Annotated in this window: 51 protein-coding genes, 2 rRNA genes and 2 pseudogenes; 23 read left to right on the top strand and 32 right to left on the bottom strand. The window is 50.3% G+C overall.

Annotation, left to right across the window (positions count from 1 at the left end; all coding sequences use genetic code 11):
* Window positions 1-255: 255 nt before the first annotated feature.
* Window positions 256-876, bottom strand: a complete 621-nt coding sequence (sodA, locus tag K0778_RS08435; RefSeq protein WP_000122641.1) for a superoxide dismutase [Mn] — start codon at window positions 874-876, stop codon at window positions 256-258.
* Window positions 877-1160: 284 nt separating this feature from the next.
* Here sodA and rhaT point away from each other — a divergent pair, with 284 nt between their 5' ends.
* On the top strand, window positions 1161-2195 hold the full coding sequence (gene rhaT / locus K0778_RS08430) for an L-rhamnose/proton symporter RhaT (RefSeq protein WP_000063517.1): 1035 nt from the start codon (window positions 1161-1163) through the stop codon (window positions 2193-2195).
* Here rhaT and rhaR read toward each other — a convergent pair.
* Both rhaR and rhaS read right to left on the bottom strand, forming a co-directional pair.
* Window positions 2192-3040 (bottom strand): HTH-type transcriptional activator RhaR, encoded by an 849-nt coding sequence (gene rhaR, locus K0778_RS08425; protein WP_001336056.1) that lies wholly within the window; start codon window positions 3038-3040, stop codon window positions 2192-2194. The two genes, rhaT and rhaR, sit on opposite strands and share 4 nt — an antisense overlap.
* A gap of 73 nt (window positions 3041-3113) precedes the next feature.
* Window positions 3114-3950: an HTH-type transcriptional activator RhaS gene (rhaS, locus tag K0778_RS08420; RefSeq protein WP_000217137.1), complete on the bottom strand. Its 837-nt coding sequence runs from the start codon at window positions 3948-3950 to the stop codon at window positions 3114-3116.
* 287 nt (window positions 3951-4237) lie between these two features.
* On the opposite strand from rhaS, the gene rhaB reads away from it, so the two are divergent.
* From rhaB to K0778_RS08380, 8 genes are all read left to right on the top strand, one after another.
* The gene (rhaB, locus tag K0778_RS08415; RefSeq protein ID WP_000144073.1) at window positions 4238-5707 is read left to right on the top strand and encodes a rhamnulokinase; all 1470 of its coding nucleotides are present in this window, start codon (window positions 4238-4240) and stop codon (window positions 5705-5707) included.
* Complete coding sequence (gene rhaA, locus K0778_RS08410; protein WP_001311268.1) at window positions 5704-6963, top strand: L-rhamnose isomerase; 1260 nt, start codon at window positions 5704-5706, stop codon at window positions 6961-6963. The genes rhaB and rhaA overlap by 4 nt, the downstream gene beginning before the upstream one ends.
* Window positions 6964-7045: 82 nt before the next feature.
* On the top strand, window positions 7046-7870 hold the full coding sequence (rhaD, locus tag K0778_RS08405) for a rhamnulose-1-phosphate aldolase (RefSeq protein ID WP_001618991.1): 825 nt from the start codon (window positions 7046-7048) through the stop codon (window positions 7868-7870).
* Between the two features lie 9 nt (window positions 7871-7879).
* Window positions 7880-8194, top strand: a complete 315-nt coding sequence (gene rhaM, locus K0778_RS08400) for an L-rhamnose mutarotase (protein WP_000619493.1) — start codon at window positions 7880-7882, stop codon at window positions 8192-8194.
* Window positions 8195-8494: 300 nt separating this feature from the next.
* A complete protein-coding gene (locus tag K0778_RS08395) occupies window positions 8495-8941 on the top strand; it encodes a PTS fructose transporter subunit IIA (protein ID WP_000729595.1) in 447 nt (148 codons plus the stop codon).
* 10 nt (window positions 8942-8951) lie between these two features.
* The gene (locus tag K0778_RS08390) at window positions 8952-10403 is read left to right on the top strand and encodes a PTS fructose-like transporter subunit IIBC (protein ID WP_000446022.1); all 1452 of its coding nucleotides are present in this window, start codon (window positions 8952-8954) and stop codon (window positions 10401-10403) included.
* A complete protein-coding gene (locus tag K0778_RS08385; protein ID WP_001019484.1) occupies window positions 10393-11463 on the top strand; it encodes an aminopeptidase in 1071 nt (356 codons plus the stop codon). Before K0778_RS08390 ends, K0778_RS08385 begins: the two co-directional genes overlap by 11 nt.
* Window positions 11463-13211, top strand: coding sequence for a putative frv operon regulatory protein (locus K0778_RS08380; RefSeq protein ID WP_000931298.1), 1749 nt, complete (start codon window positions 11463-11465; stop codon window positions 13209-13211). The genes K0778_RS08385 and K0778_RS08380 overlap by 1 nt, the downstream gene beginning before the upstream one ends.
* A 49-nt stretch (window positions 13212-13260) precedes the next feature.
* Here K0778_RS08380 and K0778_RS08375 read toward each other — a convergent pair whose 3' ends face one another.
* Window positions 13261-14316 carry a YiiG family protein gene (locus K0778_RS08375; protein WP_001295677.1) on the bottom strand — a complete coding sequence of 352 codons (1056 nt, stop codon included), beginning with the start codon at window positions 14314-14316 and terminating at the stop codon, window positions 13261-13263.
* 152 nt (window positions 14317-14468) lie between these two features.
* A complete protein-coding gene (gene fdhD, locus K0778_RS08370; RefSeq protein WP_000753617.1) occupies window positions 14469-15302 on the bottom strand; it encodes a formate dehydrogenase accessory sulfurtransferase FdhD in 834 nt (277 codons plus the stop codon).
* Between the two features lie 193 nt (window positions 15303-15495).
* Here fdhD and fdnG point away from each other — a divergent pair, with 193 nt between their 5' ends.
* Genes fdnG through fdhE form a run of 4 tightly spaced genes read left to right on the top strand, consistent with a single transcriptional unit; the run spans window position 15496 to window position 21019 of the window.
* Window positions 15496-18546, top strand: a complete 3051-nt coding sequence (gene fdnG, locus K0778_RS08365; RefSeq protein ID WP_010723259.1) for a formate dehydrogenase-N subunit alpha — start codon at window positions 15496-15498, stop codon at window positions 18544-18546.
* A gap of 12 nt (window positions 18547-18558) precedes the next feature.
* Window positions 18559-19461 carry a formate dehydrogenase O subunit beta gene (gene fdoH, locus K0778_RS08360; protein WP_000331377.1) on the top strand — a complete coding sequence of 301 codons (903 nt, stop codon included), beginning with the start codon at window positions 18559-18561 and terminating at the stop codon, window positions 19459-19461.
* Window positions 19458-20093, top strand: coding sequence for a formate dehydrogenase cytochrome b556 subunit (gene fdoI, locus K0778_RS08355; protein WP_000829013.1), 636 nt, complete (start codon window positions 19458-19460; stop codon window positions 20091-20093). The genes fdoH and fdoI overlap by 4 nt, the downstream gene beginning before the upstream one ends.
* On the top strand, window positions 20090-21019 hold the full coding sequence (gene fdhE, locus K0778_RS08350; protein ID WP_063084770.1) for a formate dehydrogenase accessory protein FdhE: 930 nt from the start codon (window positions 20090-20092) through the stop codon (window positions 21017-21019). Before fdoI ends, fdhE begins: the two co-directional genes overlap by 4 nt.
* A gap of 329 nt (window positions 21020-21348) precedes the next feature.
* Here fdhE and yiiF read toward each other — a convergent pair whose 3' ends face one another.
* The 13 genes and pseudogenes from yiiF to yihU form a co-directional block, all read right to left on the bottom strand.
* On the bottom strand, window positions 21349-21591 hold the full coding sequence (gene yiiF, locus K0778_RS08345; protein ID WP_001086388.1) for a protein YiiF: 243 nt from the start codon (window positions 21589-21591) through the stop codon (window positions 21349-21351).
* Window positions 21592-21797: 206 nt separating this feature from the next.
* On the bottom strand, window positions 21798-22016 hold the full coding sequence (locus K0778_RS08340; protein WP_001295676.1) for a CopG family transcriptional regulator: 219 nt from the start codon (window positions 22014-22016) through the stop codon (window positions 21798-21800).
* Window positions 22017-22392: 376 nt separating this feature from the next.
* Window positions 22393-22509 (bottom strand): annotated as a pseudogene (locus tag K0778_RS28585) (hypothetical protein); the annotation flags it as partial.
* 359 nt (window positions 22510-22868) lie between these two features.
* Entirely contained in the window at window positions 22869-23810 is a 942-nt protein-coding gene (fabY, locus tag K0778_RS08335) for a fatty acid biosynthesis protein FabY (protein WP_001297068.1), read from the bottom strand.
* Window positions 23811-23854: 44 nt separating this feature from the next.
* Entirely contained in the window at window positions 23855-24292 is a 438-nt protein-coding gene (gene dtd / locus K0778_RS08330) for a D-aminoacyl-tRNA deacylase (RefSeq protein WP_000560983.1), read from the bottom strand.
* Complete coding sequence (locus K0778_RS08325; protein WP_063084771.1) at window positions 24289-25161, bottom strand: virulence factor BrkB family protein; 873 nt, start codon at window positions 25159-25161, stop codon at window positions 24289-24291. Before K0778_RS08325 ends, dtd begins: the two co-directional genes overlap by 4 nt.
* A complete protein-coding gene (gene yihX / locus K0778_RS08320) occupies window positions 25155-25754 on the bottom strand; it encodes a glucose-1-phosphatase (RefSeq protein ID WP_001295269.1) in 600 nt (199 codons plus the stop codon). Before yihX ends, K0778_RS08325 begins: the two co-directional genes overlap by 7 nt.
* 140 nt (window positions 25755-25894) lie before the next feature.
* A complete protein-coding gene (locus K0778_RS08315) occupies window positions 25895-26782 on the bottom strand; it encodes an aldose 1-epimerase (protein ID WP_001618988.1) in 888 nt (295 codons plus the stop codon).
* Complete coding sequence (locus K0778_RS08310) at window positions 26772-28121, bottom strand: MFS transporter (protein WP_153449067.1); 1350 nt, start codon at window positions 28119-28121, stop codon at window positions 26772-26774. The genes K0778_RS08315 and K0778_RS08310 overlap by 11 nt, the downstream gene beginning before the upstream one ends.
* A gap of 98 nt (window positions 28122-28219) precedes the next feature.
* A complete protein-coding gene (locus tag K0778_RS08305; protein ID WP_000078438.1) occupies window positions 28220-29653 on the bottom strand; it encodes an MFS transporter in 1434 nt (477 codons plus the stop codon).
* Window positions 29654-29722: 69 nt separating this feature from the next.
* A complete protein-coding gene (locus K0778_RS08300; protein WP_000357967.1) occupies window positions 29723-30733 on the bottom strand; it encodes a zinc-binding dehydrogenase in 1011 nt (336 codons plus the stop codon).
* Window positions 30734-30765: 32 nt separating this feature from the next.
* Entirely contained in the window at window positions 30766-31653 is an 888-nt protein-coding gene (locus tag K0778_RS08295; RefSeq protein ID WP_000094544.1) for an aldolase, read from the bottom strand.
* A gap of 24 nt (window positions 31654-31677) precedes the next feature.
* Window positions 31678-32556, bottom strand: coding sequence for a sulfolactaldehyde 3-reductase (gene yihU / locus K0778_RS08290; RefSeq protein ID WP_001299483.1), 879 nt, complete (start codon window positions 32554-32556; stop codon window positions 31678-31680).
* Window positions 32557-32728: 172 nt separating this feature from the next.
* Here yihU and K0778_RS08285 point away from each other — a divergent pair, with 172 nt between their 5' ends.
* Window positions 32729-33625: a sugar kinase gene (locus tag K0778_RS08285; RefSeq protein ID WP_072651196.1), complete on the top strand. Its 897-nt coding sequence runs from the start codon at window positions 32729-32731 to the stop codon at window positions 33623-33625.
* Window positions 33626-33664: 39 nt separating this feature from the next.
* Window positions 33665-34453, top strand: coding sequence for a DeoR/GlpR family DNA-binding transcription regulator (locus K0778_RS08280; RefSeq protein WP_001618987.1), 789 nt, complete (start codon window positions 33665-33667; stop codon window positions 34451-34453).
* Between the two features lie 110 nt (window positions 34454-34563).
* Here the strand turns inward: K0778_RS08280 and K0778_RS08275 are convergent, their stop codons facing one another.
* The 4 genes from K0778_RS08275 to typA form a co-directional block, all read right to left on the bottom strand.
* Window positions 34564-35829, bottom strand: coding sequence for an MFS transporter (locus K0778_RS08275; RefSeq protein WP_000956312.1), 1266 nt, complete (start codon window positions 35827-35829; stop codon window positions 34564-34566).
* A 101-nt stretch (window positions 35830-35930) separates the two neighbouring features.
* Window positions 35931-36911 (bottom strand): sugar phosphate isomerase/epimerase, encoded by a 981-nt coding sequence (locus tag K0778_RS08270; protein ID WP_000256400.1) that lies wholly within the window; start codon window positions 36909-36911, stop codon window positions 35931-35933.
* 7 nt (window positions 36912-36918) lie between these two features.
* Entirely contained in the window at window positions 36919-37629 is a 711-nt protein-coding gene (locus K0778_RS08265) for a GntR family transcriptional regulator (protein ID WP_000147429.1), read from the bottom strand.
* 216 nt (window positions 37630-37845) lie between these two features.
* Window positions 37846-39669, bottom strand: a complete 1824-nt coding sequence (gene typA, locus K0778_RS08260) for a ribosome-dependent GTPase TypA (RefSeq protein ID WP_000570668.1) — start codon at window positions 39667-39669, stop codon at window positions 37846-37848.
* A gap of 372 nt (window positions 39670-40041) precedes the next feature.
* Here typA and glnA point away from each other — a divergent pair, with 372 nt between their 5' ends.
* From glnA to K0778_RS08240, 4 genes are all read left to right on the top strand, one after another.
* On the top strand, window positions 40042-41451 hold the full coding sequence (glnA, locus tag K0778_RS08255) for a glutamate--ammonia ligase (RefSeq protein ID WP_001271717.1): 1410 nt from the start codon (window positions 40042-40044) through the stop codon (window positions 41449-41451).
* Between the two features lie 285 nt (window positions 41452-41736).
* Complete coding sequence (gene glnL / locus K0778_RS08250) at window positions 41737-42786, top strand: nitrogen regulation protein NR(II) (RefSeq protein ID WP_000190577.1); 1050 nt, start codon at window positions 41737-41739, stop codon at window positions 42784-42786.
* Between the two features lie 11 nt (window positions 42787-42797).
* Window positions 42798-44207, top strand: a complete 1410-nt coding sequence (gene glnG / locus K0778_RS08245; RefSeq protein ID WP_063084773.1) for a nitrogen regulation protein NR(I) — start codon at window positions 42798-42800, stop codon at window positions 44205-44207.
* A gap of 111 nt (window positions 44208-44318) precedes the next feature.
* Window positions 44319-44429, top strand: coding sequence for a YshB family small membrane protein (locus K0778_RS08240; RefSeq protein ID WP_000893994.1), 111 nt, complete (start codon window positions 44319-44321; stop codon window positions 44427-44429).
* Window positions 44430-44657: 228 nt separating this feature from the next.
* Here the strand turns inward: K0778_RS08240 and hemN are convergent, their stop codons facing one another.
* The 3 genes and pseudogenes from hemN to K0778_RS27655 all read right to left on the bottom strand — a co-directional run bounded on the left by hemN (window position 44658) and on the right by K0778_RS27655 (window position 47014).
* A complete protein-coding gene (hemN, locus tag K0778_RS08235) occupies window positions 44658-46031 on the bottom strand; it encodes an oxygen-independent coproporphyrinogen III oxidase (protein ID WP_000116090.1) in 1374 nt (457 codons plus the stop codon).
* 188 nt (window positions 46032-46219) lie between these two features.
* Window positions 46220-46729, bottom strand: coding sequence for a Der GTPase-activating protein YihI (gene yihI / locus K0778_RS08230; RefSeq protein WP_001295266.1), 510 nt, complete (start codon window positions 46727-46729; stop codon window positions 46220-46222).
* A gap of 118 nt (window positions 46730-46847) precedes the next feature.
* Window positions 46848-47014, bottom strand: a pseudogene (locus K0778_RS27655) (hypothetical protein).
* Window positions 47015-47310: 296 nt separating this feature from the next.
* Here K0778_RS27655 and yihA point away from each other — a divergent pair.
* Complete coding sequence (gene yihA / locus K0778_RS08225; RefSeq protein ID WP_000183349.1) at window positions 47311-47943, top strand: ribosome biogenesis GTP-binding protein YihA/YsxC; 633 nt, start codon at window positions 47311-47313, stop codon at window positions 47941-47943.
* A gap of 381 nt (window positions 47944-48324) precedes the next feature.
* On the opposite strand, the gene polA is transcribed toward yihA, so the two are convergent.
* Window positions 48325-51111 carry a DNA polymerase I gene (gene polA, locus K0778_RS08220; protein WP_001618985.1) on the bottom strand — a complete coding sequence of 929 codons (2787 nt, stop codon included), beginning with the start codon at window positions 51109-51111 and terminating at the stop codon, window positions 48325-48327.
* Between the two features lie 363 nt (window positions 51112-51474).
* Here polA and K0778_RS08215 point away from each other — a divergent pair, with 363 nt between their 5' ends.
* Window positions 51475-52407, top strand: a complete 933-nt coding sequence (locus tag K0778_RS08215) for an acyltransferase (RefSeq protein WP_001618982.1) — start codon at window positions 51475-51477, stop codon at window positions 52405-52407.
* Window positions 52408-52447: 40 nt separating this feature from the next.
* On the opposite strand, the gene K0778_RS08210 is transcribed toward K0778_RS08215, so the two are convergent.
* The 4 genes from K0778_RS08210 to K0778_RS08195 all read right to left on the bottom strand — a co-directional run bounded on the left by K0778_RS08210 (window position 52448) and on the right by K0778_RS08195 (window position 56008).
* Window positions 52448-53878: a YdgA family protein gene (locus tag K0778_RS08210; protein ID WP_001618981.1), complete on the bottom strand. Its 1431-nt coding sequence runs from the start codon at window positions 53876-53878 to the stop codon at window positions 52448-52450.
* Window positions 53879-54032: 154 nt separating this feature from the next.
* Window positions 54033-54659, bottom strand: coding sequence for a thiol:disulfide interchange protein DsbA (gene dsbA / locus K0778_RS08205; protein ID WP_000725337.1), 627 nt, complete (start codon window positions 54657-54659; stop codon window positions 54033-54035).
* Between the two features lie 16 nt (window positions 54660-54675).
* A complete protein-coding gene (gene srkA, locus K0778_RS08200; protein WP_001065497.1) occupies window positions 54676-55662 on the bottom strand; it encodes a stress response kinase SrkA in 987 nt (328 codons plus the stop codon).
* A gap of 76 nt (window positions 55663-55738) precedes the next feature.
* Window positions 55739-56008 carry a YihD family protein gene (locus tag K0778_RS08195; RefSeq protein WP_001295263.1) on the bottom strand — a complete coding sequence of 90 codons (270 nt, stop codon included), beginning with the start codon at window positions 56006-56008 and terminating at the stop codon, window positions 55739-55741.
* A 69-nt stretch (window positions 56009-56077) separates the two neighbouring features.
* Between K0778_RS08195 and mobA the strand changes: the two genes are divergently transcribed.
* A complete protein-coding gene (gene mobA / locus K0778_RS08190) occupies window positions 56078-56662 on the top strand; it encodes a molybdenum cofactor guanylyltransferase MobA (protein ID WP_001052181.1) in 585 nt (194 codons plus the stop codon).
* Window positions 56644-57171, top strand: a complete 528-nt coding sequence (mobB, locus tag K0778_RS08185; RefSeq protein WP_000907622.1) for a molybdopterin-guanine dinucleotide biosynthesis protein MobB — start codon at window positions 56644-56646, stop codon at window positions 57169-57171. The genes mobA and mobB overlap by 19 nt, the downstream gene beginning before the upstream one ends.
* A gap of 103 nt (window positions 57172-57274) precedes the next feature.
* Here mobB and rrf read toward each other — a convergent pair.
* Window positions 57275-57390, bottom strand: a 5S ribosomal RNA gene (gene rrf / locus K0778_RS08180).
* Between the two features lie 188 nt (window positions 57391-57578).
* Window positions 57579-57671 (bottom strand): 23S ribosomal RNA (locus K0778_RS08175); the annotation flags it as partial.

Raw genomic sequence — 57671 nt, 5'->3', positions numbered from 1 at the left:
ATCACCTGTCGGCATATTTTTAAGGGCTGATGCGTAATTCCTCAATGGAGCATCAGTGTTGATGGAAACGAAGATAGACATTCATTTAATCAATAAAAGTGATCAAAACCACATTAATTGAAACGCTGTTTTATTTTTATCGGATCATTGTTTTTATTTTGAAATTGATCACAAAAAAACCACCGCCGTTGGCGATGGTTCATTTTTTAAGCTGATATGCGGCCTATACGCCTCATTGCAGCAGGCGGCAAATGATTATTTTTTCGCCGCAAAACGTGCCGCTGCTTCGTCCCAGTTCACCACGTTCCAGAACTCTTTAATGTAGTCCGGACGGCGGTTCTGGAATTTCAGGTAGTAAGCATGTTCCCACACATCCAGGCCCATAATCGGGAAGCCGGAAGCGCCAGAAATAGCTTCACCCATCAGCGGAGAATCCTGGTTAGCAGTAGAAACCACCGCCAGTTTATCGCCTTTCAGCACCAGCCATGCCCAGCCGGAACCAAAGCGGGAAGCTGCCGCTTTTTCAAATTCTGCTTTGAAGTTATCAACGGAGCCGAAGTCACGTTCGATAGCCGCTTTCAGGTCACCCTGCAGGGTGGTGCCTTTTTTCAGACCTTTCCAGAACAGGCTGTGGTTAGCGTGACCGCCAGCGTTGTTGCGCAGTACGGTTTTCTTGTCTGCTGGCAGCTGGTCCAGTTTGGTGATCAGCTCTTCAACCGGCAGGTTGGCAAATTCTGGCAGGCTTTCCAGCGCCGCGTTGGCGTTGTTTACGTAGGTCTGATGGTGTTTGGTGTGGTGGATTTCCATGGTCTGCTTATCGAAGTGCGGTTCCAGGGCATCGTAAGCATACGGCAGGGATGGCAGGGTATAGCTCATATTCATCTCCAGTATTGTCGGGCGGCCGATTGTTAATGCCGCGTAAGCAGTTGGTTCATTATAGTTAATTAAATGATATTGAAAATGATTATCAATGCCGTACTTTTCGTAAGGGTATGGTTTTGCAGGAAAATGCCCGAGATGTGAAGCAAATCACCCACTTAATGCCGTGATTGCCAGTAAATCGACAACGGCGGCAACAGGCGAAAGGTTAATCGACAGCACGATTTTTACACTCATCTCGTCGGAGATGTGACGCGACGAAAAATGATGAGGATAAGAAGATGAGTAACGCGATTACGATGGGGATATTTTGGCATTTGATCGGCGCGGCCAGTGCAGCCTGTTTTTACGCTCCGTTCAAAAAAGTAAAAAAATGGTCATGGGAAACCATGTGGTCAGTCGGTGGGATTGTTTCGTGGATTATTCTGCCGTGGGCCATCAGCGCCCTGTTACTACCGAATTTCTGGGCGTATTACAGCTCGTTTAGTCTCTCTACGCTACTGCCTGTTTTTCTGTTCGGCGCTATGTGGGGGATCGGTAATATCAACTACGGCCTGACCATGCGTTATCTCGGCATGTCGATGGGAATTGGCATCGCCATTGGCATTACGTTGATTGTCGGTACGCTGATGACGCCAATTATCAACGGCAATTTCGATGTGTTGATTAGCACCGAAGGCGGACGCATGACGTTGCTCGGCGTTCTGGTGGCGCTGATTGGCGTAGGGATTGTAACTCGCGCCGGGCAGTTGAAAGAGCGCAAGATGGGCATTAAAGCCGAAGAGTTCAATCTGAAAAAAGGGCTGGTGCTGGCGGTGATGTGCGGCATTTTCTCTGCCGGGATGTCCTTTGCGATGAACGCCGCAAAACCGATGCATGAAGCCGCTGCCGCACTTGGCGTCGATCCACTGTATGTCGCTCTGCCAAGCTATGTTGTCATCATGGGCGGCGGCGCGATCATTAACCTCGGTTTCTGTTTTATTCGTCTGGCAAAAGTGAAAGATTTGTCGCTAAAAGCCGACTTCTCGCTGGCAAAATCGCTGATCATTCACAATGTGTTACTCTCGACACTGGGCGGGTTGATGTGGTATCTGCAATTCTTTTTCTATGCCTGGGGCCACGCCCGCATTCCGGCGCAGTATGACTACATCAGTTGGATGCTGCATATGAGTTTCTATGTATTGTGCGGCGGTATCGTCGGGCTGGTGCTGAAAGAGTGGAACAATGCAGGACGCCGTCCGGTAACGGTGTTGAGCCTCGGTTGTGTGGTGATTATTGTCGCCGCTAACATCGTCGGCATCGGCATGGCGAATTAATCTTTCTGCGAATTGAGATGACGCCACTGGCTGGGCGTCATCCCGGTTTCCCGGGTAAACACCACCGAAAAATAGTTACTATCTTCAAAGCCACATTCGGTCGAAATATCACTGATTAACAGGCGGCTATGCTGGAGAAGATATTGCGCATGACACACTCTGACCTGTCGCAGATATTGATTGATGGTCATTCCAGTCTGCTGGCGAAATTGCTGACGCAAAACGCGCTCACTGCACGATGCCTCATCACAAAATTTATCCAGCGCAAAGGGACTTTTCAGGCTAGCCGCCAGCCGGGTAATCAGCTTATCCAGCAACGTTTCGCTGGATGTTGGCGGCAACGAATCACTGGTGTAACGATGGCGATTCAGCAACATCACCAACTGCCCGAACAGCAACTCAGCCATTTCGTTAGCAAACGGCACATGCTGACTACTTTCATGCTCAAGCTGACCGATAACCTGCCGCGCCTGCGCCATCCCCATGCTACCTAAGCGCCAGTGTGGTTGCCCTGCGCTGGCGTTAAATCCCGGAATCGCCCCCTGCCAGTCAAGATTCAGCTTCAGACGCTCCGGGCAATAAATAATATTCTGCAAAACCAGATCGTTAACGGAAGCGTAGGAGTGTTTATCGTCAGCATGAATGTAAAAGAGATCGCCACGGGTAATGCGATAAGGGCGATCGTTGAGTACATGCAGGCCATTACCGCGCCAGACAATCACCAGCTCACAAAAATCATGTGTATGTTCAGCAAAGACATCTTGCGGATAACGGTCAGCCACAGCGACTGCCTGCTGGTCGCTGGCAAAAAAATCATCTTTGAGAAGTTTTAACTGATGCGCCACCGTGGCTACCTCGGCCAGAGAACGAAGTTGATTATTCGCAATATGGCGTACAAATACGTTGAGAAGATTCGCGTTATTGCAGAAAGCCATCCCGTCCCTGGCGAATATCACGCGGTGACCAGTTAAACTCTCGGCGAAAAAGCGTCGAAAAGTGGTTACTGTCGCTGAATCCACAGCGATAGGCGATGTCAGTAACGCTGGCCTCGCTGTGGCGTAGCAGATGTCGGGCTTTCATCAGTCGCAGGCGGTTCAGGTATCGCTGAGGCGTCAGTCCCGTTTGCTGCTTAAGCTGCCGATGTAGCGTACGCAGTGAAAGAGAAAATTGATCCGCCACGGCATCCCAATTCACCTCATCGGCAAAATGGTCCTCCAGCCAGGCCAGAAGCAAGTTGAGACGTGATGCGCTGTTTTCCAGGTTCTCCTGCAAACTGCTTTTACGCAGCAAGAGCAGTAATTGCATAAACAAGATCTCGCGACTGGCGGTCGAGGGTAAATCATTTTCCCCTTCCTGCTGTTCCATCTGTGCAACCAGCTGTCGCACCTGCTGCAATACGCTGTGGTTAACGCGCCAGTGAGACGGATACTGCCCATCCAGCTCTTGTGGCAGCAACTGATTCAGCCCGGCGAGAAACTGAAATCGATCCGGCGAGCGATACAGCACATTGGTCAGACACAGATTATCGGTATGTTCATACAGATGCCGATCATGATCGCGTACGAAACAGACCGTGCCACCGGTGATGGTATAGGGCTGCCCATTAAACACATGAATACCCGTGCCATGTTCGACAATCACAATTTCATGAAAATCATGATGATGTTCAGGAAAATCCGCCTGCGGGAGCCGGGGTTCTATCGCCACGGACGCGTTACCAGACGGAAAAAAATCCACACTATGTAATACGGTCATACTGGCCTCCTGATGTCGTCAACACGGCGAAATAGTAATCACGAGGTCAGGTTCTTACCTTAAATTTTCGACGGAAAACCACGTAAAAAACGTCGATTTTTCAAGATACAGCGTGAATTTTCAGGAAATGCGGTGAGCATCACATCACCACAATTCAGCAAATTGTGAACATCATCACGTTCATCTTTCCCTGGTTGCCAATGGCCCATTTTCCTGTCAGTAACGAGAAGGTCGCGAATTCAGGCGCTTTTTAGACTGGTCGTAATGAAATTCAGCAGGATCACATTATGACCTTTCGCAATTGTGTCGCCGTCGATCTCGGCGCATCCAGTGGGCGCGTGATGCTGGCGCGTTACGAGCGTGAATGCCGCAGCCTGACGCTGCGCGAAATCCATCGTTTTAACAATGGGCTGCATAGTCAGAACGGCTATGTCACCTGGGATGTGGATAGCCTTGAAAGTGCCATTCGCCTTGGATTAAACAAGGTGTGCGAGGAAGGGATTCGTATCGATAGCATTGGGATTGATACCTGGGGCGTGGACTTTGTGCTGCTCGACCAACAGGGTCAGCGTGTGGGCCTGCCCGTTGCTTATCGCGATAGCCGCACCAATGGCCTAATGGCGCAGGCACAACAACAACTCGGCAAACGCGATATTTATCAACGTAGCGGCATCCAGTTTCTGCCCTTCAATACGCTTTATCAGTTGCGTGCGCTGACGGAGCAACAACCTGAACTTATTCCACACATTGCTCACGCTCTGCTGATGCCGGATTACTTCAGTTATCGCCTGACCGGCAAGATGAACTGGGAATATACCAACGCCACGACCACGCAACTGGTCAATATCAATAGCGACGACTGGGACGAGTCGCTACTGGCGTGGAGCGGGGCCAACAAAGCCTGGTTTGGTCGCCCGACGCATCCGGGTAATGTCATAGGTCACTGGATTTGCCCGCAGGGTAATGAGATTCCAGTGGTCGCCGTTGCCAGCCATGATACCGCCAGCGCGGTTATCGCCTCGCCGTTAAACGGCTCACGTGCTGCTTATCTCTCTTCTGGCACCTGGTCATTGATGGGCTTCGAAAGCCAGACGCCATTTACCAATGACACGGCACTGGCAGCCAACATCACCAATGAAGGCGGGGCGGAAGGTCGCTATCGGGTGCTGAAAAATATTATGGGCTTATGGCTGCTTCAGCGAGTGCTTCAGGAGCAGCAAATCAACGATCTTCCGGCGCTTATCTCCGCGACACAGGCACTTCCGGCTTGCCGCTTCATTATCAATCCCAATGACGATCGCTTTATTAATCCTGAGACGATGTGCAGCGAAATTCAGGCTGCGTGTCGGGAAACGGCGCAACCGATCCCGGAAAGTGATGCTGAACTGGCGCGCTGCATTTTCGACAGTCTGGCGCTGCTGTATGCCGATGTGTTGCATGAGCTGGCGCAGCTGCGCGGTGAAGATTTCTCGCAACTGCATATTGTCGGCGGAGGCTGCCAGAACACGCTGCTCAACCAGCTATGCGCCGATGCCTGCGGTATTCGGGTGATCGCCGGGCCTGTTGAAGCCTCGACGCTCGGCAATATCGGCATCCAGTTAATGACGCTGGATGAACTCAACAATGTGGATGATTTCCGTCAGGTCGTCAGCACCACCGCGAATCTGACCACCTTTACCCCTAATCCTGACAGTGAAATTGCCCACTATGTGGCGCAGATTCACTCTACACGACAGACAAAGGAGCTTTGCGCATGACCACTCAACTGGAACAGGCCTGGGAGCTAGCGAAACAGCGTTTCGCGGCGGTGGGGATTGATGTCGAGGAGGCGCTGCGCCAACTTGATCGTTTACCCGTTTCAATGCACTGCTGGCAGGGCGATGATGTTTCCGGTTTTGAAAACCCGGAAGGTTCGCTGACCGGGGGGATTCAGGCCACAGGCAATTATCCGGGCAAAGCGCGTAATGCCAGTGAGCTACGTGCCGATCTGGAACAGGCTATGCGGCTGATTCCGGGGCCGAAACGACTTAATTTACATGCCATCTATCTGGAATCAGATACGCCAGTCTCGCGCGACCAGATCAAACCAGAGCACTTCAAAAACTGGGTTGAATGGGCGAAAGCCAATCAGCTCGGTCTGGATTTTAACCCCTCCTGCTTTTCGCATCCGCTAAGCGCCGATGGCTTTACGCTTTCCCATGCCGACGACAGCATTCGCCAGTTCTGGATTGATCACTGCAAAGCCAGCCGTCGCGTTTCGGCCTATTTTGGCGAGCAACTCGGCACACCATCGGTGATGAACATCTGGATCCCGGATGGTATGAAAGATATCACCGTTGACCGTCTCGCCCCGCGTCAGCGTCTGCTGGCAGCACTGGATGAGGTGATCAGCGAGAAGCTAAACCCTGCGCACCATATCGACGCCGTTGAGAGCAAATTGTTTGGCATTGGCGCAGAGAGCTACACGGTTGGCTCCAATGAGTTTTACATGGGGTATGCCACCAGCCGCCAGACTGCGCTGTGCCTGGACGCCGGGCACTTCCACCCGACTGAAGTGATTTCCGACAAGATTTCCGCCGCCATGCTGTATGTGCCGCAGTTGCTGCTGCACGTCAGCCGTCCGGTTCGCTGGGACAGCGATCACGTAGTGCTGCTGGATGATGAAACCCAGGCAATTGCCAGTGAGATTGTGCGTCACGATCTGTTTGACCGGGTGCATATCGGCCTTGACTTCTTCGATGCCTCTATCAACCGCATTGCCGCGTGGGTCATTGGTACACGCAATATGAAAAAAGCCCTGCTGCGTGCGTTGCTGGAACCTACCGCTGAGCTGCGCAAGCTGGAAGCGGCGGGCGATTACACTGCGCGTCTGGCACTGCTGGAAGAGCAGAAATCGTTGCCGTGGCAGGCGGTCTGGGAAATGTATTGCCAACGTCACGATACGCCAGCAGGTAGCGAATGGCTGGAGAGCGTGCGGGCTTATGAGAAAGAAATTTTGAGTCGCCGCGGGTAAACACTGCCGGATGCGGCGCGAGCGCCTTATCCGGCCTACGGGTCGTGCATCCGACAACACCGAATTTACAGGAACACAGAACATGCAAAACATTACTCAGTCCTGGTTTGTCCAGGGAATGATCAAAACCACCACCGACGCCTGGCTGAAAGGCTGGGACGAACGCAACGGCGGCAACCTGACGCTGCGCCTGGATGACGCCGATATCGCGCCTTATAAAGACAACTTCCATGCACAACCGCGCTATATCCCGCTCAGCCAGCCCATGCCTTTACTGGCAAATACACCGTTTATTGTCACCGGCTCCGGCAAATTCTTCCGTAACGTCCAGCTTGATCCTGCAGCTAACTTAGGCGTCGTAAAAGTCGACAGCGACGGCGCGGGCTACCATATTCTCTGGGGGTTAACCAACGAAGCCGTCCCCACTTCCGAACTTCCGGCTCACTTCCTTTCCCACTGCGAGCGCATTAAAGCCACCAACGGTAAAGATCGGGTGATCATGCACTGCCACGCCACCAACCTGATCGCCCTCACCTATGTACTTGAAAACGACACCGCGGTCTTCACTCGCCAACTGTGGGAAGGCAGCACCGAGTGTCTGGTGGTATTCCCGGATGGCGTTGGCATTTTGCCGTGGATGGTGCCCGGCACGGACGAAATCGGCCAGGCGACCGCACAAGAGATGCAAAAACATTCGCTGGTGTTGTGGCCCTTCCACGGCGTCTTCGGCAGCGGACCGACGCTGGATGAAACCTTCGGTTTAATCGACACCGCAGAAAAATCAGCACAAGTATTAGTGAAGGTTTATTCGATGGGCGGCATGAAACAGACCATCAGCCGTGAAGAGTTGATAGCGCTCGGCAAGCGTTTCGGCGTTACGCCACTCGCCAGTGCGCTGGCGCTGTAAGGAGCAAACATGATCCGCAAAGCCTTTGTCATGCAGGTAAACCCCGACGCCCACGAAGAGTATCAGCGTCGGCATAATCCCATCTGGCCAGAACTGGAAGCAGTGCTGAAATCTCACGGTGCGCATAACTACGCCATCTATCTCGACAAAGCGCGTAATCTGCTGTTTGCCATGGTAGAGATTGAATCTGAAGAACGCTGGAATGCGGTTGCCAGCACTGATGTTTGCCAACGTTGGTGGAAATATATGACCGATGTTATGCCCGCTAACCCGGATAACAGCCCGGTGAGTAGCGAGCTGCAAGAAGTGTTTTACCTACCGTAATTGCCCAATGTGCCAGAGATGCCTCCGGCACAATATTTTAAATTTCGATTTGAAAAATTAAACATATTACATCTCCCGGTAAGTTATATTTCCCTGATACATTGTGAGTAAATCACAAAAATAATGAATAACCCATTAATGATTCATGTGGTTTATTTAAATAACCATTATGTGCATTACTCCGCAAATCTGACCTTTCACTCTGTCTCAAATTGTCATTGTTTACCGACATATCGCCTCTCATCACTTAATCGCTCCACCATTACAATTGATTAAAATATATTTTATGGAGTCCGATTAATGGCAGCTCTTACTGCAAGCTGTATTGACCTGAATATTCAGGGCAATGGCGCTTATTCCGTTCTGAAGCAGTTGGCGACAATAGCGTTACAAAACGGTTTTATCACCGACTCACACCAGTTCCTGCAAACCCTGCTGCTGCGCGAAAAAATGCACTCTACTGGATTTGGTTCCGGTGTCGCCGTGCCGCACGGTAAAAGCGCCTGCGTTAAACAACCGTTCGTATTATTCGCCCGCAAAGCGCAGGCTATTGACTGGAAAGCCAGCGATGGCGAAGACGTCAATTGCTGGATCTGCCTCGGCGTGCCGCAAAGCGGCGAAGAGGATCAGGTCAAAATCATCGGCACACTGTGTCGCAAAATTATTCACAAGGAATTTATTCATCAACTGCAACAGGGCGATACCGACCAGGTGCTTGCCTTGTTAAATCAAACCCTCAGCTCATAAGGAAGTGGCGATGGAGTCATCCTTACGTATTGTCGCGATCACCAACTGCCCCGCCGGGATCGCTCACACCTACATGGTGGCGGAAGCCCTGGAACAGAAAGCCCGTTCTCTCGGTCATACCATAAAAGTGGAAACTCAAGGGTCCAGTGGCGTTGAAAACCGCTTATCCAGCGAAGAGATTGCCGCTGCCGATTACGTCATTCTCGCTACCGGGCGTGGCCTGAGCGGTGATGATCGCGCGCGGTTTGCCGGGAAGAAAGTTTATGAGATTGCCATCTCCCAGGCGTTGAAAAATATCGACCAGATTTTCAGCGAATTACCGACAAACTCGCAGCTTTTTGCCGCAGATAGCGGCGTGAAGCTTGGCAAACAGGAAGTGCAAAGCGGTAGCGTGATGAGCCACCTGATGGCGGGCGTCTCTGCGGCGCTGCCGTTTGTCATCGGCGGTGGTATCCTGGTGGCGCTTGCCAACATGCTGGTGCAGTTCGGTTTGCCGTATACCGATATGTCGAAAGGCGCGCCGTCGTTTACCTGGGTAGTTGAATCCATCGGTTACCTTGGCTTCACCTTTATGATCCCCATCATGGGCGCTTATATTGCCTCGTCGATTGCCGATAAACCGGCTTTCGCTCCGGCGTTTCTGGTTTGCTATCTGGCGAACGACAAAGCGCTGCTCGGCACCCAGTCGGGTGCGGGATTCCTCGGCGCGGTGGTGCTGGGGCTGGCGATTGGCTATTTCGTCTTCTGGTTCCGCAAAGTGCGCCTTGGCAAAGCATTACAACCGCTGCTCGGTTCAATGCTGATCCCGTTCGTTACTCTGCTGGTTTTCGGCGTGCTCACTTACTACGTTATCGGGCCGGTGATGTCCGACCTCATGGGCGGGCTGCTCCACTTCCTGAATACCATTCCTCCATCAATGAAGTTTGCGGCAGCGTTTCTGGTCGGTGCGATGCTGGCGTTCGATATGGGCGGCCCCATCAATAAAACCGCCTGGTTCTTCTGCTTCTCACTGCTGGAAAAACACATTTATGACTGGTACGCCATCGTCGGCGTTGTCGCGTTGATGCCGCCCGTTGCGGCGGGTCTTGCGACGTTCATTGCGCCCAAACTGTTTACCCGACAGGAAAAAGAGGCTGCCAGTAGTGCCATTGTGGTCGGTGCCACAGTCGCAACCGAACCGGCTATTCCTTACGCTCTGGCAGCTCCGTTGCCGATGATTACCGCCAATACGCTGGCGGGCGGCATTACCGGCGTGCTGGTGATCGCTTTCGGAATCAAACGTCTGGCACCTGGTTTGGGTATCTTTGACCCGCTGATCGGCCTGATGTCGCCGGTAGATTCGTTTTATCTGGTGCTGGCGATTGGCCTCGCGCTGAACATTTCATTCATTATCGTCCTGAAAGGATTGTGGTTACGCCGCAAAGCGAAAGCCGCGCAACAGGAGCTTGTCCATGAACATTGAGTTACTGCAACAGTTGTGCGAAGCCAGCGCCGTCAGCGGCGATGAACAGGAAGTTCGCGACATTCTGATAAACACGCTGGAACCTTGCGTTAATGAGATCACCTTTGATGGTCTGGGCAGCTTTGTTGCCCGTAAGGGGAATAAAGGTCCAAAAGTTGCCGTTGTCGGACATATGGATGAAGTCGGCTTTATGGTCACCCACATCGACGAGAGCGGTTTTCTGCGTTTTACCACCATTGGCGGCTGGTGGAATCAGTCGATGCTCAACCACCGGGTAACCATACGCACACACAAGGGAGTGAAAATCCCTGGTGTGATTGGTTCCGTCGCGCCTCATGCGTTAACGGAAAAGCAAAAGCAACAACCGCTGTCATTTGATGAGATGTTCATTGATATTGGCGCGAACAGTCGCGAAGAGGTGGAAAAGCGCGGCGTGGAAATTGGTAATTTTATTAGCCCGGAAGCCAATTTTGCCTGCTGGGGCGAAGATAAAGTGGTCGGCAAGGCGTTGGATAACCGCATCGGCTGCGCAATGATGGCTGAACTATTGCAGACGGTGAATAATCCCGAAATTACGCTGTATGGCGTTGGCAGTGTGGAAGAAGAAGTTGGGCTACGCGGGGCGCAAACCTCGGCGGAACACATTAAACCGGACGTCGTGATCGTGTTGGATACCGCCGTAGCGGGCGATGTTCCGGGCATTGATAACATTAAATACCCGCTGAAACTGGGCCAGGGGCCGGGGCTGATGCTGTTTGACAAGCGCTACTTCCCCAACCAGAAACTGGTAGCAGCGTTAAAAAGCTGTGCCGCACATAACGATTTACCGCTGCAATTTTCCACCATGAAAACCGGTGCGACGGATGGCGGGCGCTACAACGTGATGGGCGGCGGGCGTCCGGTTGTCGCGCTGTGTCTGCCAACTCGTTATCTGCACGCCAACAGCGGTATGATTTCAAAAGCCGATTACGAAGCTCTGCTCACGCTGATACGGGGTTTTCTGACGACCTTAACTGCGGAGAAAGTCAACGCGTTTAGCCAGTTCCGTCAGGTGGATTAATGCTAAACGAACGCCAGTTAAAGATTGTCGATCTGCTGGAGCAACAGCCGCGCACGCCTGGCGAGCTGGCGCAACAGACTGGCGTTTCAGGCAGGACCATCCTGCGTGATATTGACTATCTCAACTTCACCCTTAACGGCAAAGCCCGCATTTTCGCCAGTGGCAGTGCGGGCTATCAGCTGGAAATCTTCGAGCGCCGCAGCTTTTTTCAGTTGCTGCAAAAGCACGATAACGACGATCGGCTGCTGGCGCTGTTATTACTGAATACTTTCACTCCCCGTGCGCAACTCGCCTCGGCGCTTAATTTGCCAGAAACGTGGGTAGCAGAGCGTCTGCCCCGGTTAAAACAGCGTTATGAACGCACTTGTTGCCTGGCCAGCCGCCCTGGTTTGGGCCATTTCATTGATGAGACAGAAGAGAAACGCGTTATCTTGCTGGCGAACTTGCTGCGCAAAGATCCGTTTTTAATTCCGCTGGCGGGCATAACACGAGACAACCTTCAGCATTTATCCACGGCCTGCGACAACCAACACCGCTGGCCGCTCATGCAGGGTGATTATCTCTCCAGCCTGATTCTGGCGATTTACGCCCTGCGTAATCAACTGACCGATGAGTGGCCGCAATATCCCGGTGACGAGATAAAACAAATCGTTGAACATAGCGGTCTGTTTCTTGGTGATAACGCTGTAAGAACCCTGACGGGTTTGATAGAGAAACAGCATCAGCAAGCGCAGGTAATTTCAGCCGATAATGTGCAGGGGTTGCTGCAAAGGGTGCCGGGCATCGCGTCATTGAATATTATTGATGCGCAGCTGGTTGAGAATATTACCGGGCATTTATTACGTTGCCTTGCCGCACCAGTGTGGATTGCTGAGCACCGCCAGAGCAGCATGAATAACCTGAAAGCCGCCTGGCCTGCGGCCTTTGATATGAGTCTGCACTTTATTACGCTACTGCGTGAACAGCTCGATATTCCCCTTTTCGACAGCGATCTGATCGGTTTGTATTTTGCCTGTGCGCTGGAGCGGCATCAAAACGAACGCCAGCCGATCATTTTGCTCTCGGACCAGAACGCGATTGCCACCATTAATCAGCTCGCCATTGAGCGCGATGTTTTACATTGTCGGGTGATTATTGCCCGTAGCTTAAGCGAACTTGTTGCCATTCGCGAAGAGATTGAGCCGTTATTGATCATTAACAACAGCCATTATTTACTGGATGACGCGGTCAATAATTACATCACCGTAAAAAATATCATTACGGCTGCCGGTATCGAACAAATAAAACATTTTCTGGCGACGGCATTTATTCGCCAGCAACCGGAGCGTTTTTTCTCTGCCCCCGGAAGTTTTCATTATTCGAATGTACGCGGTGAAAGCTGGCAACATATTACCCGGCAAATTTGTGCGCAATTAGTGGCACAACACCATATTACCGCCGATGAAGCGCAACGGATCATCGCCCGCGAAGGCGAAGGTGAAAACCTGATTGTTAATCGCCTCGCCATCCCACATTGCTGGAGCGAACAGGAGCGACGTTTTCGTGGATTTTTTATTACCCTCGCCCAACCAGTTGAGGTGAATAACGAAGTCATTAACCATGTCTTGATCGCCTGCGCCGCCGCCGATGCGCGTCACGAGTTGAAAATATTCAGCTATCTGGCAAGCGTATTGTGTCAGCATCCGGCAGAGGTTATTGCCGGGTTAACAGGATATGAGGCATTTATGGAGTTACTTCACAAGGGGTGAACTGTGTCGGATGCGCCGCATCCGACACTGCATTTATCATCAAAAACGTTTAACGCAGGCTATTATAGTCATCAACCATTTCGTTGTACTCGCGTAATGCTCTCGGGAAAGAGTCTTCGACCATCCAGCTTGAGTTTGCGTCCTGAAGTTGCTCTTTATCCCAGTCAGAGTACGGGACTTTATCTCTGATGCGGCGAACGTATTTTTTAGCCTCGAGTTGATACTGGCCTGCCGAATTAATAAACGAGAAATTCATGCCGCCTTTATCCGCTTCTTTGGCCTGCGCCACCAGCGTTTCCAGTTCAGACACTTTCTTCATTGCCGCTTCTGCATCAAACTTATCTTGCGATATCAGGTTATTAATTTGTTTCGCTGAAATCATGACTGCCAGAGAGTAGTAGTGGAATGTTTTTCCTTCTCTTTCTTCAATATTTTTCAGTTCCGCAAGCTGACGCTTATCATTAATTTCCTGAATCGCCGCATGATAAGATTCGGCTACAGGTTCAAAGGCTTCCAGATTTTTTAAGAATGTCTGGTGCAGCGTTTTCCCTTTCGCAAACGCATCGTCTTTATAATTTTCCTGGGTGTAATATTTATCCATTTCGTTAATGGTATTACCCAACGCCACGGCAGCATCGATATAACTCACCGCCACGCCATCAATTGGTTGCAGCGCAGGCGTTAACGCCACAGCACTTTTTACGCCTTTTTCACACTCAGCGAGGTTGGATTCACTAATGCCGTAGATGCCATAAACAGTACGCTCTTCACCGGTAGGCCCCTGTTTAAAATCTTTCAGCCAGTCAGCATAACGCGCCAGACTGCGCTGTACCGGGATCTGTAACTTGTTGTAGCACTTGATATAGACATCCATTTTTTCGTCGAAAACCGCTTGTTCATCGACCACCGGTTGCGCAGGTGTTTCAGGTTTAGCTTCTGCTTTTGCAACGGGAGCTTCAGTAGGTTTCGCTTCAGGAGCTGGTGCGGCAGGTTGACTATTGGCAGGCGGGAGCGTTTCTGTTTCGGCTTTTTTATCATCACAACCCGTCAGACCGAGGGACATGATGGCGACTATAATAGCGGAAGATAATAAATTCCTTTTCATTTAATTGCCTTATAAATATATAGATAAGAGAGTGAACATAATAAATGAAAAAAGAAAACGCCACTACACGCATTTTGTTTATAAATAAAATAATAAAATTCACGAAATGAATAAGTCCTGCAATTTAATATATTTCGCAGGACTTATTTTAATTAATTGCTCAAACGCTGCGGATGGGTATAAACCGTTGCCCGACCCGGTTTACAAAAACCTACCAGTGTCAGATTACAGCGCTCAGCCACTTCTACAGCAAGCGTGGTCGCGGCAGACACCGCAAACAAAATCTCTACGCCGCACATCGCCGACTTTTGCACCATTTCATAACTGGCACGACTGGAAACCAGTACCGCACCTTGCTGCCAGCTTTCCCCTTCTTGTGACCGGCGGCCTAACAGTTTGTCCAGCGCCACATGGCGACCCACGTCTTCATGCCCGCCGACCAGTTCGCCAGATGGCAACATCCAGGCAGCGGCGTGAGTACAACCAGTCAGTTGCCCCACTGGCTGAAAATCGTTGAGATGACGTAATGCATCATCCAGTTTGTTGAGATCAAACGTCTGGGTGAACGGTAGCGGCTGCACCGGTTTTCCGATGTCATTAAGTTGCTCCACGCCGCATACGCCACAGCCCGTACGTCCCGCCAGCGCCCGGCGGCGCTCCTTCAACCCCATAAAGCGGCGGCTGGAAAGCTCAATTTGTACTTCAAGACCATTACAGGAAGGAACGACATCCATGCCGAAGATATCGCGCGGACTTTCGATAATCCCCTCGGAAAGCGAAAAACCGAGCGCAAAGTACTCAAGGTCTTTGGGCGACGCCATCATCACCACATGCGAAATGCCGTTGTAGACCAGCGCAACGGGAACTTCTTCCGCGACCTCATCTAACCGTGGGTGTTGTAAATCATCACGCCGCCATAACTCAATTTGACGAACACCTGTGATATTTGTCACATTTTCGATTTCTTTTCGCTGTGTTTTTTTCACTTTCTCTTAACCAGATAAGAACACACACACCAACATTATGGTATTCTGTTACAAACCCTTCCTGGATGGAGGGAAATTGAGCCAATTCTGGACCTTTGCGGCCCCTTCCGCAAAGAAAAATAACTCCCACTCCCTGCACACGCAGCAAGCGAATGTAAATGGGACGTGACAATGTCGAAACAAGGAGCAATCCATGCAGGTCAGCAGAAGGCAGTTCTTTAAGATCTGCGCTGGCGGTATGGCAGGCACCACGGCAGCGGCACTGGGTTTTGCACCCAGCGTAGCACTCGCGGAAACCCGGCAGTATAAACTGCTGCGCACCCGCGAAACCCGTAATACCTGCACCTATTGTTCCGTAGGCTGTGGGCTGTTGATGTACAGCCTCGGTGACGGAGCAAAAAACGCCAAAGCATCTATCTTCCATATCGAAGGCGATCCGGATCACCCGGTCAACCGCGGTGCACTTTGTCCGAAAGGCGCTGGCCTGGTGGATTTCATCCACTCCGAAAGCCGTCTGAAGTTTCCGGAATACCGTGCGCCAGGTTCTGATAAATGGCAGCAAATCAGTTGGGAAGAGGCGTTTGATCGCATCGCCAAACTGATGAAAGAAGACCGCGATGCTAACTACATTGCGCAAAACGCCGAAGGCGTGACTGTTAACCGCTGGCTCTCCACCGGGATGCTGTGTGCTTCCGCGTCGAGTAACGAAACCGGCTATTTAACGCAAAAATTCTCCCGCGCGCTGGGTATGCTCGCGGTCGACAACCAGGCGCGTGTCTGACACGGACCAACGGTAGCAAGTCTTGCTCCAACATTTGGTCGCGGTGCGATGACCAACCACTGGGTCGACATCAAGAACGCCAACCTCGTCGTGGTGATGGGCGGTAACGCCGCTGAAGCTCACCCGGTCGGGTTCCGCTGGGCGATGGAAGCCAAAATTCACAACGGCGCGAAGCTGATTGTGATCGATCCTCGCTTTACGCGTACGGCGGCGGTAGCTGACTACTATGCCCCTATTCGTTCCGGTACTGACATTGCTTTCCTGTCAGGCGTATTGCTGTACCTGCTGAACAATGAAAAATTCAACCGCGAATACACCGAAGCCTATACCAACGCCAGCCTGATCGTGCGTGAGGATTACGGCTTTGAAGATGGCCTGTTCACCGGCTACGACGCGGAAAAACGCAAGTACGATAAATCCTCCTGGACTTATGAACTGGACGAAAACGGCTTCGCCAAACGCGATACCACGCTGCAACATCCGCGCTGCGTGTGGAACTTGCTGAAACAGCACGTTTCCCGCTACACGCCAGATGTGGTTGAAAACATCTGTGGTACGCCAAAAGACGCGTTCCTGAAAGTCTGCGAATACATCGCAGAAACCAGTGCTCACGATAAAACTGCCTCGTTCCTGTATGCCCTCGGCTGGACGCAACACTCCGTTGGTGCGCAAAACATTCGTACGATGGCGATGATCCAGCTGCTGCTCGGCAATATGGGGATGGCAGGCGGCGGCGTTAACGCCCTGCGCGGTCACTCCAATATTCAGGGGCTGACGGACCTGGGGCTGCTGTCGCAGAGCCTGCCAGGTTACATGACGCTGCCAAGCGAGAAGCAGACCGATCTGCAAACCTACCTTACTGCCAACACGCCAAAACCGCTGCTGGAAGGCCAGGTAAACTACTGGGGCAACTACCCGAAATTCTTCGTCTCTATGATGAAGGCCTTCTTTGGTGATAAAGCGACGGCGGAAAATAGCTGGGGCTTTGACTGGTTGCCGAAGTGGGATAAAGGCTACGACGTCCTGCAATACTTCGAGATGATGAAAGAGGGCAAGGTCAATGGCTATATCTGCCAGGGCTTTAACCCTGTTGCCTCATTCCCGAACAAAAACAAAGTGATCGGTTGTCTGTCGAAACTGAAGTTCCTCGTCACCATCGACCCACTGAACACTGAAACCTCTAACTTCTGGCAGAACCACGGTGAGCTGAACGAAGTTGACTCGTCGAAGATCCAGACCGAAGTGTTCCGTCTGCCATCGACCTGCTTCGCGGAAGAGAACGGTTCTATCGTTAACTCAGGTCGCTGGTTACAGTGGCACTGGAAAGGTGCGGACGCCCCGGGGATTGCGCTGACTGACGGCGAGATCCTCTCCGGTATCTTCCTGCGCTTGCGCAAGATGTATGCCGAACAGGGTGGCGCGAACCCGGACCAGGTGCTGAACATGACATGGAACTACGCCATTCCGCATGAGCCATCTTCAGAAGAAGTGGCGATGGAGAGCAACGGTAAGGCGCTGGCCGATATTACCGATCCGGCAACCGGTGCGGTTATCGTCAAGAAAGGCCAACAACTTAGTTCGTTCGCCCAATTGCGCGATGACGGTACAACCTCCTGTGGCTGCTGGATTTTCGCCGGTAGCTGGACGCCGGAAGGCAACCAGATGGCACGCCGTGATAACGCCGATCCGTCTGGCCTCGGTAACACGCTGGGCTGGGCATGGGCATGGCCGCTTAACCGCCGCATTCTGTATAACCGCGCCTCCGCAGATCCGCAGGGTAACCCGTGGGATCCGAAGCGTCAGTTGCTGAAATGGGACGGCACTAAGTGGACCGGCTGGGATATTCCGGACTACAGCGCAGCGCCTCCGGGTAGCGGCGTCGGGCCGTTTATCATGCAGCAGGAAGGCATGGGGCGTCTGTTTGCCCTCGATAAGATGGCGGAAGGTCCGTTCCCGGAACACTACGAGCCGTTTGAAACGCCGCTGGGAACTAACCCGCTGCATCCAAACGTTATCTCGAACCCGGCTGCACGTATCTTTAAAGACGACGCCGAAGCATTGGGTAAAGCCGATAAGTTCCCGTATGTCGGAACCACCTATCGTCTGACCGAGCACTTCCACTACTGGACCAAACACGCGCTGTTGAACGCGATTTTGCAGCCAGAGCAGTTTGTGGAAATCGGGGAGTCGCTGGCGAATAAACTTGGCATTGCCCAGGGCGATACCGTGAAAGTCTCCTCCAACCGTGGCTATATCAAAGCCAAAGCGGTGGTGACCAAACGTATTCGCACGCTGAAAGCGAACGGCAAAGATATCGATACCATCGGTATTCCGATTCACTGGGGCTATGAAGGCGTAGCTAAAAAAGGCTTTATTGCCAATACTTTAACGCCATTCGTTGGTGATGCGAACACGCAGACGCCGGAGTTTAAGTCCTTCCTTGTGAATGTGGAAAAGGTGTAACGGAGACGACATATGGCTTATCAATCTCAAGATATCATTCGTCGTTCCGCGACTAACGGTCTGACCCCCGCGCCTCAGGCGCGGGACTTCCAGGAAGAAGTGGCGAAACTCATCGACGTTACCACCTGTATCGGCTGTAAAGCCTGTCAGGTGGCGTGTTCAGAGTGGAACGACATTCGCGATACCGTCGGCAATAACATTGGGGTGTACGACAACCCCAATGATTTAAGCGCCAAATCGTGGACGGTAATGCGCTTCTCGGAAGTGGAGCAGAACGACAAACTGGAATGGCTGATCCGCAAAGACGGCTGTATGCACTGTTCCGATCCAGGCTGCCTGAAAGCGTGCCCGGCGGAAGGTGCAATTATTCAGTATGCCAACGGTATCGTCGACTTCCAGTCCGAGCAGTGCATTGGCTGCGGTTATTGCATTGCGGGCTGTCCGTTCGACATTCCGCGCCTCAACCCGGAAGACAACCGCGTCTACAAATGTACGCTGTGCGTTGACCGCGTGGTGGTTGGGCAAGAACCAGCCTGCGTGAAGACCTGCCCAACGGGCGCGATTCACTTCGGTACGAAAGAGTCGATGAAAACGCTGGCGAGCGAGCGCGTTGCTGAGCTGAAAACCCGCGGTTACGACAATGCGGGTCTGTACGATCCGGCAGGCGTCGGTGGTACACACGTCATGTACGTGCTGCACCATGCTGACAAGCCAAATCTGTATCATGGCTTGCCGGAGAACCCGGAAATCAGCGAAACCGTGAAATTCTGGAAAGGCATCTGGAAACCGCTCGCGGCTGTTGGCTTTGCGGCTACCTTTGCGGCCAGTATCTTCCACTACGTGGGTGTCGGTCCGAACCGTGCGGATGAGGAAGAGAATAATCTGCACGAAGAGAAAGACGAGGAGCGCAAATGAAACGACGTGACACCATCGTGCGCTACACCGCGCCGGAACGTATCAACCACTGGATCACCGCCTTCTGCTTCATCCTGGCGGCGGTGAGCGGGCTGGGCTTTTTGTTCCCGTCCTTCAACTGGTTGATGCAAATCATGGGCACACCGCAGCTGGCGCGAATTCTGCACCCGTTTGTCGGCGTGGTTATGTTTGCCTCGTTCATCATCATGTTTTTCCGTTACTGGCATCACAACCTAATCAATCGGGATGATATCTTTTGGGCGAAGAATATTCGTAAGATCGTCGTCAACGAGGAAGTAGGTGACACCGGGCGTTATAACTTCGGTCAGAAATGCGTTTTCTGGGCGGCGATTATTTTCCTGGTTCTGCTGCTGGTGAGCGGCGTGATTATCTGGCGTCCTTATTTTGCGCCTGCTTTCTCAATCCCGGTGATCCGATTCGCGTTAATGCTGCATTCATTTGCCGCAGTGGCGTTAATTGTGGTTATCATGGTGCATATCTACGCCGCCCTTTGGGTGAAAGGCACGATTACCGCCATGGTGGAAGGATGGGTTACCAGCGCCTGGGCGAAGAAACATCACCCGCGCTGGTACCGTGAGGTCCGCAAGACAACGGAAAAGAAAGCTGAATGAGTATTCGCATAATCCCGCAAGATGAGCTGGGTTCAAGCGAGAAACGTACGGCGGATATGATTCCGCCGTTATTGTTCCCTCGGCTCAAGAATTTATACAACCGCCGCGCCGAGCGTCTGCGCGAGCTGGCAGAAAATAATCCTCTGGGTGATTACCTGCGCTTTGCTGCGCTTATCGCCCACGCCCAGGAAGTGGTGCTGTACGACCATCCGCTGGAGATGGATCTGACTGCGCGCATTAAAGAAGCCAGCGCACAAGGCAAGCCCCCGCTGGATATTCACGTTCTGCCGCGTGATAAGCACTGGCAAAAGCTGCTGATGGCGCTGATTGCTGAGCTGAAACCTGAAATGAGCGGCCCGGCGCTGGCAGTGATTGAGAATCTGGAGAAGGCATCGACTCAGGAGCTGGAAGATATGGCCAGCGCGCTGTTTGCCTCTGATTTCTCGTCCGTCAGCAGCGATAAAGCGCCGTTTATCTGGGCTGCACTGTCGCTCTACTGGGCGCAGATGGCCAATCTGATCCCCGGCAAAGCCCGCGCTGAATACGGCGAGCAACGTCAATATTGCCCGGTTTGTGGTTCTATGCCGGTGTCCAGCATGGTGCAAATTGGCACCACTCAGGGGCTACGTTACCTGCACTGCAACCTGTGTGAAACTGAATGGCACGTAGTGCGCGTAAAATGCAGCAACTGCGAGCAGAGCGGCAAACTGGATTACTGGTCGCTGGATGACGAACAGGCCGCGATTAAAGCCGAAAGCTGCGATGACTGCGGCACTTACCTGAAAATTCTCTATCAGGAAAAAGATCCAAAAATCGAAGCCGTAGCAGATGACCTCGCCTCTCTGGTACTGGACGCACGAATGGAGCAAGAAGGCTATGCCCGCAGTTCCATCAACCCGTTCCTGTTTCCGGGTGAAGGAGAGTAATCTCTGACGTTTTCCGGGTGGCGCAGGTCGCCCGGATTACAGCTCATAGGGTGTGACGACACCATCTCTCGTATTCCGCGTTACCACCTCAAGCTATGCCGCCAGTGCCGGTTTGGCCTCAATTTACCCACCACCACATCAATAAGGTTATGGGCATGAGACTGATGACAAGCGTAAGATTGCCTGATGCGCTGCGCTTATCAGGCCTACCAATAAACTGCAATACATTGAATTTATACGACTTTGTAGGCCGGATAAGGCGTTCACGCCGCATCCGGCATGAACAACGCGCACGTTGTCAGCAATCTGATTGACATCATTTTTTCCCATTACCATTCCTCGCGCAGCTTACGCTGATATTCGACACCATCTTCCTCACACCCTTGCCAGATGCCAGGAACACTGGTTCTTGCTGTTTGCGATTGATTTATCAGGTATTGATCTACCGCTTCCCTTAATAGGTCCGCACGAGGAAGATTACGCTGCACCTCGAGATCATCAAGTTGCTTAATCACCTCATTCGATAAATCGAGTAAAATTCTGCCCATATCTATACCTGCCAGAGAGTTCATAAATATCTCGCCAGAATCTATGGAGAGAAAAGTACCCTTGCCGAATCTTTAAAGAAAGCTCATTTACGCATCATTTTTTATTTTTGCGAGGCGTTTTCCAGATATGATGTAACAGTTGCAGTTATTATAAGTTCAAGTAAAACAGCCTTGTATTAATACCAGAATAAGGGCATCTGTTTTTTATATTCAAGAATGAAAAATTTTTGTCATTCCTTATGCTCCTTACACTGATCATCAACACCAACTACCTCCCCCTTTTGCCTGCCTCCCTTTGCTTTACGCACCGGGAATTGCTGACGTTCCAGATATTGCTCTACCGCTTCGCGTAAAATTGCAGATCGTGAAACCTTACGCCAGCCCCGAAGCTTGTTCAGCCGTTTAATTGCCTCTTCTGATAAATGAAGAAAAACCGTATTCATCGCCATTACCACCACCTTACCTATATTACTCATTAATGTATGTGCGAAAATTACGCCGGAAAATCATTTAAAAAAAGCGGATTTTTGCATGTTGTTTTGTTTTTGCGAGGCGTTTTCCAGAAATAATAAGAGTGTTGCAGTTGTTTCATTTATTACTCAAAAATGGTTTAGTTATCGCCCAGGATGAATTATGGGTGCTATGAATATATTATATTCAGAGATATTTATTTGCATAATCTGAATGGTGTAGCCGAAAAACGTCAGCATCCTAACAGCACCAGGATTTAAGGTGAAATTAATCTTTCATCACAGACCGGTCAGTACTGCCACCAACCGGTCTTTACTTGCTCATCGTTATAATTTTGTTGGTAACAGTTCGGGAAAGTTGTTTTTCTAAATTAACAACAGAATAACTTTCTTGTTTAATGAGATTAATATTGGCAACCATTATAGCCTCCTTCCCACGGTTTAAGAGCAAACATACAACATAATTATTCATAACATACAGAGCAGTAAATGAATGATACTGACAATGATGCTAGTCCATTATCTTTGCATAATATTTGTTAGCTATAGATTTTAAAAATATTTATGAGAAAAGTATGGCACCAGAGGGGGTTTTGACTATCAAAAATCGCTCAAACATGAACTAAGATGATGAATTAAGCATTATCTGCGATAATTGCCACTCAGTTCTACAAATAATATTTAAATGCTCCTGAACAGTGATGTAGCAAGACACGTATGGAGCCAACGAAGAATAAAAATTTATAGAGTTCTTATTTAATATAACCGAAATAGCCAAGGACTAATATAAATGACCTGAATGAGAGAGGCAGCACCGCCCCTCTCCATCAGCTACTCTTCTTCGTTCCCGCCCTCTTCATACGGGCCAAATGGCTTCGCGGGCAGAACGATATACGTGCCTTCAAACACTGCACCCGGCGTCTCGTCGCCAAAGATTTCGACCTGCATCTGCACCCGTGCTTTTCGTCCGCGCGCCAGACGGTCGAGATCGCCGCTTAAGGCACCGAGGTCGGCTACCGCATGAGGTTTACCGCTAATCGGCTTGCTGTAGCGGATATGCGCATCCGCAAGAATAATCGTTCCGCCGAGGTGGCGTTCACGCAGCATCAGCCAGATAAGTCCCCAACCGGTGAGCGTCGCCAGTGAGAATAAACTCCCGGCAAACAGCGTATGGTGCGGATTCTGATTGCCGGTTTCTGGCATGGTAGTGATAAATTTTTGCCCGGTATATTGCTGAATGCGCACGCCCATTTTTTCACTAAGCGGGATATGTTCGTACCACGCCTGTTGCAGCTGCGCGCACCAGTCGCCGCGATGCAGAATGTCATCCAGAGTGGCGACGGGCTTAATCATCAAAAAATGGCGAATCGGCGTGGTGGTTGGCGTGGTGATTTCTCCCTGATTAACAAACCCCAGCTTGGCGAAAAACTCCACCGCGTCTTCACGGGCGCTACAGGTCACGCGCTTAACGCCTTCCTGACGCGCCACCGACTCCAGGGTCATCGCCATCAGCGTGCCTAACCCTTTGTCCTGCACGTCGGGATGAACGGCCATAAAGCGAATGGACGCTTCATTGTCGGCATTAATATACAGTCGGCCTACCGCCACCAGATTACCCTGCTCGTCGACGACCATCTGGTGATGCGCCATCGCATCCCACGCGTCGCGTTCCGAACCTTTTGGTTGATGCAGGGGCTTACGCAACATTTCCCAGCGAAACTGATAGTAACGCTCTAATTCTTCTTCTGTTTGTGGAACCCGAAGGTGATACATAGCGATACTCTCTCTTGTTTCCCGTGACAACCCTGGAAGCTGGCTCATACCTGCAACCAGAATGTCACGGGGCCATCATTGACCAGCGATACCTGCATATCCGCAGCGAAGCGTCCTGTTTGCGTGTTCATCTCTTGCTGACGGCAGCGTTCGACGAAATAGTCATATAACGCCTCTGCGCGATCCGGTGATGCACCTTTGGAGAAACTTGGGCGCATCCCCCGTTCGGTATCTGCGGCGAGGGTAAACTGGGAAACCACCAGCACACTGCCGCCCGCCTGTTGCACGTTGAGATTCATCTTGCCTTCGGCATCGCTAAAGATGCGGTAGCCGAGCACACGCTCGCACAGACGGTTTGCTTTCTGTTCGTCGTCATCCTTTTCGACACCCAATAACACCAAAAGTCCCGCGCCAATTTCGCCCGTCACTTCTCCCTCCACGGTGACGCTGGCACGGGTTACGCGTTGAATTAATGCAATCATGGTTCGTCGTCTTCTTCTTGTTCAGCTGCTTGTTTTAGTTTGCGGTATTCCCCGAGAGTGACAGTAATTTCCGCGCCAAGCAAGACGATACACCATGTCCAGTAGACCCAAACAAAGAGAATGGGGATCACCGCCAGCACACCATAAATGAGCTGATATGACGGGAACATGGTGATATAAAGCGCGAAACCTTTCTTTCCTGCTTCGAACAGGAGTGCGGCGACAAACGCGCCGACAATCGCGTCGCGGTTAAGTACGCGGATGGTAGGAACAATGCTGTACAGCAACCAGAAGGAGATCCACGACAACAGCAACGGAAAAATACGCAGCACGTTGTCGATGACAGTATTGAGATCGCTCGCCCAGCGCAGGGAGAGCAAATAGGAACTGATCGCCAGACTGGCCCCTGCCAGCAGCGGCCCCAGCGTTAAAATCATCCAGTACACGGCGAACGAGTAAATTTTTGGTCGCGCTCGTTTACTGCGCCAGATGGTATTCAACGCGCTATCGATGGAGTACATCAACAATAACGCGGTGACGATCAGCCCGCACGCCCCAACGGCGGTCATCTTGTTGGAATTGGCAACAAATTGTTCGATATACCGCTGAATAACATCGCCAGTAGCAGGCAGAAAGTTGGCAAAAATAAAGTGACGTAACTGAATGCTGACGTCGGAAAACATGGGAAAAGCGGCGAAAAGCGCAAAAACAACGGCAACCAGCGGCACTAATGAGAGCAACGACACATAGGCAAGGTTACCTGCCAGGGTTGTCATGTTGTCCTCATCAATGCGTTGCCAGAGTAGTTTTAGCCAGGCCCATAGTGGACGGGTACGGTGCCTGGCTTTGTCCTGAATGGTTTTTAGCATAACACCTTCGCGAAATAGTCCGGGATGGTGGTTTTATCTTTCACCAGAATACTGGTAATGCCCAGCTGATTGGCTCCTTCTATATTATCGGCGTTATCGTCGAAAAAGACCGTATCGCTGGGTGAAAAACCTTCCGCCTGCAAAACATGCTGGTAAATTCGTGCTTCAGGTTTGCGCATCCCCAGATCTTGCGACAGATAGATATGGTCAGCAGCATCACGAATTTCCGGGTATTCTTCCGGCCAGAAGGTGGTATGCAGGCGGTTGGTATTGGAAAGCACCACCACGCGATGCCCCTGCTCACGCAGTTTATGCATGATGGCGATCACTTCCGGGCGCAGCGCAACAAACACCGCCTGCCAGCCGTGAGAGAACTGCTCGTAGCTTAGCGGTAGAGCCATCTCATGACACAGCGCCTCTGCGAACGCTTCGTCGCTAATTTCCCCACGCTCATGCTGATGAAACGCCTCCCCCATATGAAAACTCTTCTTAAGCGATGCCAGCGGAATACGCGTTAAATCGCTCCAGGCTCCCAGCACACGGTTAAAGTCGATATCGACAATCACATTACCTAAATCAAAGATATAGAGCATTTTTGCCTCCTTTCGCGCCACAAGAAATTAACTGTAGCGGGAAAGGATGGGTTTGGCTATGTGGCAATAAGGGTAATCTTGTGATGCTGATTGCGAAAAAGCAGAGTAATTTCACTGGCTTTTTCGCAATAGATGAATGGTTAAGATTCAGGTGTAAATTGCCAACGAGTTTCGATGACCAGCGGCCTATCTGGTGTCACCAATTCCGGCGTTAGATTTATTGCGTTAGATGCCTGAGTCAGCGGGTTAATACAGGTGGCATCGGGCTGTTTATCAAATACCACCAGACTGTTTGCAGAAGAGATCATGGTCATCGCGAGTTTACCAGGCCACAGTAACTTAACCTTCACCCCGTCATAAAAACCAAAACAGTCATCCCAGGGACCGGCTTGAGGAGAGATACGATTTCCAGTTGGCAGTTCATCACTACCCGCTTCTTCTTGCCAGTCCGCATCAAAAAGCACCTGCAACGATTCTGTATTTTGCGGAGTCAGCTTTTTCGCAAACCACGGATGCCAGCCTGCGGAGGCCGGGAATGTATCGGCATATGAATGGACTTCCAGTTGCAAAACCAGCGCATCGTTCTCCAGCAAAAAAGTCTGAATCACTTCCCCTTGCCAGGGCCACGGTGAAGCCAGGGGCATACGTAAAGTCAGGGAATCTGCTGTTTTGTCGATGATTTCCCACGTTGAGTAACAAGCCATACCATGCAACGCATGTGGTGGTTTATTGGCGGGTAAAGAATAACATTGCCCACCAGCATTCAGCGTCGCATTCCCCAGTCGCCCTGCCCACGGCACCATTGGGAAACAGCCATACTGAAAAGCTCTGCGCTGCGGCTGCCATTGGCGTAATACTTCAGAACCAAATGCCTTTAACGAGGTTATCCTGGCACCATCATGCGGATAAATCTGCAGGTGAATATTGCCTTTTTCCAGCGTCACTAACTCTCCTACAGGCCCAGGCCATGGCGCGTCAAACGCCTGTTGTAGCGCCAGGTAATGCTCGTTTTTTCGTTCAGTTTTCATGAGATTGTTCCCTGATGTAGCGGTAAGAAGCGATTTCTTGTTCATCGGTCGGCTCAATCAGCCAGACGCAAACAAAGGAAAGAACTGAGACAGCAAATAAAAACAGAGCGACATACCACGGTTTTCCTCCCCCTAGCGCCAGCAAACTTGAGGCGATAAGGGGGCTTAGTCCGCCAAGAATCGCGGAAAATTGATAAGCAAAAGAAAGGCCGGTATATCGTACTTTGGTACCGAACATGCGGGTGAAAAGTGTTGGCTGCACGGCAAACATCATCGTCGGACCTAAGTTGTAGCCGAGGATCATACTGCACCAGATGATGAGCGTACTTTTGCTATCCAGTAATAAGAAGAAAGGAAACGCGAACAGGACACAAAATCCTGCTCCCGACAAATACAGACTTTTTTGACCTATACGATCTGATAACCATCCAACCAATGGACAACTGAAAATACCGATCGCCGAGGCAATCAACATACCCGTCAGGGGAATATCTCGCGACAATGCTAATTGGCTGGAAATATAGACAATACCAAAGGCGTTAATAATATTAGAGGAGACACTTTCCGCCAGCCTCGCACCCAGTGCCAATAAAATATTTCGTGGATGTTTTTTGAATAATTCAATCAACGGAGGAACGGACTTTTCTTTATTATTCGTCGTTTTTTGCTTTTGAAAATCCAGCGTTTCTTCGGTATGCAGGCGGATAAACAGCCCAACGATCAACATCACCGCAGAAAGCCAAAACGGAATGCGCCATCCCCAGGAGAGAAACTGCTCCGAAGTAAGAAAATGGTTACAGAGAGCAAAAGTACCGGTTGCCAGCATAATACCCACAGACGCAGCCGTTTGCGGGAGTGAACCTAAAAATCCGCGTCGGGATTCGGGCGCTGATTCTATGGTCATCAATGCCGCTCCGCCATACTCGCCACCAAGACCAAAGCCCTGAATTAAACGCAGCGCCATTAATATGAGCGGTGCCCAGATCCCAATTTCCTGATACGTCGGAATAAAACCAATCAAAAATGTGGAGCAACCGACAATAGCCAGTGTCCAGATAAGTGTTATTTTTCGCCCAATTTTATCGCCAAAATGGCCAAAGACGATACCACCTAAAGGACGGGTCAAAAAACCAACGCCAAAGGTAGCAAAGGCGGCTATAAGACCTATAAAAGGATCGCTGTCTGGATAAAACAGCGGTGCAAATACCAGTCCTGCTGCCGTGCCAAAAATAAAGAAGTCATACCATTCCATTAACGCGCCTGCGAAACTGCCCATAACGACACGTCTCATGGCTTTACCGGAAAGCCCTTCACGCGGTGCGGGTAACTTTTCAGACATAATTTTCCTCTCCTGGTAGGCGAGAAATCTGGGATACGAACCACTAAACGTGGGCAGTTTGAATTAATGCGCATCGGTTTAAGCCGATGCGCATTAATTTATTTCTTCAATTCAGCCAGAACCTCTGCATCCTCAGCATCAACATTTGCACCCAGTGGTTCCCAATTAATCAATACGCAGGTCAGGAACCCCAAGAATGGCACGATTGCCAACCAGTAAAACGCTTCAGTTTTCAACGCCCCCCACAGCATCGGCCAGAAAATGAGTCCTGCAATTGCCCCTGTGCGCATAATAGCGCGGGCAAATCCGACCCCAGTAGGGCGAATAGCGGGAGGATAAGAGAGTGTGGCAATGGTCATGCCCAGCCCACCAGGACCCGCTGAATGGAAGAAAATAATTGATCCCAATAACCCTAAAGACAGCCATGGATTAGTCGTTGCCAGTGCGCCTAACGACAGCAATGCTAAGGTCACAACAGCAAATCCATACATCGACTGTCGGCGAGTACCCAGTCGTTGGAGAATAAACGAGCCGATCATCCCGCCTGTCACCCCACAAAGGGCATTCACGACGGCAGAACCCGTCAACGCACCAGTAAGCCCGCCACTTATTATTCCCGCCAACGTAAGAGGAAGATAAACACCTACGGCGTTATATTGCCACGCCTGCATGGTTGCCACGACACAGCCAAGAATGGTGCGTTTGCGGTAACGATCATTAAATAAGATGCCATATCCACCACTGTATTTATTCTCTGCTTTTTCCGAGAATTTCGCTTCTGTTGTACTCGATGCCGCAACGCGAGCCTGAACACCATAACGTTTTCCCAGAATGTCGCACGCTTCCTGGTAACGCCCGACGCGTGCGGCCCACATTGCGGATTCACCAATAAAGAAGTAACGCAAAATCATGAAGATGACTGCAAAAATAGCTCCGATGAATATTCCGTAACGCCACAATTGTTCTTCAGCGATACCCGACAGAAGCAGCGGCAAGAGCACCAAATAAACAACAGTTGTCGAAACATACCAGGCCATTTGCCAGAGGTTGACCGACGTTCCGGTTTTCTTCGACGTTGAACCACGAAGCTCTGCCACGGCATTGGTTGCCAAAGGGAAGTCGATGCCTAAACCAAAGCCCATGATGACGCGGCACACCAGCACCCACCAGATACTGGGCGCAATAGCTACCGCAGCAGCCCCGATGGTGCACAGCCCCATGCCAATAATAAATGCTCGCTTTTGCCCAAAGCGGTTTATTACTCGGTTCGCTAATAAACCGCCAATTAACGCGGCGATTAATACTGACGCATTAACGGTTGCGGCAAGGCCTGGAGAAATGCCAAATTGAGCGGCAATGTATTTATTACCAAACCCCACCATCGCCGCCTGGTAGGCATCAATCAATATGCCGCCCAAAGCAATAAAAATAACGCCGATACTGGTGTTGATTGCAGAGTTCTTATTAACAATATCAATTACGTCCTGTGGCCGACTAATTGAATAAGTTGCAGGACTGGTGATTTGACTCATCGCAGTGTCCTTTTTAATTGTTGTAGGGTGGCGCTGACGTGACGCAGCGCCAGACAGAGATTTAGAAAATCATTCCGGCGCAAATTGCAGCATGACCTTTATGGAGTCATTTTGCTGCGCGCGTTCGAATGCCGCCGCTGCATCCTCAATGGCAAATAAATCGGTAACCAGTTCACTGGTATCAAACCGCCCATCCGCCAGCCATTCGATAACAGCATCGAAATCTTCAGGGATGTACATGCCAGAGTTGAGCAAGTCACGCTCGAAACGTTGCATCATCGGTAATGGTATTTCACGCGGCCCACTTGGTACGCCCATGCACACGACGGTGCCTCCGGCATATACACGGGTACATGCATCGTTAAGCGTGGCCTGCGCTGCAACGACATCAATCGCCCCCGTAAATCGCACATCTGCGGCCAGCTCACCTGGTGCCCAAACTTCTGCTGCGCCCAGCTTTAACGCCAGCGCGCGTTTGGCAGCGTCAGGTTCAATCACGGTAATCTTACCTGCCCCCATAATGCGCAGTGCCTGCACGATGGATAAGCCTATCGTTCCGGCACCAATCACCAGTACGCTTTCCAGAGAAGCTTTCGGCATTCGGTTAACGCAGTGACGGGCACAAGCCGCCGGTTCGGCAAAGGCCAACACTTTTAGCGGTAAAGAGGCTGGTGCGACATGGCAATTACGCGCAGGAACAATGTGTTGTGAGCGAGCAAAGCCCGGTGCGCGAAAACCAGCAACCTGCGGTGGTTCACAAAGATTAAAACGTCCTGCTTTGCAGGCTCGGCATTCCATGCAAGCCATGATGGGATCGACCACAACATGATCGCCCGGCTGTACATTTTTAACGTCGCTGCCAACTTCCGTAACGCGCGCTGCAATTTCATGACCGGGGACGACAGGTGGTTTAGCAAACGGATGACCGCCTTTCAGAACATGCAGATCCGAACCGCATATCCCATAGAACACAGGCGCAATCCGCACTTCGTGCGGTTTAAGTTCCTGGTGTGGTACTTCAACATATTGAGTGGTGACTTTCCCAATATCTGAAAATAAAACCTGGGTAATTTTATCCATTGTTATTCTCCAGAATCGATATCCATAGGGGATTAGCGTTGCGCGATACCTTCATCGACAATTTCTGCCAACCGTTGTAAACGAGGAACAGAGACATCTCGCAGCATAGTTTGTGGATCTTGTGCACCAACAACCGACGCCCAAACCGCTCGTCCAGCCAGGAAGCCTGACGCACCACCTTTCATGGCAATACTTACTGCACGGCCAAAAATATCGGCATCAACGCCAGAAGAAAGAATTACCCACGGCATCTTCATCTGATCGTTAAGTTGCTGACAGGCGGCAAGTAAGGTTTTTTCATCGCCTTTGCCCCCTAATGGCATCTCGGCTTTGTAAAGATCAGCCTCTGTTCCACCAAGCTCTGCGGCGGCGGCAACAATGGCGCTTTCACGATCAAAGTCCCAACCGCGACGAGGTGGACGCACCACAGGTTCAATAATGCTAACCAGCCCGGCACTACGGCAGCGACGAACAAATTTATCAACCATTGCCAGACGTTCCTCTGCGGGTTCATCTTCACGCCAGAGTACAAGTAATTTCATTGCCTTAGCCCCCATTTCACGGGCTTTATGCGGGTCGACGGACATATCTATTTCAACGCTATCAACCGGGATGCCATTACCTGGGATAAAAAGATCGGCAGCGACAATCAGGCCGCAAGAATTAGCAACAGCGCCCTGCTCGACTATTTGCTCAAGACAAAATTGTTTATCCGCCAGAACGGCAGAAGCATAAGGAGAAAGGATTCGGGTCGCGGCAACTTTAAAATCGGTGAGTACACTGTCGGCGATGGGTTTTGGCTGCCCTGCTGCCGCAAACATCAAGCGCATGGCCTCACGCTGATCGACAGCTAACATGGCAAATCCACCACCTGGGCGGGAGATATCTTTCAGCGTAAATGGGGTGAAGTGGGATGACATAGAAACTCCTGTTAATAGATAAAATTAAAGACCAGCCTGCTGGCGAACCTGATTTAGCAGGGCACTCCAGTCCTGCCGCCCTTTGCCGTCTTGACTTGCTGCAGCGTAATAACTTTCTGCTGCAATCCCCATATTGAGCGGTGCCCCCGTCTCCCGAGCGACGTCAACTGCAATACGCAGATCTTTCAACGCCAGATCCACCATGAAGGCGGGTGAAAGATCGCCTTTCAGCACTTTGCAAGGCCAGGTGGTCGTAAAATGTCCTTTCCCTGCTGCCGTACCACTCATCACCTTAATTGCGACATCAAGATTTAATCCCAGTGACTCACATAACACAGCGGCCTCGGAGGACAGCGCATTAAGCGCAATGCTCATATAGTTGTTAATTAGCTTCACGCGGATCCCCATTCCTGGGCCGCCAGCCTCGACCAGCTCATTACCCATGCACATGAGAATCGGGCGTGCACGTGCAATCTGCTCATCAGTGCCACCCGCTAAAATCAGCAATGTGCCATCAATCGCATTCACGGACGTTCTGCCCACGGGGGCGTCCATCATACTGATGCCTTTTTCTTGTAACTCCCGTATTAATGCATCGGTCTGTAAGGGATGAATAGTCGACATATCAATCAATAACGCGTCAGATGAAACAGCCTCACAGACGCCTTTTTCCCCCAACAGAACCTGTCGAACAATGTCACCATTGGGAAGCATAGTGATGATAAATTCAGCGCCTGCTGCCGCTTCCGCTGGGGTTTGTGCCGCAGTGGCCCCCTGCGTAACTAGCGCATCGACGGCCTGTGCATTGACATCAAATACCTGCAATGAATGCCCTTTTTGCAATAGATTGTTAGCCATTGGGCTACCCATCTGCCCCAGCCCGAGAAATGCAATGGTTGCCATGAATACTCTCCTGTCTGACATTGACAAAATAATGACAATTGAAAATTCGTTTTCGTCTGTTTTTGAGCATATTTGTAATTTATGTTCAAAAACACGACACGCATCACTAATTTGATCATTTGTGTCATTTAAATTGACCGAAGACGACAAAATTAAACAGGACAAGACAAATATGACCAAAATTGCATGCGTGGGTATCACAGTTCAGGACAGGATTTATTCTTTGCTCACTCTGCCGGATGGCGGCGGAAAATATCAGGCAAATCATTATCTTGAGATTGGTGGCGGCCCGGCAGCAACAGCCGCTGTTGCAATCGCAAAGCTTGGCGTGGAGGTTGATTTCATCGGTCGCGTCGGCGATGACAGTTGTGGAAATACCTTACTTGCAGAACTTGAGGGTTGGGGCGTCAATACCGCATTTTGCCGCCGATATCCTAACGCCCGTTCATCGCAATCAGCGATCCTCGTTGATCAGCATGGCGAACGGATTATCGTTAATTATCCAAGTCCCGATCTCGGTACTGATGCCGAATGGTTAGAAGCGATCGATTTCTCTCGTTATGATCTGATTCTGGCCGATGTTCGCTGGCATAGCGGTACTGAAAAAGCATTCTCGCTAGCGCGTCTTGCGGGTGTGACAACGCTTTTAGACGCCGATATGACACCGCAGGATATTTCTCCACTTGTCGCGCTTGCCGATCACACCGTGTTCTCAACACCAGGGCTGAAACGCATGACTGGCCTGCAGTCACCTGAAGAAGGTTTGTTCCAGGCAACGACACAAACAGCAGGTAAAGTGTATGTTACGCTGGGTTCTGAAGGATCGTTGTGGATTGAAGATGGTCATTTGTGTCAACAGGAGGCATTTTCTGTCAATGTGGTTGATACCACTGGAGCAGGCGATGTTTTTCACGGCGCACTCGCGGTAGCGTTGGCAGAAAAAATGCCAACAAAAGAGGCTATTCGTTTTGCCAGTGCGGTTGCCGCGATGAAATGTACCCAGCCTGGCGGTCGGGCCGGCATTCCTAATCGTGAGCAAACCGAATCATTTTTGTCACTTTATGCGTAAAATGGTAAACATCTACCGAGGAGGGGCAAGGGAGTATTCATGAGTATCATCGAAGTGACAGGTAATCCACGCCATGACCAACTCGTTCATCTAATCGCAGAACGCGGTTATATGAATATTGAAGAACTGGCACAACTGCTGGATGTTTCAACGCAAACCGTGCGCCGGGATATCCGAAAACTCAGTGAGCAGGGCTTGATCACCCGTCATCATGGAGGGGCCGGGCGCGTCTCCAGCGTCATGAATACCGCTTTTGAGCAACGGGAACTTTCGCTCACCGCCGAGAAACGGGCGATCGCTGAGGCAGTCGCCGATTACCTTCCCGAACGCTGTACCGTCTTTATCACCATCGGTACAACCGTAGAAGCCGTTGCCAGGGCATTACTCAACCGGCGTGATTTACGCATTATCACTAACAGCCTACGTGTGGCACAGATTCTTTATAAGAATCAGGATATTGAAGTGATGGTGCCGGGAGGCACTTTACGCGCTCATAACGGCGGGATTATCGGCCCAGGAGCCGTGGATTTTATTGAAAGCTTCCGCGCAGATTATTTAATCACCAGTATAGGTGCCATTGAACATGACGGCACCCTACTGGAATTTGATGTAAATGAAGCGTTAGTCGCGAGAACGATGATTAAACATGCGCGGAATACATTGTTAGTGGCCGATCATACGAAGTTTGCCGCGTCTGCTGCCGTTTCAATTGGCAATGCACGGAATGTCAGGGCTTTTTTTACAGATGCCCCGCCTCCCAATTCTTTCTGCCAGTTGTTAAGTGAAGAGAATGTTGAACTGGTGGTTGCCGAGCAGGAAGTTTCCTGAAATTGAAACTTCGAAAAATCCGCTGGGGATTCAGCGGATTTTATTTTGCCGGATGCGGCCTACGGTTGATACGGTTTTCGTTGGCCGGATTAAGCACATCCGGCCATTAATTAAGCTTCAGCCGCCAGCATCTCTTTCTTACGTTGGCTAATACGCTTAACCAGCATTACGGAAACCACCGCACCACAGAATGCGAAGCAGGCCATAATGCCAAACACGATTTTGTAGCCAATAATCCCCGGATTTAAATCCAGAATGTAGCCATACAGACTGAAGCAGAACATCGCCGGGGCGTAACCAATAAAGCTACCCAACGCCATCGCCGCGCCTGTTTTATTTTCAGCAATTTTTGCTTCGCCGATAGGTGCAAAAAATACGGCTCGCTGTGTAAAGACTATCGCGCCAAAGCCCAGCGTACATGCCATCCCTAAATAGACCGGCATACTTTCGTGCGGCAGCATAATCAACAGTACGAGCGCAGCGGTACTGATGATAAAGGTGTAGCATAGATATTTACTCGGCGATTTCAGGATCTTATCTGAAATCATGCCACCAATCGGTCCACCAATCATTTTCAGACAGTATTGGTTAATGATGCCGTAAGCCCCCACCAGCGCAACGGGCAATAGATAGATGTTTTTCAGGAATGGAATGAAGAATGTCAGGCCACAGTAAACCGCGTAAACGAAGAAGACGTTAAAAGCGATAAGCCAGATAGTTTTGTCTTTCAGCACCGAGGTCATACTGGTGTTTTTCGATGCTCCGTCTTCTTTTTTCACCTCGACGGACGGTGCCTCTTCTTTGTCATTCAGAACAAAGAAAATGATAATGCCTACGGCAATCACAATAAGGGAATAGAACCAGATGCCTGCTTTAAAACCCAATAAGCCACTGCCAAACCAGGTAAATACTGCCAACGCAGAAAATGCCACCACGGTATCGACAATGCCACGCCCTGTTTCGAAGAAGCCAAACAACCGACCTTGTTGTTCGCTATTGCCCAATCGACTTACCGACTTGAGCAAGACCGGCCAGTTCATCATGTCGCAAGTAACGCCAAATAGCGCCCAGACAAAGAGGATGCCCCAATACCCCGGCATTGTCGTCAAATAAACACCCAGTAATCCTGTCGCAATGAGTGAGAATGACATGGTGTATCTGCGCGGTAGTTTATCGGCAAAATAAATAGACAGAAAAAAACCCACTGTCGTGACAAATGAGTTTACCGACATAGCATTACCAATTTGACCATTGGTCAAATGGAAATATTCCTGCATCGGGATATAAAACGCATCTTTCAGCGACGGTAATTTATAAATTGTACCGCCACACAGTGTTAATAGACTAAATAAGGCCCATTTCTTTTTCGTGAGCATAACATCCCCTAAGCGATTTATAAAATCACTGTTTTAAAGGCAATAAGATATCGACCATTCTTATGGAATGGTTTTATTAACTGCGTATGAGTTAAAACTTATTAGTGGTTCAGAAGATGGCTTGCCTCTTGTTTGATTTGTTGTAGTACGTTACGCACATGATTTATCTGATTAATCGCATCTTCTTTTTCTTTACGTAACCGCGCATCCAGTAAATGATTTTCTGGTAGTGGTGTTTCACTCATCTGGCGATAAGGGATCCACGGATTATCATCTTCGTCTTCAAAGCGGAACGCCGGAGCATAATAATCAACCTCTTCTTCCAGGCCATATGCCGTCACCTGCGGCTCATCATCGCCCAGGCAGATAAGGTGCGTTAATAACGCTTTGAAGGGCATATCTCCCTGACCTGAAATACAGGCTTTATGGCCCAGACCACCCTGTTCTTTAACAATCAATGCATCTTTGATATGCACCTGGGTAATATGCGGCGCCATCGTTTTTAAAGCGTCGATGGGATGCTCATTTGCATTGATCATGTTCGCAAAATCAAACAGTAAGGAAAGAGACTCCATCTCACTTTCTTTGACCAACGACACCAGCTCATGGCTTTTTAAATCTTCATGCTGCTCGATCGTAAAAGTCAGGCCGCTGTCCTGATACGTTTCCCGTACATAGGCAATGTCGTTAGCGATGATCGATAATACGTCGCGCAAATTACCTTCATAACGTGGATAAAAACGTACGGACGATGCCCCAGTTTTCAACGCGATGGCGACGGCTTCGTCAATAGATGCCTTATCTGAGGCGCTGGTTTCAATATGAATATCAAGGTTCAGACGGCGGGCTTTATCACCAAAGGCAGAGAGTTCTTTATCGTCCATATTACCAAGAGAAAAACGCTCTCCATCCAGAACATGAATTTTGACGCCCCGCAGATTATTTTCACTCGCGATATCAAGTAAATCAGCAGGCAATACTCTTTCCAGCCGCATATTTAAATGAAAGGCATAGGCATGTAAATAAAGAGGAAGAGTATCGACACGTTGTAGAATCTTTCTTGCGTTATTTATTGTCACCATAAAACACCTACAGATTAATGATGAGGTCTACGGCCTCAAATCGCCAATATTCAATATCTATCTGGACAATATTGCCTTGCTGGTCGGCGCGATGCTTTTCAATTAAGATCGCTGGCATACCCGCAGAACCGCCAAGATACTTGCTGATATCGCCCGGCATTCTGACGGGTTTGAAAATCAATTTTTTTACTACCGTCTCTTTTTGGTAGCACTTTTCCCAGACTGCAGAAAATGAGTGGTTTTCAAGTTGTTCAATAAAACCCGGAGCAACTTCAGGATTAATATATGTTTCGTGATAGAAAACTTTATGTCCTTCCAACGCCCCCCAGCCGGTGATGCGATAGAGTTCAGTTGATGGCGTCACTGCAATCAGTGGCGCGAGCGTCTCGGGAATATCGCTGGTACGGCTTTTCTCGGTAAACCCCCAGGAAGGTTCCCGCCCTTGCTCAATTGCGGCCCGCTGAAAGCTCGCCGACAGCTCCGGGCTGTAATTAAATCGCGGCTGAGTCACGAACCACCCTTTACGATCCTTACGGAAGATTTTGGATTCTGCCTCGAGGTTCAGCAACGCCTGGCGCAGCGTCATACGTTTAATGCCCAGCAGCTCTCCCAGCTCTCTTTCTGAAGGGAGTTTTCCACCCGGCGTAGTGATGCCATCTTTTAACCACCGATCCAGTTTCTCTTTTGCATTTTCTACGGTGGATTGATTTCCCGTCATTGTTTAATCCTTTTGGTTTAAACCAGATGAGGCATCTTACGCTTACGCCAAAAAAGAAAGCAATTAACGGCGTATGACTTTGCAGATAATTGTGACAAAGCTCTCTATTGACGTAACCACAGACTTATAAGGGAGATACTCGCATTGCTGAGTGCTCACGACAGGCAAAAAAAAACCTGCCATCGCTGGCAGGTTTTTTATGACTAAAAAACGAAATTAATCGTCTTTCGGTGCGCGGTTGGCGCGACGACGATCGTTTTCCGTCAGGTGACGTTTACGAATACGGATAGAGGTCGGGGTCACTTCTACCAGTTCGTCATCATCGATGAACTCCAGAGCTTGTTCCAGAGTCATGCGGATAGGCGGAACCAGAACAACGGCTTCGTCAGTACCGGAAGCACGCATGTTGGTCAGTTTCTTACCGGTCAGGCAGTTTACAGTCAGGTCGTTAGAGCGGCTATGAATACCGATAATCTGACCTTCGTAAACTTCTGCACCGTGACCGAGGAACAGCTTACCGCGATCCTGCAGACCGAACAGCGCGAACGCGACCGCTTTACCCTGACCGTTAGAGATCAGTACGCCGTTCTGACGCTGACCCACTTCACCCGGACGTACGTCGTCGTAGTGGCTGAAGGTGGAGTACAGCAGACCAGTACCGGAAGTCATGGTCATGAACTCAGAACGGAAGCCAATCAGACCACGGCTTGGGATCACGTAGTCGAGACGTACGCGGCCTTTACCGTCTGGATTCATGTTTTTCAGGTCGCCTTTACGTTCGCCCAGCGCCTGCATTACAGAACCCTGATGCTGTTCTTCAACGTCCAGAGTCACGTTTTCATACGGCTCTTGTTTACGACCGTCGATTTCACGGAAGATAACTTTCGGACGGGATACCGCCAGTTCGAAACCTTCACGACGCATGTTTTCGATCAGAACAGACAGGTGCAGTTCGCCACGACCAGAAACGCGGAACGCATCGGCGTCTTCGGTTTCTTCTACGCGCAGCGCAACGTTGTGTACCAGTTCTTTGTTCAGACGATCCAGGATCTGACGAGACGTTACGAACTTACCTTCTTTACCGCAGAACGGCGAGGTGTTAACGCAGAAGAACATAGAAACGGTCGGCTCATCAACGGAGAGTGCCGGCAGCGCTTCAACGTTTTGCGTGTCGCAAACGGTGTCAGAAATGTTCAGTTCGCCAAGGCCCGTGATCGCAACGATATCGCCAGCTTCCGCCAGATCGGTTTCGATACGTTCCAGACCGAGGTGGCCCAGCACTTTACCGACTTTCGCGTTGCGGGTTTTGCCTTCGCTATCGATGATAGTGACCTGCTGGTTCGGCTTCACTTTACCGCGCTTGATGCGGCCAATGCCGATAACGCCAACATAGCTGTTGTAATCGAGCTGAGAAATCTGCATCTGGAACGGACCGTCAAGGTCAACGTCCGGCGCAGGAACGTGATCAACAATCGCCTGATACAGCGGGGTCATGTCTTCCGCCATATCTTCGTGGTCCAGACCCGCGATACCGTTCAGCGCAGAAGCGTAAACGATCGGGAAGTCCAGCTGCTCGTCGGTCGCGTCGAGGTTAACGAACAGATCGAATACCTGATCCACAACCCAATCAGGACGCGCGCCAGGGCGGTCAACTTTGTTGATAACAACAATCGGCTTCAGGCCGTAAGCAAACGCTTTTTTGGTTACGAAGCGCGTTTGCGGCATCGGGCCGTCAAATGCGTCAACCACCAGCAGCACTGAGTCTACCATGGACATTACACGTTCAACTTCACCACCGAAGTCGGCGTGCCCCGGGGTATCAACGATGTTGATACGGTAATCATTCCATTTGATAGCGGTGTTTTTCGCGAGGATGGTAATCCCACGCTCTTTCTCCAAATCGTTGGAGTCCATCACGCGCTCTTGGGTTTCGGCACGAGAGTCGAACGTACCGGATTGTTGGAGCAGCTTGTCTACCAGGGTGGTTTTACCATGGTCTACGTGCGCGATGATGGCGATATTACGCAATTTTTCGATCACAACTTTGCCTCAGGCATTAGAAATAGCGCGTTATTGTACACGGATTAATCGCACTACAAAACAGGATCACAAACATCCTCCGCAAACAAGTATTGCAGAGTCCCTTTGTGATCGCTTTCACGGAGCATAAAAAGGGTTATCCAAAGGTCATTGCACCAACATGGTGCTTAATGTTTCCATTGAAGCACTATATTGGTGCAACATTCACATCGTGGTGCAGCCCTTTTGCACGATGGTGCGCATGATAACGCCTTTTAGGGGCAATTTAAAAGTTGGCACAGATTTCGCTTTATCTTTTTTACGGCGACACGGCCAAAATAATTGCAGATTTCGTTACCACGACGACCATGACCAATCCAGGAGAGTTAAAGTATGTCCGCTGAACACGTACTGACGATGCTGAACGAGCACGAAGTGAAGTTTGTTGATTTGCGCTTCACCGATACTAAAGGTAAAGAACAGCACGTCACTATCCCTGCTCATCAGGTGAATGCTGAATTCTTCGAAGAAGGCAAAATGTTTGACGGCTCCTCGATTGGCGGCTGGAAAGGCATTAACGAGTCCGACATGGTGCTGATGCCAGACGCATCCACCGCAGTGATTGACCCGTTCTTCGCCGACTCCACCCTGATTATCCGTTGCGACATCCTTGAACCTGGCACCCTGCAAGGCTATGACCGTGACCCGCGCTCCATTGCGAAGCGCGCCGAAGATTACCTGCGTTCCACTGGCATTGCCGACACCGTACTGTTCGGGCCAGAACCTGAATTCTTCCTGTTCGATGACATCCGTTTCGGATCATCTATCTCCGGTTCTCACGTTGCTATCGACGATATCGAAGGCGCATGGAACTCCTCCACCCAATATGAAGGTGGTAACAAAGGTCACCGTCCGGCAGTGAAAGGCGGTTACTTCCCGGTTCCGCCGGTAGACTCTGCTCAGGATATTCGTTCTGAAATGTGTCTGGTGATGGAACAGATGGGCCTGGTGGTTGAAGCCCATCACCACGAAGTAGCGACTGCTGGTCAGAACGAAGTGGCTACCCGCTTCAATACCATGACCAAAAAAGCTGACGAAATTCAGATCTACAAATATGTTGTGCACAACGTAGCGCACCGCTTCGGTAAAACCGCGACCTTTATGCCAAAACCGATGTTCGGTGATAACGGCTCCGGTATGCACTGCCACATGTCTCTGTCTAAAAACGGCGTTAACCTGTTCGCAGGCGACAAATACGCAGGTCTGTCTGAGCAGGCGCTGTACTACATTGGCGGCGTAATCAAACACGCTAAAGCGATTAACGCCCTGGCAAACCCGACCACCAACTCTTATAAGCGTCTGGTCCCGGGCTATGAAGCACCGGTAATGCTGGCTTACTCTGCGCGTAACCGTTCTGCGTCTATCCGTATTCCGGTGGTTTCTTCTCCGAAAGCACGTCGTATCGAAGTACGTTTCCCGGATCCGGCAGCTAACCCGTACCTGTGCTTTGCTGCCCTGCTGATGGCCGGTCTTGATGGTATCAAGAACAAGATCCATCCGGGCGAAGCCATGGACAAAAACCTGTATGACCTGCCGCCAGAAGAAGCGAAAGAGATCCCACAGGTTGCAGGCTCTCTGGAAGAAGCACTGAACGAACTGGATCTGGACCGCGAGTTCCTGAAAGCCGGTGGCGTGTTCACTGACGAAGCAATTGATGCGTACATCGCACTGCGTCGCGAAGAAGATGACCGCGTGCGTATGACTCCGCATCCGGTAGAGTTTGAGCTGTACTACAGCGTCTAAGTGTTTTAGTTGCCGTGGAAACTTTTCGCCTGTCTCTGGCAGGCCTGGGATCGGTGGCAAGCACATCACGCCGGATGCGACGCAAATGCGTCTTATCCGGCCTACACGGTGATGATGTGGTAGGCCGGAGCAGGTGAGTCGCTCTCCAACGTGAAGTTTGTCAGCTATCTGTAGCCCATCTCTGCATGGGCTTTTTTCTCCGTCAATTCTCTGATGCTTCGCGCTTTTTATCCGTAAAAAGCTATAATGCACTAAAATGGTGCAACCTGTTCAGGAGACTGCTTTATGGCAACAGGCACGCAGCCCGATGCTGGGCAGATCCTCAACTCGCTGATTAACAGTATTTTGTTAATCGATGACAACCTGGCGATCCATTACGCCAACCCCGCCGCGCAACAACTGCTCGCCCAAAGCTCCCGCAAATTGTTTGGTACACCGTTACCGGAACTGTTGAGCTACTTCTCATTAAATATCGAGCTGATGCAAGAAAGTCTGGAGGCGGGGCAAGGTTTTACCGATAACGAAGTGACGCTGGTCATCGACGGGCGCTCGCATATCCTTTCTGTGACGGCCCAGCGTATGCCGGACGGCATGATCCTGCTGGAGATGGCTCCGATGGATAACCAGCGCCGCTTAAGTCAGGAACAGCTACAGCACGCCCAGCAGGTTGCTGCCCGTGATTTAGTGCGCGGCCTGGCACATGAGATTAAAAATCCGCTTGGCGGTTTACGTGGCGCGGCGCAGCTGCTCAGCAAAGCGTTACCTGACCCATCACTACTCGAATATACCAAAGTGATTATCGAACAGGCGGACCGGCTGCGAAATCTGGTCGACCGTCTGTTGGGGCCGCAGCTGCCCGGTACGCGCGTTACCGAAAGTATTCACAAAGTGGCTGAACGCGTGGTAACGCTGGTGTCGATGGAACTGCCGGACAACGTGCGGTTGATTCGTGATTACGATCCCAGCCTGCCGGAACTGGCGCACGACCCGGATCAAATTGAACAGGTCTTGCTGAATATTGTGCGCAATGCGCTACAGGCGCTGGGGCCGGAAGGCGGTGAAATCATTCTGCGTACCCGCACCGCGTTTCAACTGACCTTACACGGCGAGCGCTACCGGCTGGCGGCGCGGATTGATGTGGAAGATAACGGGCCGGGCATTCCGCCTCATTTGCAGGATACGCTGTTTTACCCGATGGTCAGCGGCCGCGAAGGTGGCACCGGGCTTGGCTTATCCATCGCTCGTAATTTGATTGATCAGCATTCAGGCAAAATTGAATTTACCAGTTGGCCAGGGCATACCGAGTTCTCGGTTTACCTGCCTATCAGGAAATAAAGGTGACGTTTATGCAACGAGGGATAGTCTGGGTAGTCGATGACGATAGTTCCATCCGTTGGGTGCTTGAACGTGCGCTCGCTGGAGCGGGTTTAACCTGTACGACATTTGAGAACGGAGCGGAAGTACTGGAGGCGCTGGCGAGCAAAACGCCGGATGTGCTGCTTTCAGATATCCGTATGCCGGGAATGGACGGGCTGGCGCTGCTCAAGCAGATTAAACAGCGCCATCCAATGCTTCCGGTCATCATTATGACCGCACATTCCGATCTGGATGCTGCCGTCAGCGCCTATCAACAAGGGGCGTTTGATTATCTGCCCAAACCGTTTGATATCGACGAAGCAGTGGCGCTGGTTGAGCGCGCTATCAGTCATTACCAGGAACAGCAGCAGCCGCGTAATATTCAGCTTAACGGCCCAACGACCGATATCATCGGCGAAGCGCCAGCCATGCAGGACGTGTTCCGTATTATCGGTCGGCTTTCGCGTTCTTCTATTAGCGTGCTGATTAACGGCGAATCCGGCACCGGTAAAGAACTGGTCGCTCATGCCCTGCATCGCCACAGTCCGCGCGCCAAAGCGCCGTTTATCGCGCTGAATATGGCAGCTATCCCAAAAGATTTGATCGAATCAGAACTGTTTGGCCACGAGAAAGGCGCGTTTACTGGCGCGAATACCATTCGTCAGGGGCGTTTTGAACAGGCCGATGGCGGTACATTATTCCTCGACGAAATTGGTGATATGCCGCTGGATGTGCAGACGCGTTTGCTGCGCGTGCTGGCAGACGGTCAGTTTTACCGCGTTGGCGGCTATGCGCCGGTGAAAGTGGATGTGCGGATTATCGCTGCCACTCACCAGAATCTCGAACAGCGAGTGCAGGAAGGTAAGTTCCGTGAGGATCTGTTCCACCGCCTGAACGTTATCCGCGTTCATCTGCCGCCGCTGCGCGAACGTCAGGAAGATATTCCCCGTCTGGCGCGCCATTTTTTACAGGTTGCCGCGCGCGAACTGGGCGTAGAAGCGAAGTTGCTGCATCCGGAAACCGAAGCTGCTCTGACGCGTCTGGCGTGGCCAGGCAACGTACGCCAGCTGGAAAACACCTGCCGCTGGCTAACGGTGATGGCCGCCGGGCAGGAAGTGTTGATTCAGGATTTGCCCGGCGAACTGTTTGAATCAACGGTTGCGGAGAGTACTTCGCAAATGCAACCGGACAGTTGGGCGACACTTTTAGCGCAGTGGGCAGACAGAGCGCTGCGTTCCGGTCATCAAAATCTGCTTTCCGAAGCGCAGCCAGAGCTGGAGCGGACGTTACTGACGACCGCGTTGCGACATACGCAGGGGCATAAACAGGAAGCGGCGCGGCTACTCGGCTGGGGCCGCAACACCCTGACGCGTAAGTTAAAAGAGCTGGGGATGGAGTGATTCACAGCTTGTGTGTAAAGATTGATTATTGAGCGCAAATTGCTGGTATTTTGCGCTTTACTGTTCCGATAAGTTCAGTATGATCTTGCCCGGAAAACGGGGAGAGTCATTATGCTGGAATCAATAATTAATCTGGTATCGAGTGGCGCAGTTGACAGCCACACACCGCAAACTGCCGTTGCTGCCGTGCTGTGTGCCGCGATGATTGGGCTGTTTAGCTGAAGCTCGTTGTTTATGCCGGATGCGGAGAAAGTCGTAGGCCTGATAAGACGCGACCAGCGCCGCATCAGGCATCATGCTCAGATGCCTGATGCGGCGTAAACGCCTTATCCGGCCTACAAAAGCAATAATTTCAACAGGTTTTGTTGCCCAGCGCATCAGGCAATCTTGTTCTCAGCACATTGATGGCGCTTTCGTTTTCTACTTTGTAAACGAAGCGCCATTCACTATTTAAATCACCCGAGAGAACTGCTGCATCCGCGCTTTCTGGCGCAGATAGGTATCAAAGCACATGCAAATGTTGCGGATCAGCAAGCGACCTTTCGCCGTCACCTGTATTCCCTTCTCATCCACATCCACCAGCCCATCTTTTGCTAACGGGGCGAGCAGCTTGAGATCTTCCGCAAAGTAATCAGCGAAGTGCAAATCCCACTGTTTCTCAATAGGGGCGTAATCCAGACGGAAGTTGCAGATGAGCGACTTAATCACATCGCGGCGAATACAGTCATCACGCGTTAGCGCAATACCACGCCACAGCGCATTGCCTTGTTCATCCACTTGCTGATAGTACTGCTTCAACTCTTTCTGGTTCTGCGCGTAGCAGTCGCCAATCATGCTGATGGCGGAAACGCCCATCCCCAGCAGATCGGTATCGCCCTGAGTGGTGTAGCCCTGGAAGTTACGATGCAGCACGCCTTCACGCTGGGCCACCGCCAGCTCGTCATCCGGACGGGCAAAGTGATCCATACCGATAAACTGATAGCCCGATTGCGTCAGGAAGGCGATGGTTTCCTGCAGGATATCGAGTTTTTGCTGCGGACTCGGCAGGTCAGCATCTTTGATTTTGCGCTGAGCAGCAAAAATGGTCGGCAGATGCGCGTAGTTAAAGACACTCAGACGATCGGGGTTCAGCTCCGCCACACGTTTCAGGGTAAAGGCGAAACTCTCCGGCGTCTGTTTCGGCAGGCCGTAAATCAGGTCGATGTTGGTGGAGGTAAAACCAATCTCACGCGCATGGTTAAGCAGTGCAAAGATGAACTCTTCATCCTGCTCGCGGTTAACCAGACGTTGCACTTCTTTGTTGAAGTCCTGCACGCCCATGCTCAGGCGATTAAAGCCTTCGGCGCGTAAATGATCGAGTACATCCAGTTCGATTTCCCGCGGATCGACTTCGATCGAAATCTCCGCATCGGCATTGAACTGGAAGTTTTCGCGCAGCAGCTTCATCAGGCGGCTGATTTGCGCTTTATTCAGATACGTCGGCGTTCCGCCGCCCCAGTGCAATTGGCTGACGTGACGCCCGGCGAACAGCGGTGCACGATGGACGATTTCTTGCTCCAGCGCGTCCAGATACTGATCGGCCTTGTGCTGCTGGCGAGTAACAATCTTATTGCAACCGCAGAAGTAACAAAGTTTATGGCAGAACGGGATATGTACGTAGAGAGATAATGGACGCTCAGGATAGCGCGCCACGGCTTGTAAAAACGCCTGTTCGCCGAAGTCTTCTGAAAACTCCAGCGCGGTCGGGTACGAGGTGTATCGTGGCCCGGAATAGTTATATTTCTGGATCAGGGCCAGATCCCAGTCGATTTGCTGTACAGACATGCTCACTCCTTCCGATGGCGTCTCTGGCGGCTACGGCGTACCGGCGGATGCCCGTTTCGGGTCATCAGCCGGTTGCGCAGCCACTTTTGTCGCCGCGACAACCGCTGTAGTTTAACGAATAACCACACCAGATAACATATAACCGGAAGGGTTATCAGCAGAACGGGAAGGCCCATGGCGGCAATCCGTTAGTTGCCCCGCAGCAGACGCATCATGTCTTCTTGCTTCTCGTCTTCTTCCTCTTCTTCGTCATCGTCATAAGAGAGGCCGAGTTTCTGCATCAACTCATCAATACGATCCAGTTTAGCATCCACCCAGGATTGCTCTTCGGCGCTCAGGGTTTCGCCTGCTTCCAGACGTTCCAGCAGCGCATCCAGACGCTCATCCGTTTCCAGTAATTCCAACTCCGCCTGCGGTGAAAGCATAGGTTTCTCACTCTTCGGTTTGTGCTGTTTGGTGACTTTTTCAGTCACGCCCAATGGAATAGGGGTTTTACTGCCAATACGTGGATCTTTTGGTGCGTTCTGGCCTTTGCTGCCTGACGTGGTGTTTCCGCCCGCTGCGCGGCTGCCCGGCGCATGACCACGACGTTTTTTCTGACGCTTGCGGTCACGAGCTTCCTGATCCAGCTCCTCGCGTGTTTTTCGACGCGCTTTTGCATGACCTTTGCTGCGTGAGTTTGAAGATGATGGTTTCATAATGGTTCGTCTTTTAGCCGTTTTATTCAGTATAGATTTGCGGCGGAATCTAACAGAAAGCAAGCAAAGAAAAAAGGCGACAGATTACTCTGTCGCCTTTTTTCCTGACTCATAACCCTTAACGGGTCTTACAATCCTTGCAGGCCGCCAACACACCCTGTTTTTCCATTAGCCGGAACAATCCGTGTTGATTCCATTTCCGTTTAATTACGTCTCCGGACGTTTGTCTTCCTGACAATCCTCTGTCTTCGCCTCCTGGCGCTCCTGACCCTCATCCTGAGTCATTGTTCCTGTTAGCGTCCTCGCTCTATGGGTGCTACTTTACGCCTTTGCTTTAAACAAACAATCAACCGCCATCAGTATTTGCACATTTTCAGAGTTTTATATAAAAGCAATTCACTGATTTATATAGCTTATTTGACATGCATCGCAGAATTTTCTCTGCTATTTCGCATAAAGACTATCGGCAATGTCTCACAAAGCGTATGGCTTTTACTTACAACGCTCACGCCGAAAAATCCGCCTTTTATTATGGTTCAGGTATAATCGCCGCAAAGCTTTGACTGACGGAGACGACCGCTTTGACTAATTTGAATTATCAACAGACGCATTTTGTGATGAGTGCGCCTGATATTCGCCACCTACCTTCCGATACCGGAATTGAAGTGGCTTTTGCAGGCCGTTCCAACGCAGGTAAATCCAGCGCGCTGAACACGCTGACTAACCAGAAAAGCCTGGCTCGTACCTCAAAAACCCCAGGGCGCACCCAGCTTATCAACCTGTTTGAAGTGGCTGACGGCAAGCGTCTGGTTGACTTGCCTGGGTACGGTTATGCGGAAGTCCCGGAGGAGATGAAGCGCAAATGGCAGCGCGCGCTCGGCGAATACCTCGAAAAACGTCAGAGCCTGCAAGGTCTGGTGGTACTAATGGATATTCGCCATCCGCTGAAAGATTTGGATCAGCAGATGATTGAGTGGGCGGTAGACAGCAATATCGCCGTGCTGGTACTGCTGACCAAAGCGGACAAACTGGCAAGCGGCGCACGTAAAGCGCAATTGAATATGGTGCGTGAAGCGGTGCTGGCGTTTAACGGTGATGTGCAGGTTGAAACGTTTTCTTCGTTGAAGAAACAAGGCGTGGACAAGCTGCGGCAGAAACTGGATACCTGGTTTAGCGAGATGCAGCCTGTAGAAGAAACGCAGGACGGCGAATAATTTTCTTGCCTTAATGCTTGTGCCGGATGTGGCGTATCCGGCCCGTAAATTCAATAGATTACAATTCTACCGTTGGCCTGATAAACATAGCGCATCAGGCATTACGGATCTTTTCTTTCGCCCAATAAAAAACGCCCCAGTCATTACTGACTGGGGCGGCTAAAATATTCAGCCAAATCCGATTACGTGAAGTAAAAGGTCTGAAAGATAGAACATCTTACCTCTGTACCCTACGCGACTAACTTTACTCTTTTTTGTTCAGTTCAGAAAGCACTTTTTGTAATTTTTTTTCAGTTGTTGCATAGGAATTTCTAATAGCCATCACAAAACGTGACAGCTTATGTTGCTTACTTACGAAAAAAGGGCATGTTCAGGCGAATCTTAGTGCGCCTGATCCCAGTTTTCGCCACTCCCCACTTCCACCAGCAACGGCACATCCAGACGGGTACAGTTTTCCATCAGTTGATGAATCTGCTTCGCGACGGCATCAACATCATCTTTATGAACTTCAAATACCAGTTCATCGTGTACCTGCATGATCATACGTACACGCGGTTGCTCAGCCTGTAACCACGCATCAACGGCAATCATCGCCCGTTTGATAATGTCGGCGGCGGTTCCCTGCATTGGCGCGTTAATAGCTGCACGTTCAGCCGCTGCACGACGAGCACCATTGCTGGATTTGATATCCGGCAGATACAGACGGCGTCCGTCCAGCGTTTCAACGTAGCCCTGCTCTTTCGCCTGAGCACGGGTGCGTTCCATATACTCCAGCACGCCAGGGTAGCGTTCGAAGTAAAGGTCCATGTACTTCTGCGCTTCTTTACGTGGAATGTTCAATTGCCGCGCCAGACCGAAAGCACTCATGCCATAAATCAGACCAAAGTTGATCGCTTTCGCGCTACGGCGTTGCTCGCTGGTGACGGTTTCCAGTGGCAAACCAAACACTTCTGCCGCCGTTGCCCGGTGGATATCTTTTCCTTCCGCGAATGCGGTCAGCAAGCCTTTGTCACGCGAAAGATGCGCCATAATGCGCAGTTCAATCTGCGAGTAGTCCGCTGAGACAATCACATAATCCTCTGGCGCAATAAACGCCTGGCGGATACGACGACCTTCTTCGTTACGCACCGGAATGTTTTGCAGGTTAGGATCGGTTGACGATAAACGTCCCGTTGCGGTTACTGCCTGGTGATAAGAGGTATGCACACGCCCGGTTTTCGGGTTGATCATCAGCGGCAGCTTGTCGGTGTAAGTCGACTTCAGCTTCGCCAGACCACGATACTCCAGAATCACTTTTGGCAACGGATAGTCCAGCGCCAGTTCTTCCAGTACCTCTTCCGACGTTGACGGCGCGCCACCCGGCGTTTTCTTCAGCGGTTTAATGCCCTGTTTTTCAAACAGAATGGTTTGTAACTGCTTGGTGGAAGAAAGGTTAAATTCCTCATCTGCAATTTCATGCGCTTTCTTTTCCAGCTCAGCCAGACGAAGGGTGAGCTCTTCAGAATGATTGTGCAGCACTTTCGGATCGATCTTCACACCGTTACGTTCAATGCGTGAAAGCACTGGCACCAGCGGCATTTCGATATTCTCGAAGACGTTCAACGGCCCTTTGTGTTTTTGCAGATCCGGCCACATTTTCAGATGCAACTGCAAGGTGACATCAGCATCTTCGGCGGCGTAACGTCCGGCCTCTTCGAGGGCAATCTGGTTAAAGGTCAGTTGATTTTTGCCTTTACCCGCAATCTCTTCAAAAGTGATGGTTTTGTGCTTCAACCAACGTTCCGCGAGGCTGTCCATATCGTGACGCCCGGCAACGCTATTGAGAATGTAGGACTCCAGCATGGTATCAAATGCAATCCCACGCAGTTCAATGCCGTAGTTCGCCAGAATACCGCGATCGTATTTCAGGTTTTGCCCGACCTTCAGCGCCTTTTCATCTTCCAGCAGCGGTTTTAGCAACTCGAGTGCACGCTCGCGAGAGATTTGATCGGGCGCATCAAGATAATCATGAGCAACCGGAATATATGCCGCTACGCCTGGCTCGATAGCAAAAGAAAGCCCGACCAGGTTGGCAGAGATGTTATCAAGGCTGTCGGTTTCAGTATCAAATGCAAATACCGGCGCTTTTTCCAGCTTCGCAATCCACGCTTTCAGTGTTTCTTCATCAAGGATGGTGACGTAGTTGTCATAAGAAATCACCGTTGCCGTCACTTCTGGCGCTTCGTCTGCAACACTGGTTTCCTGTGGCTTCGCGGCTGGTTTTGCCCCTTTGGCCTGTAACCATTTGCCCGCTTCGACATCAGCAGTCCAGCGTTTGAACTCATACTTTTTGAACAGCCCCAACAACTCTTCCGCTGCCGGTTGCTGCACTTCCAGTTGTTCACAGGTCAGCTCCAGTTCAACGTCGGTTTTAATCGTCGCCAGCTGGTATGAGAGATAAGCAACTTCTTTGTTTTGCTCGAGCTTCGCTGCCATTGTTTTCGCGCCACGGAAGCTCAACCCTGCAATTTTTTCTGGCTCGGCATACAGCGTATCCAGCCCGCCAAGACCTTGCAGCAATGCCTGCGCGGTTTTTTCACCGACGCCCGGTACGCCTGGAATGTTATCAGAGGAGTCACCCATCAGCGCCAGGAAATCGATGATCAGTTCTGGCGGCACGCCGTACTTATTCACCACCTCTTCCGGTCCGAGGATGGTATTCGTCATGGTATTGATAAGCGTAATATTTGGCGTCACCAGCTGCGCCATATCTTTATCGCCAGTGCTGATCAGCACCGAACGCCCGGCTTTTTCGGCTTCGCGCGCCAGAGTACCGATAACGTCGTCCGCTTCTACGCCAGAAACCGCCAGCAGCGGCAGTCCCATCGCTTTAACCATCGCGTGCAGAGGTTCGATTTGTGCTCGCAGGTCGTCCGGCATTGGCGGACGATGTGATTTGTAATGTTCAAACAGTTCATCACGAAAGGTTTTTCCCTTGGCGTCAAAGACCACCGCTGCATGCGTCGGTTTATATTGCATGATCAGACTGCGCAGCATGTTGAGGACACCATACATCGCACCGGTCGGCTCGCCTGCGCTGTTAGTCAGCGGGGGAAACGCGTGATATGCGCGATAAAGATAAGATGAACCATCTACAAGGATAAGTGGATTTTGGGGGATCTGAACCATAATGTCCGTGCCTGTTTATCAGATTATGGGTAAAGGATGCCACAGACAGGATAAAAACATGAGTTTTTCACCGCTTTTCGTGAAAATCTTTTGTAGATCTTCTGGATCGCTCGCAAATCGTCATGTGGATAACTTTGTGCATAAATTATTTACATCGCTTTTAATTTATTATCATGCTTTTTACAGCATGATGTTTGTCTTTGTTTTTCATGCAGTTAAAAATAAAGCCATCCCTAATAATTGAGATAATGGGATTTTTTCTAATGTGGATAGATATGAATTATTTTTCTCCTTAAGGATCATCCGTTATTTGGGTCGTTTTCTGCTAAAATCTGCGCCTTGCGCTTCTTTAGCGCACTGTCTATGGCTAACCTTTTGAATAAATTCATTATGACGAGAATACTCGCTGCGATAACCCTTTTGCTGAGTATCGTATTGACCATTTTGGTCACTATTTTTTGTTCCGTCCCGATCATCATTGCCGGGATAGTAAAACTATTGTTACCTGTGCCAGTCATTTGGCGAAAGGTTTCACGTTTTTGTGATTTTATGATGTATTGCTGGTGTGAAGGTCTGGCGGTATTACTGCATCTGAACCCACACCTGAAATGGGAAGTTCACGGGCTGGAAGGGTTAAGTAAGAAGAACTGGTATCTGCTTATTTGTAACCACCGTAGTTGGGCAGATATTGTCGTACTGTGCGTGCTGTTTCGTAAGCACATTCCGATGAATAAATATTTCCTCAAGCAGCAGCTGGCCTGGGTGCCATTTCTTGGCCTGGCGTGCTGGGCGCTGGATATGCCGTTTATGAAGCGTTATTCCCGCGCTTATTTATTACGTCATCCGGAGCGACGTGGTAAAGATGTTGAAACCACTCGGCGTTCTTGTGAAAAGTTTCGCCTGCATCCCACCACCATTGTCAATTTCGTTGAAGGCTCCCGTTTCACGCAAGAAAAACATCAGCAAACCCACTCCACTTTTCAAAACTTGTTGCCACCAAAGGCGGCAGGCATTGCGATGGCGCTAAATGTACTGGGTAAACAATTCGATAAACTGCTTAATGTTACGCTGTGTTATCCGGACAATAACCGTCAGCCGTTCTTCGATATGTTAAGCGGTAAACTGACGCGGATTGTCGTACATGTGGATTTACAGCCTATTGCCGATGAGTTACATGGCGACTACATCAATGACAAAAGCTTTAAGCGCCATTTTCAGCAATGGCTGAACTCACTGTGGCAGGAAAAAGACCGGCTTCTGACGTCGTTGATGTCATCACAGCGGCAGGACAAGTAAATTTTGCTCGCCTCTGAATGAGCAGAGGCGAGTGAGTATTTTAATGAACAAAACGTCCGGCACGAGACATAAATTCTTCTTCGCTCATCTCCTGTCCGTTAAAAACAACTTTACCCGGTGTATAACGCAGCTGCAGCGAGGCGGTATTGTTGTCAATCGTGATTAACTGAAACATCTGACCTAATGTCATCATCCCGCTGATTTGTTTATCAGCCTGCTTTTGCGCTTTTTCCGCATCCATTCCTTCAGATAAATTAAGCTGTTTTGCGGTTTCTGTGACGACATTAAGCGGTAACTTCACATCAAAATTGAGCGATTTGATATCTTTGTTTGTGGATGATGAAGATTTGGCTGGGTCGGCAATACTGATATCCAGATTGGCATTTAGTTCGCCGAGTGCGTTCTTCCATCTTACCGGTTGTTTAATGGTCGGCTCACTTTGTTGTAATAACGGTAAATACTCTTTGAACAATGCAGCATTCACTTCTTGCAGAGCAACTTCATCGTTTGCTAACTCAGGGTGTGCAGCAAGCTGCTTCTGCATCGCAATGTTATACTGGATGATAAATTGGCGCACTGCTGAGGGATCAATAGATTCAGCAATCAATGACCACTCACCACTCCCGAGTTGCTGATTCCCTTTTGTTAACTTATCAAGTTCGTAGGTCAGATTGACATTGATATAATCTTTGTCTTTAACGCGATCCAGCCTGGTTTTTGCAACGAAAGCATCGATTTGGGCAACGTCTTCCCCGTGATTGATAATGTTAATCTGATTAAATTTCGACTCGCTTTCACCAACCGGAAATTTCTTTTCTTCTAATCGCGCCAGAGAATCAATGGTAAAACTTTTTGCCGTTACTTTGTTCATTGGTGATAATTGCAGAACAATATCTTCGACTTTGCCTTCAATATCCAGGTTAGACAATGAACTACCATCACCATTAAAAGTAAACTGGCCCTCACCAAAAGAAAACTTTCCATACTCTGCAGGGGCAACATCTAATGTCGTAGAGAATGAGCCACCAAACGCGAATCGCAATGTCGCTTCCACGGGCGATTTATTTTTCGCGGCGATAAATAGCGGTTGTGTCAGTTCATTATTCACTAAGTTCACTTTTGCCGCTGCCAGTGCTGGGATGACATTACCATGCATTAACATTGTGATGGGCAACGGACCGTGCTCAACATCCACATCAAATACAACTTTCTGGCCTGGCTTGATATTGAGATCGGGTGCACCGTTATCAAATGAAATTTGTATTTGAAAACGGGAATTAAAAAAGCCTTTGTCAAAATTTTGATAACTTAACGTCATATCGTAGGCATGTTCACCTTTCTTTTTAGCATCGTTAAAATCTTTAATAAATTTTTCGACACCAGGCTGAATTTGCGTACCTGTGTACCATGTGCCACCACCCCAGATTACGGCTAACGCAACAATAACACCTGTAGCTGACTTACGTATCATATAAATATTCCCTGATAAAACAGCAAAACTTTGAATATCCACTTATGCTGAAATAATGTCCAGCGGCAGGATGCATTATCAGAATGTATTTATATTTATTAAATAATAAAAAAAGCCCGTGAATATTCACGGGCTTTATGTAATTTACATTGAATTATTTTTTCTCGGACAGATATTTCACTGTATCAGCATACTGCTGAACAAAAACATCCATATTGCTGGTATCCATACCCTGCGGATTCAGCTGATATTTACCGTTAACAAACATCGCCGGAACGCCACGCAATTGCACGTCAGCTGCAGCTTTTTCCTGCTGAGCGACCAGAGATTTCACCACGAAGCTGTTCCACGCCGCGTCGTACTCTTCACCTTTAATACCTGCGTTGATAAATACATCGCGGATATCAGAAGCAGAACGAATGGTCTGGGTTTTCTGTACGCCTTCAAACAGCGGAACAGTCACTTTGTCTTCCACGCCCAGCGCCATCGCCACAGCCCATGCCTGAGTCAGATCTTTGCCCAGGTCACCACCCATGAAGTTGACGTGGTATTTAGTCATCTTCACGCCTTCCGGCAGTTTTTTCTTCACATTATCAGAAATATGCAGAACTTCTTCAAACTGATAGCAGTGCGGGCAGAAGAAAGAGAAAAACTCCAGCACTTGCGGCGCGCCAGCTACCGGTTTTTCCAGGGTAGTGTACTGTTTACCATCTTCATACTGCGCCGCCGATGCGCTAAACGCTAAAACTAAACCAGCCAGCGCCAGCCAAATCTTTTTCATGATCTACTCTCTCCGATTAATACATAGGTGTTAATTGCAAAGGGGGTTCTTGTAGAACTTTTGCCTGTTCTATAAAAGTCGCCGTCTGTCGCAGCCAGTAATCTTCCCCGGTTAACCACGGGAAATTTTTCGGGAACGCGGGATCAGCCCAACGCCGCATTAGCCAGGCAAGATAATAAACCAAACGCATGGCGCGTAAAGGTTCAATCAGTCCGATTTCAGCGGTGTCGAACTCGCTAAATTCTTCATAAGCTTCAATAATAGTTTCCAGTTGCATCCGCTGCTCGGCTTTATCGCCATTGAGCAACATCCACAAATCCTGAACGGCTGGACCATTACGTGCATCATCCAGATCAACAAACATTGGACCATCGCGCCAGAGAATATTCCCGGCGTGGCAGTCTCCATGTAGCCGCAGAACGGTGAAATCTTCCCGCCAGTGTGCTGTAACGGCGGCAATCAGCTCATCTGTCGCTTTCAGGAATGCCGCTTTCAACCCGGAAGGTATCAGTGTAGCGTCCTCAAACAGCTTGCGTGGCTCAATGAGATATTCGTTCAAACCGATGGTCGGGCGATGGATAAAAAGCTGTTTGCGCCCCGTCTGGTGCATACGCCCTAAATAACGCCCAACCGCTTCCATCTGATCGATATTATCAGCTTCGAACTGGCGACCACCGACGCTTGGAAAAACAGCGAAATAAAATCCCTGATGATTCAATAAAGTCTGACCGTTAAAGGCCACAGGTGCTGCGACCGGAACTTCATCATTTACCAGCTGCAACGCAAATTGATGTTCTTCGAGGATTTGATCGGCTGTCCAACGTTCAGGGCGATAAAATTTGACGACAAAACGTCGACGATCTTCGTCCTGAAATTGATAGACACGGTTTTCATAGCTGTTAAGCGGGGTAAGACCGGAATCCACCCGGATCCCATGCTCAAACAGAGCGTCCATGATGGTATCCGGGTGTAGTGTCTGGAAAGTAAAAGCGCTGTTATTCATCCCATCATCCGGAAAACATTACGAATGACGAAGGATATCATTTCACGATGATTTTGGTGGCGCCGCTTACAAGCTTTTACTCTTTAATTACGCCGCGAGCGCGTAACAGCGCCGTTTTGAAGTCTTCTTCATAATCTTTCTGCAAACCCGGGATCACCGCATCTTTCGCGGAATCACGCATTTTCAGGTGATAGATCAGAATGTCATCCGTCAAATCCGCCAGTTCGCCGTCAAAACCTGACTCTTTCGCCAGTTTCTGCAAAAATTGCAGCAGGTTAAGGTCTGGCTCTTTTTGCCAGGCTGGCTGGAGGAGTTCAATAACTTCATTCAGACGTTTACATTTCATAGTGATGCTCCTTACTCTTGAGACAGACACGTTAGCAGGGTCAATCCCACAATAAAAGAGGCGATATCGGTGAATCTGATGACGACGATAACAGGCGTTGTGCTGGCAGGCGGTAAAGCCAGACGAATGGGCGGCGTAGATAAAGGATTGCTTGAATTAAACGGCAAACCATTATGGCAACATGTCGCTGACGCGCTTATGACGCAGCTCTCTCACGTCGTGGTTAATGCTAATCGTCATCAGGAAATCTATCAGGCAAGCGGTCTGAAAGTGATTGAAGATTCACTGGCGGATTACCCAGGCCCTCTGGCAGGAATGCTTTCAGTAATGCAGCAGGAAGCTGGTGAGTGGTTTTTGTTTTGCCCGTGCGATACGCCTTACATTCCCCCTGATTTAGCAGCCAGGCTTAATCATCAGCGCAAAGATGCGCCTGTCGTGTGGGTCCATGACGGTGAACGCGATCACCCGACTATTGCTCTGGTAAACCGCGCTATTGAGCCTTTATTACTGGAATATCTGCAAGCAGGAGAACGCCGGGTAATGGTATTTATGCGTCTGGCTGGCGGTCATGCGGTTGATTTCAGCGATCATAAAGATGCATTTGTTAACGTGAATACGCCAGAGGAGCTTGCCCGATGGCAGGAAAAACGATGATACCGTTACTCGCCTTTGCCGCGTGGAGTGGTACCGGAAAAACTACGCTTTTGAAAAAACTGATCCCGGCATTATGCGCCAGAGGGATCCGTCCAGGGCTGATTAAGCATACGCACCATGATATGGATGTTGATAAGCCAGGCAAAGATAGCTATGAGCTGCGCAAGGCTGGCGCGGCACAAACCATCGTTGCCAGCCAGCAACGATGGGCCTTGATGACGGAAACACCAGACGAAGAAGAGCTGGATCTACAGTTTCTCGCAAGTCGAATGGATACCTCAAAGCTGGATTTGATTCTGGTCGAAGGGTTTAAGCATGAAGAGATCGCAAAGATTGTGCTGTTTCGCGATGGAGCCGGACATCGACCTGAAGAATTAGTGATAGACAGGCATGTTATTGCTGTAGCCAGTGATGTGCCGCTTAATCTTGATGTCGCATTACTGGATATTAATGATGTTGAGGGGCTGGCTGATTTTGTGGTGGAGTGGATGCAAAAGCAGAACGGATAAGCAAGAGTAGGCTGGATAAGACGCGCCAGCGTCGCATCCGGCATTTTTTTCTGCGCCAATGCAAAAAGGCCATCCGTCAGGATGGCCTTCTGCTTAATTTGATGCCTGGCAGTTCCCTACTCTCGCATGGGGAGACCCCACACTACCATCGGCGCTACGGCGTTTCACTTCTGAGTTCGGCATGGGGTCAGGTGGGACCACCGCGCTACTGCCGCCAGGCAAATTCCTGTGCTCTGTCCTGTGTCTTTTGTGCTGATACTGCGTCGGCTGCATTCGCGAAAGTCAGTCACATACTTCAGTATGCTCCTTCCTTCGCTTCATTTGCCGCCTTGTCTCAGCGCAAAATCCTTCGAACTCTGAATCAAAGCTGAAATTCTCTCAATCCGCCAAAACATCTTCGGCGTTGTAAGGTTAAGCCTCACGGTTCATTAGTACCGGTTAGCTCAACGCATCGCTGCGCTTACACACCCGGCCTATCAACGTCGTCGTCTTCAACGTTC

It is taken from the genome of Escherichia sp. XD33 (assembly GCF_019375075.1).
GTDB lineage: Bacteria > Pseudomonadota > Gammaproteobacteria > Enterobacterales > Enterobacteriaceae > Enterobacter > Enterobacter flexneri_A.
This window is presented reverse-complemented; position numbering and strand designations above follow the sequence as displayed.

Coding starts and splice junctions, on each gene's coding strand:
- K0778_RS08265 (WP_000147429.1), bottom strand. CDS start 37,629: ATGACGGGAAATCAATCCACCGTAGAAAATGCAAAAGAGAAACTGGAT.
- K0778_RS08305 (WP_000078438.1), bottom strand. CDS start 29,653: ATGAGTCAAATCACCAGTCCTGCAACTTATTCAATTAGTCGGCCACAG.
- yiiF (WP_001086388.1), bottom strand. CDS start 21,591: ATGAACTCTCTGGCAGGTATAGATATGGGCAGAATTTTACTCGATTTA.
- rhaD (WP_001618991.1), top strand. CDS start 7,046: ATGCAAAACATTACTCAGTCCTGGTTTGTCCAGGGAATGATCAAAACC.
- yihX (WP_001295269.1), bottom strand. CDS start 25,754: ATGCTCTATATCTTTGATTTAGGTAATGTGATTGTCGATATCGACTTT.
- K0778_RS08380 (WP_000931298.1), top strand. CDS start 11,463: ATGCTAAACGAACGCCAGTTAAAGATTGTCGATCTGCTGGAGCAACAG.
- fdoI (WP_000829013.1), top strand. CDS start 19,458: ATGAAACGACGTGACACCATCGTGCGCTACACCGCGCCGGAACGTATC.
- fabY (WP_001297068.1), bottom strand. CDS start 23,810: ATGTATCACCTTCGGGTTCCACAAACAGAAGAAGAATTAGAGCGTTAC.
- K0778_RS08300 (WP_000357967.1), bottom strand. CDS start 30,733: ATGGATAAAATTACCCAGGTTTTATTTTCAGATATTGGGAAAGTCACC.
- dtd (WP_000560983.1), bottom strand. CDS start 24,292: ATGATTGCATTAATTCAACGCGTAACCCGTGCCAGCGTCACCGTGGAG.
- yihI (WP_001295266.1), bottom strand. CDS start 46,729: ATGAAACCATCATCTTCAAACTCACGCAGCAAAGGTCATGCAAAAGCG.
- K0778_RS08210 (WP_001618981.1), bottom strand. CDS start 53,878: ATGATACGTAAGTCAGCTACAGGTGTTATTGTTGCGTTAGCCGTAATC.
- K0778_RS08315 (WP_001618988.1), bottom strand. CDS start 26,782: ATGAAAACTGAACGAAAAAACGAGCATTACCTGGCGCTACAACAGGCG.
- K0778_RS08285 (WP_072651196.1), top strand. CDS start 32,729: ATGACCAAAATTGCATGCGTGGGTATCACAGTTCAGGACAGGATTTAT.
- K0778_RS08340 (WP_001295676.1), bottom strand. CDS start 22,016: ATGGCGATGAATACGGTTTTTCTTCATTTATCAGAAGAGGCAATTAAA.
- hemN (WP_000116090.1), bottom strand. CDS start 46,031: ATGTCTGTACAGCAAATCGACTGGGATCTGGCCCTGATCCAGAAATAT.
- K0778_RS08195 (WP_001295263.1), bottom strand. CDS start 56,008: ATGAAATGTAAACGTCTGAATGAAGTTATTGAACTCCTCCAGCCAGCC.
- K0778_RS08375 (WP_001295677.1), bottom strand. CDS start 14,316: ATGAAAAGGAATTTATTATCTTCCGCTATTATAGTCGCCATCATGTCC.
- K0778_RS08280 (WP_001618987.1), top strand. CDS start 33,665: ATGAGTATCATCGAAGTGACAGGTAATCCACGCCATGACCAACTCGTT.
- K0778_RS08240 (WP_000893994.1), top strand. CDS start 44,319: ATGCTGGAATCAATAATTAATCTGGTATCGAGTGGCGCAGTTGACAGC.
- srkA (WP_001065497.1), bottom strand. CDS start 55,662: ATGAATAACAGCGCTTTTACTTTCCAGACACTACACCCGGATACCATC.
- glnA (WP_001271717.1), top strand. CDS start 40,042: ATGTCCGCTGAACACGTACTGACGATGCTGAACGAGCACGAAGTGAAG.
- fdhE (WP_063084770.1), top strand. CDS start 20,090: ATGAGTATTCGCATAATCCCGCAAGATGAGCTGGGTTCAAGCGAGAAA.
- rhaM (WP_000619493.1), top strand. CDS start 7,880: ATGATCCGCAAAGCCTTTGTCATGCAGGTAAACCCCGACGCCCACGAA.
- K0778_RS08385 (WP_001019484.1), top strand. CDS start 10,393: ATGAACATTGAGTTACTGCAACAGTTGTGCGAAGCCAGCGCCGTCAGC.
- fdoH (WP_000331377.1), top strand. CDS start 18,559: ATGGCTTATCAATCTCAAGATATCATTCGTCGTTCCGCGACTAACGGT.
- sodA (WP_000122641.1), bottom strand. CDS start 876: ATGAGCTATACCCTGCCATCCCTGCCGTATGCTTACGATGCCCTGGAA.
- polA (WP_001618985.1), bottom strand. CDS start 51,111: ATGGTTCAGATCCCCCAAAATCCACTTATCCTTGTAGATGGTTCATCT.
- mobB (WP_000907622.1), top strand. CDS start 56,644: ATGGCAGGAAAAACGATGATACCGTTACTCGCCTTTGCCGCGTGGAGT.
- K0778_RS08270 (WP_000256400.1), bottom strand. CDS start 36,911: ATGGTGACAATAAATAACGCAAGAAAGATTCTACAACGTGTCGATACT.
- K0778_RS08275 (WP_000956312.1), bottom strand. CDS start 35,829: ATGCTCACGAAAAAGAAATGGGCCTTATTTAGTCTATTAACACTGTGT.
- glnL (WP_000190577.1), top strand. CDS start 41,737: ATGGCAACAGGCACGCAGCCCGATGCTGGGCAGATCCTCAACTCGCTG.
- K0778_RS08395 (WP_000729595.1), top strand. CDS start 8,495: ATGGCAGCTCTTACTGCAAGCTGTATTGACCTGAATATTCAGGGCAAT.
- K0778_RS08325 (WP_063084771.1), bottom strand. CDS start 25,161: ATGCTAAAAACCATTCAGGACAAAGCCAGGCACCGTACCCGTCCACTA.
- K0778_RS08215 (WP_001618982.1), top strand. CDS start 51,475: ATGGCTAACCTTTTGAATAAATTCATTATGACGAGAATACTCGCTGCG.
- K0778_RS08390 (WP_000446022.1), top strand. CDS start 8,952: ATGGAGTCATCCTTACGTATTGTCGCGATCACCAACTGCCCCGCCGGG.
- yihU (WP_001299483.1), bottom strand. CDS start 32,556: ATGGCAACCATTGCATTTCTCGGGCTGGGGCAGATGGGTAGCCCAATG.
- rhaA (WP_001311268.1), top strand. CDS start 5,704: ATGACCACTCAACTGGAACAGGCCTGGGAGCTAGCGAAACAGCGTTTC.
- glnG (WP_063084773.1), top strand. CDS start 42,798: ATGCAACGAGGGATAGTCTGGGTAGTCGATGACGATAGTTCCATCCGT.
- rhaS (WP_000217137.1), bottom strand. CDS start 3,950: ATGACCGTATTACATAGTGTGGATTTTTTTCCGTCTGGTAACGCGTCC.
- K0778_RS08295 (WP_000094544.1), bottom strand. CDS start 31,653: ATGTCATCCCACTTCACCCCATTTACGCTGAAAGATATCTCCCGCCCA.
- rhaB (WP_000144073.1), top strand. CDS start 4,238: ATGACCTTTCGCAATTGTGTCGCCGTCGATCTCGGCGCATCCAGTGGG.
- dsbA (WP_000725337.1), bottom strand. CDS start 54,659: ATGAAAAAGATTTGGCTGGCGCTGGCTGGTTTAGTTTTAGCGTTTAGC.
- K0778_RS08310 (WP_153449067.1), bottom strand. CDS start 28,121: ATGTCTGAAAAGTTACCCGCACCGCGTGAAGGGCTTTCCGGTAAAGCC.
- rhaT (WP_000063517.1), top strand. CDS start 1,161: ATGAGTAACGCGATTACGATGGGGATATTTTGGCATTTGATCGGCGCG.